We start from the raw sequence: 55,753 nt of genomic DNA on the forward strand, positions 1-55,753 counted from the left end.
TCCGCGCTTCCGCCCCGGGGCAATTCCGCGCTTCCGCCCCGGGGCAACTACGCACTTCAGCCCCGGGGCAATTTCGCACTTCTGCCCACCACGGCGGCGTCCGATTTCCGCCAGTGGACCGGCCGCGGGCCTGCCATGCTCGATGTCATGACGGCCTCCCTCGACCACGAGCGCTGCTACCGCGCGGTGGCAGGCCGCGACGCCCGCTTCGACGGCTGGTTCTTCACCGCGGTCGCGACGACGGGCATCTACTGCCGCCCCTCCTGCCCGGCCCGCACGCCGCTGGCGGCCAACGTCTCCTTCTTCACCACGGCCGCCGCCGCGCAGGCCGCCGGCTACCGCGCCTGCCGCCGCTGCCGGCCCGACGCGGTGCCGGGCTCGCCGGAGTGGGACGTCCGCGCCGACGTCGTCGCCCGGGCGATGCGGCTGATCGCCGACGGCGAGGTCGAGCGGGCGGGCGTCCCCGGGCTGGCCGCGCGCCTCGGCTACTCCGAGCGGCAGCTGCACCGCCACCTGGTCGGCGAGCTGGGGGTCGGCGCGCTCGCCCTCGCCCGCGCGCAGCGGGCGCAGACCGCCCGGGTACTGCTGGAGACGACGGCCCTGCCGGTCGCCGACGTCGCATTCGCCGCGGGGTTCGCCAGCGTCCGGCAGTTCAACGACACCGTCCGGGCGGTCTTCGCCTCCACGCCGTCGGACCTGCGCCGCCGCCGTCCCAGCGCGGAGGCCGGCACGCCCGGCGAGCTCACCGTGCGGCTGGCCGCCCGCCCGCCGTTCGACGCCACGGAGGTGCTGCTGTTCCTCGGCGCGCACGCCGTGCCCGGCCTGGAGGAGTGGGACGGGACGACGTTCTCCCGCGTGCTCGACCTGCCGCACGGGCCGGCCGTGGTGCACCTGTCCCCCGCCGGGGACTCCGCCGTCACCGCGCGGCTGCGGCTGGGTCGGCTGCGCGACCTCGGCGCCGCCGTGGCCCGCTGCCGGCGCCTGCTGGACCTCGACGCCGACCCGGCCGCCGTCGACGACGTGCTCGGCGCCGACCCCGCCCTGTCCGCACTCGTGGCCGCGGCGCCCGGACGCCGGGTGCCGACCTCCCCCGACGCGGCCGAGTGCGCCGTGCGCGCGGTGCTCGGGCAGCAGGTGTCGGTGGCCGGCGCCCGCACGCTCACCGCCCGGCTGCTGCCCCTGGCAGGGACGCCCCTGCCCGAACCGGTCGGCACGCTGACCCACGCCTTTCCCCGGCCCGAGGCCCTCGCGGCGGCCGACCTCACCGCGGTGGGGCTGACCGGCGCCCGCCGCGCCACCGTCACCGCGCTCACCGGGGCACTGGCCTCCGGCGACGTCGTCCTCGACCCGGGCGCCGACCGCGACGAGGTGATGCGCTCGCTGCTCGCCGTCCCCGGGATCGGCCCGTGGACGGCGGCCCTGGTCGGGCTGCGCGGCCTCGCCGACCCCGACGTGTGGCTGCCCGGAGACCTCGCGCTGCGCCGCTCCCTGGCCGCGCTCGGCAGCTCCGACGCCGACGCCGCCACCCGCTGGCGCCCCTGGCGCTCCTACGCGGTGCTGCACCTCTGGGCGCTGGCCGTGCCCGCCCTCTTCCGCCGACCCCTGCCCGCCCCCGCCGAACGGAGCGCCTCATGACCCCCACCCGACCGCCCGCCGCGGCCCCGGCCCGCACCGCCACCGTGGCCACGCCGCCCGGACCGTTCACCGTCGTCGTCACCGACGGGCCGGACGGCGACGTCGTCCTGGCCGGCGGCTGGACCGGCGACCTCGGCGACCTGCTGCCCGTCGTCCACCCCTCGCTGCGGCCGGAGTCGGTGGCAGCGGTCCCGTGGCTGCCCGTGCTCGACGTCGTCGAGGCCTTCCACTCCGGCGAGGTGGGCGCGATCGACGAGGTGGCGGTGCGCCAGCGGTCGGGGCCGTTCCTGACCGAGGCGTGGGAGGTGCTGCGGACCGTGCCCGCCGGCCGGCCCGACACCTATGCCGCCTTCGCCGCGCGCTGCGGCCGGCCCGCCGCCGTCCGCGCCGCGGCCAACGCCTGCGCCCGCAACGCCGCCGCCCTGTTCGTGCCGTGCCACCGGGTGCTCGGGTCCGACGGCGGGCTGGGCGGCTTCCGGTGGGGCACCGACGTGAAGCGCTGGCTGCTCGACCACGAGGCGGAGCACGCCGCGGTCCCTGTCTGAGACCCGGGCATAGGAAGCAATCCCCACGTTGCCGGCCGCGGAACGTGCGGAAAGCTTCCTATGCCTCGGCGCCGCGCCGCGGTTCTGTCGGTGGGGTGATGCACCCTGCCGGACGTGGACGCCGCCTCCCTCCTGCTCGGTCTGCTGCTGGGTGCGCTGCTGGCCACCGCGGTCACCCTCGCGGCCGTCGCCCTGCTCGCCCGCCGCCGGCCGGCCGACACCGGGCTCGAGCCGGTGCACGAGTCCCTGGATCACCTGCACCGGCTGCTGGCCGGGATCGAGCGCGACCGCGCCACGGCGCACGGGGAGCTGCGCGAGCAGATGGGCACCGTCGGGCAGACGTCGGCGCAGCTGCGCCACGAGACCGCCGCGCTGGTCACCGCCCTGCGCACGCCGCACGTGCGCGGGCGCTGGGGCGAGGTGCAGCTGCGCCGGGTGGTCGAGGTGGCCGGCCTGCTCGAACACTGCGACTTCGTCGAACAGCCCTCGGGCACGAACGACGCCGGCGCCGGGGTCCGTCCCGACCTCGTCGTGACCCTCGCCGACGGGCGCCAGGTGGTGGTCGACGCCAAGGTGCCGTTCACCGGCTACATCGACGCCGTCCAGGCCACCGACCAGGCGGTGCGTGCCGAGCGCATCGCCGACCACGCCCGCCAGCTCCGCGCGCACGTCGACGCCCTGGCCGCCCGCCGCTACCCGACCGCCTTCCGGCCCGCCGCGCCGTTCACCGTGCTGTTCGTCCCCTCCGACGGCTTCCTCACGACCGCGCTCGAGGCCGAGCCCGGGCTGCTGGAGTACGGCTTCGCCCGCGACATCGTGCTGGCCACCCCCAGCACGCTGCTCGCCCTGCTGCGCACCGTCGCCTACTCCTGGCGGCAGGAGCGGCTGGCCCGCGACGCCGACCAGGTGCTCGAGGTGGGCCGCCGGCTGCACGCCCGGCTGACCACCCTGTCGGGCCACCTGACCCGGCTCGGCTCCGCGCTGGGCACCGCGACGGCCCGCTACAACGACACGGTCGGCTCCTACGAGCGGTCGGTGCTCACCGCCGCCCGCCGCTTCGACGAGCTCGGCATCGCCGAGAGCGAGGTGCCCACCCCGCCGCCCGTCGAGGCCACGGTGCGCGCGCTGCGGCCGCCCGTACCGCAGGGGGAAGGCGACGCACCCGGCTCGCTGACCAGCCGCGACGGCACCGGCGGCTGAGGGCGCAGGCGCGCGGCACCTCCCCCGGCACTCCCGGCACCACGCGCCCCACCGCTCCCCGCCGACACGGGGAGTGGTGCCTGCCGCCGACCCGGTTGGGCAGATGTTGCCCGCGCGCGTCAGGCCTCGCCTGCCACCGAACCGCGGCGCGGCTCGCTACCGTTTCCCTCGACAGGGAGCCCCTCCCCGGGCTCCCCGCGAACGGGACGGGAGGTGCGCCATGGCCTCGGTGAGCACTGCCGACACCTGGCGGGAGACCGGAGCGCGCTCCGATCGATCCGCCGGCGGCTCCGGCACGCCCCACGCCGGCCGCCCGACGCCGGGCGCGCGCCCGGCCCGCCCGCCGCTGCCGCCCCTCCCCCCGCTCCCCCCGCTGCCCTCGCACGGCCGCTCCGGCACCCCCGGGCAGCGCCCCGCGGCCGCCGGCCGCCCCCCTTCCCCGCCGCCGCGCCCGGTCGGCCAGGGCCGCCCCGTCCAGCGGCCGGCCGTCCCCCCCGCGCCGCCGCACGATCCCGGCGACTACGGCCGCGCCACCCCCGGCTATCCCCGCTCGTCGGCCAGCCTGTCGGCGGCGGACGCCGGACGCCGCGGCGGCCGCCCCGACCACGACGAGGCCGGCCTGCCCGCCGGGAAGCAGCCGCGGTCCCCCCGCCAGCACGCCGAGCCCGCGGTCCCCGAGACCGGCAGTCGCCTGCGTGGCGTGTTCGCCGTCCTCGCCGTCCTGGTCGTCACGCTCGCCGCCGGGTTCGTCGACACGACCGGCGGTTCCGAGCTGGGACTGATCACGCTCGTCGGCCTCGTGGGCAGCACCGCGCTGGCCACCCTGCTGGTCCGCCGCCGCGACATCACCACGATGGTGGTCGCCCCGCCGCTGGTGTACCTGCTGGCCGTGACCGTCCTCGAGTTCCTCGACCGCGCCCCGGGCGACGGTCTCAAGCAGGTCGTCGCGAAGGTCGGCACCGAGCTCGCCCTCGGGCAGGGCTTCACGGTGATGGCCGCGGCCACCGGCACCGCGCTGGTCCTCGCCCTGGTCCGCTGGGCCGCCCGCAGGTAGCCCGCCCCCGAACGCCGAAGGGCCCCTCACCGGAGATCCGGTGAGGGGCCCTTCGCTCGTGCGCCCCCGTGGCGGGGGTCCCGTCGTCAGTCCTCGGTCGCGCGCCGCACCCGCAGCTCGTGGGGCAGGGCGAAGACGAGCCTCTCCTCCGCCGCCTTGACCGTCTCCACGTCGCCGAAGCCGCGCTCGGCCAGCCAGTCCAGCACCTCGTCGACGAGCACCTCGGGCACCGAGGCACCGCTGGTGACGCCGACCGTGCCGACGCCCTCGAGCCACGCCGGGTCGATCTCGGCGGCGTAGTCGACCAGGTGCGAGTCGCGGGCGCCGGCCTCCAGCGCCACCTCGACCAGCCGGACCGAGTTCGACGAGTTCGTCGAGCCGACGACGATCACCAGGTCGCAGCCCGGCGCCATCTGCTTGACCGCCTGCTGGCGGTTCTGCGTGGCGTAGCAGATGTCGTCGCTGGGCGGGGCCTGCAGCGTGGGGAAACGCTCGCGGAGCCGGTCCACGGTCGCCAGCGTCTCGTCGACCGAGAGCGTCGTCTGCGACAGCCAGACCACCTTCTCCGGATCGCGGACCTGCACGCTGGCGACGTCGTCCGCGCCGTCCACCAGCTGGATGTGTGCCGGGGCCTCGCCGGAGGTGCCCTCGACCTCCTCGTGACCGCGGTGGCCGATGAGCAGGATGTCGAAGTCGTCCTTGGCGAACCGCTTGGCCTCCGAGTGCACCTTGGTCACCAGCGGGCACGTCGCGTCGATGGTGCGCAGGGAGCGCTGCGCGGCCTCCTCGTGCACGGCCGGGGAGACGCCGTGCGCGCTGAAGACGACGACGGAGCCCTCGGGCACCTCCTCGGTCTCCTCGACGAAGACCGCGCCTCGCCGCTCCAGCGTGGCGACGACGTGCTTGTTGTGCACGATCTGCTTCCGGACGTAGACCGGTGCGCCGTGGATCTCCAGAGCCCGCTCCACGGCCACCACCGCGCGGTCGACCCCGGCGCAGTAGCCCCGCGGGTCGGCGAGCAGGACGCGTCCGCGCTGATCAGCCATGACCCGATGGTAGTGACAGGACCCACCTGCCCCCCGTCGCTCGCGACCCCGCGGCGGGACCCCGCAGGTGGGGCCGGGGCCAAGGTGACGGAACTCATGCCTCGACCGGGTACTTCGGGGGCGGTCACGCTGCCGGACGTGCGCCCCTGCGGCACGCTGGAGACATGTCCCGTCAGATCCCCGAGCCCATCCGCGCCTACGTCGGACTCGCCGCCACCGTCCTCGACGAGGCCCGCAAGCTCCCCGAGACGCTTCCGGGGCTGCCGGTGCGCGTCGTGGGCCTGGCGATGCAGACCGCGCTCAAGGTCCAGCAGCAGTGGGCGGGGCTGGTCGCCCGCGGCGACGAGGCCCTGACCGGGCTGCGCGGCGAGAACGAGCCCGGCCTGGCCACCTTCGACGACGACGTCGACGACGCGCCGGCGCCCTCCGCGCGCGCCTCGGCCTTCGACCGCGCGGCCGTCGACGTGCCCGACCACGACGACCTGGCCGTCGAGGACACCGCCGCGGCGCTCGACGAGACCGACGCCGTCGCGCCACCGGTCCTCGTCGACGACGAGGTGTCCGGGCTGGCCGCCGTGCCCGACCCGGCGGAGGTCGCGGAGACGCTGCAGGACATCACCGACCAGGTCGCCGCGCTCGACGAGGCCGCGGCCCTCGCCGACGCCGCGGCCGTGCTGACCGCCGAGGACGCCCTCGAGTCGGCGCTGCTGGAGAACGACGGCGCCGGGGAGACCGCCGAGGCACCGGCCGACACCGAGCTCCCGACCGCCGACGTCGAGGTCACCGAGGTCGACGTGCTCGGTCCCGACGGCGACGTCGAGACCGTTGCGGCGACCATCACCGACGAGGCGATCGCCGCGCCCGAGACCCCCGCCGACCTCGAGCCGGCCGCCGCCGCCGACACCCCCGCGCCCGACGCCGCGCCCGATGCCGAGGCCGTACCCGAGCCCGGTTCCACCGACGACGGCGGCGCGGCGCCCACCGACGAGCCCCAGGGCGGTGGCGACCTCCCCGGCTCCCAGGCCGCCGGTTCCGCCCCCATCAGCGGCTACGACGGCTGGACGGTCGCCCAGCTCCGCGGGCGACTGCGCGGCTACCAGCTGTCGACGGTCACCGACCTGCTGGCCTACGAGGAGTCCACCCGCGCCCGCGAGCCCTTCGTGCGGATGCTGCGCAACCGCCTGGAGAAGCTGGAGCGCCAGGCCGTCGACGCGAGCCCGCTCGCCCCGCGCGGCATGTAGCCCGGCGCCCGACGGCCTGCCGATCCGGGCACGGGCCGTCGGACCCGCATGGCACGCTCGGGTCATGACGGCTGACCGCGGGCGCGCATGACCAGCCCGTCGTCACCCGAGGCGCCGTGGCCGGTCCGCACGGTGGCCCGCAAGGTCGCCGAGTGGATCGGCCGGCTCGGCGAGGTCTGGGTCGAGGGGCAGGTCGCCCAGCTGTCCCGCCGGGGTGCGGGCACGGTGTTCCTCACCCTGCGCGACCCGGCGGCCGACCTGTCGGTGCCGGTGACGTGCGCCCGCGACGTCGCCGACCGGCCCGGGCTCGAGCTGGCCGAGGGCGCCCGGGTGATCGTCCGGGCGCGACCCGACTACTACATCGCCCGCGGCTCGTTCTCCCTGCGCGCCACCGAGATCCGCGCCGTCGGCCTCGGCGAACTGCTCGCCCGCATCGAGCGGATCCGCCGGCTCCTCACCGCCGAGGGGCTCTTCGACGCCGCCCGCAAGCGCCCGCTGCCGTTCGCCCCGGCGGTCGTCGGCCTGGTGACCGGCAAGGACAGCGCGGCGGAGCGGGACGTGCTCGTCACCGCGCGGCGGCGGTGGCCCGCGGTCCGCTTCGCCGTCCAGCACACCCTCGTGCAGGGGCCGTCGGCCGCCGGCTCGGTGATCGAGGCGCTCCAGCGGCTCGACCGCGACAGCGCCGTCGAGGTCATCGTCATCGCCCGCGGCGGCGGCTCGGTGGAGGACCTGCTGCCGTTCTCCGACGAGGGTCTGGTGCGCGCGATCGCCGCGTGCCGCACCCCGGTCGTCACCGCCGTCGGACACGAGACCGACACGACGCTGGTCGACCACGTCGCCGACGTCCGCGCCGCGACCCCGACCGACGCCGCGCACCGGGTGGTGCCCGAGATCGGCGAGCAGAGCCGGCTGGTCGCGACCCTGCGGGCCCGCGCCCGGCACGTGCTGTCCGGCCGCCTGGAGCAGCAGGAGCGCTGGCTGGAGGGGGTGCGCAGCCGGCCGGTCCTCGCCGCTCCGGAGCGGATGCTGCACGGCCGGGCGGACGACGTCGCCGCGCTGCGCGCCCGCGCCCTGCGCACGCTCACCCACCGTGTGGAGGGCGCCGAGCGCGACCTCGAGCACGCCCGCGCCCGCGTGGCCGCCCTCTCCCCGGCGGCGACGCTGGAGCGCGGCTACGCGGTGGTGCAGCGGGCCGACGGCGCGCTGGTGCGCGACCCGGCGGAGGTCGGCGACGACGAGCGGCTCACCGTGCGGGTGGCCGGGGGGCGGCTGCCCGTGCGGGTCGCCAGGGAGGATGGACGACCGTGACCACGCCAGCGGAGAGCACCCCGGCCGGAGACGACGCGCCGACGACCACCTACGAGCAGGCCCGCGAGGAACTGGCCGACGTCGTGCGGCGGCTGGAGGCCGGCGGGCTCACGCTCGAGGAGTCGCTCGCCCTCTGGGAGCGCGGCGAGCACCTCGCCGAGCTGTGCCAGCACTGGCTGGACCGGGCGCGCGAGCGGCTGGCCGCCGCGGCTCCCGCCAACGACGACCAGCGGTAGTCAGGCGGCCGCGCCCTCGCTCGCGACCGGGGACGGAATCGCCACGTCCAGCGCCGCGAGCAGCTGGGCGGCGCGCTCGCGCAACAGCTCCGACGCCGCGGGGTCCAGCACGCCGGGGCCGTCGCGCAGGCAGCGCTCGAGCAGCGCCAGGACGTCGGCGCCGATCGGCTCGGGCGCGGGCCTGCGGGCGGGAATGCGCGTGACCATGCCGCAGGGGCACGACCCGCCGGTGGAGGGCGCGCGGTGGTCGCCACCGCGGCACACGCCGATTCCGTTCATGCCGGACTCCTCACCGAGCACGGGAACCCCGCACGTCGCGCGGGGCCGGGCGACGAGAGTCCCGCCCACCCCACGCGTCACACGGCGCGGCGCACCGCAGCGTCACCAAGTCGTGACGTGACACACACCGTTCAGTCGGCTACCGCGCGCACCGCGGCCGCGACGGTCTCCAGCTCCGCCGCGCTGCCCGACCCGGTCACCAGCACGGTGACGTCGCCGGCCACGCGCGACAGCGCCGTCTCGCCGCGCTCCGTGCTCGACCGGGTCCACTCGCGCCCGCCGATCTGCACCGTGCCGCGGACCTCGGACCCGGCGAGGACGTCGTCCACCTCGGGGGCGTCCGGGTCGTCGCTGGTCACGTAGCCCACGTACTCCTCGGACGGGGTCACGTAGTCGACCCGCAGGGTCACCGGGTCACCCGGGGCACCCCGGACGTCGGTGTCGGTCGCCCGGTAACCCTCCGGCAGGCCGACCGGCGCCTCGAGCGGGTACGTCGCGTACTCGGCCGCGCGACCGATGCTGGGCGCGGGGTCCATCGCCGCCACGGGGGTGTCCGGCTCGTCGCGCAGGAAGGCCAGCCACGCCACGATCACCAGGCAGATGACCACGAGCGGCGCCAGCGAGCGCAGCATGTTCCCCGCGCTCATGCGGTTGGCGCGCTCCACCGCGGAGGCCGGCGGCGGCAGTTCTTCCGAGGCCGACTGCTGCTGCTGGTCCGGCGGGCCCGCTGTGGTCATACCCCTAGGATCGCAGCACAGCTTCCCCGCTTCGCCGCCGTCGTCCCGTCGACCGCGCGTCCGTGGCCCCCTCCGAGACCGCGAGGGGCTCCGGAAGGGGTTCCTACGTTGGAGGTCCCGTGTCCCTGCCGCTCCCCGATGGCCAGCCGACCACCAGGCGCGCGAGCACCTTCCTCGCCGACCGCCCGGCGCCGGACCGCAACCTGGCCCTGGAGCTGGTCCGCGTGACCGAGGCCGGGGCCATGGCAGCCGGTCGCTGGGTCGGCCGCGGGGACAAGAACGGCGGGGACGGCGCCGCCGTCGACGCCATGCGCGCGCTCATCGGCACGGTGAGCATGCGCGGGGTCGTCGTCATCGGCGAGGGCGAGAAGGACGAGGCGCCCATGCTCTACAACGGCGAGTCGGTCGGCGACGGCTACGGCCCCGAGACCGACGTGGCGGTCGACCCGGTCGACGGCACCACCCTCATGGCCAAGGGCATGCCCAACGCCATCTCGGTCATGGCCGTGGCCGACCGCGGCGCGATGTACGACCCGTCGGCGGTCTTCTACATGGAGAAGATCGCGGTCGGCCCGTCCGCCGCCGACGTCGTCGACATCACCGCACCCGTCGCGGAGAACATCCGCCGGGTCGCCAAGGCCAAGCACTCCTCGGTCGCCGACGTGACGGTCTGCATCCTCGACCGACCGCGGCACCAGCAGCTGGTGCAGGAGGTCCGCGAGGCCGGCGCCCGGATCAAGTTCATCAGCGACGGCGACGTGGCCGGCGCGATCGCCGCGGCGCGCGAGGGCACCGGCGTGGACATGCTCGTGGGCATCGGCGGCACGCCCGAGGGGATCATCGCGGCCTGCGCCCTCAAGTGCATGGGCGGGGCGCTGCAGGGGCGGCTGTGGCCCCAGGACGACGCCGAGCGGCAGAAGGCGATCGACGCCGGGCACGATCTCGACCGGGTGCTCTCCATCGACGACCTGGTCACCGGCGACGTCTTCTTCGTCGCCACCGGCGTCACCGACGGCGAACTCCTGCGCGGCGTCCAGTACCGGGCGGGCGGGTGCACCACCCAGTCGCTGGTCATGCGGTCGCGCTCGGGCACGATCCGGCTGATCGACAGCCTGCACTCGCTGGAGAAGCTGCGCGCCTACTCGGCCGTGCCCTTCGACCGCAGCGACCTCGCGGACTGACCGGCGCCCAGCCCCACCAGCCCGCTGCGCGGGCTTCCCGTCCCGGCCACTCTGCCGGCGGTCTCCTGACGTTGCGGGCGCGATCGCCCCGGCAACGTCCCGAGGTCGCCGGCAGGGTCGCTGCCGAGCCGGGTCCGGACCCCGGTGGACCCGGCGCCGGCTGCGAACCGGTCGCGTCTCAGCCCCACCACTTCCGCTTCGCCGGCTCGCCGGGCGCCAGGCTGCGCAGCCGCAGGTCCCCGAAGACCGTGCGAGCGCTGACCACCACCAGCGGCGTGCCGGCGGCGCGCGGCACCGGCGCGAGCTGGGTGCGCTTGTCGCCGAAGACGGTCCAGCCGCTCAGCTCGGCCTCCACGCCCTCGTCGACGACGACGTCCACGTCGCCGAAGACGGCGCCCAGCCGCAGCTCCACCCGGTCCGCGCTCGTGCGCAGCCCGCGGAGGTCGAGCCGGATGTCGCCGAACACGGTGGCCACGGCCTGCGGCAGCCCCGTCGTCCCCTGCAGGACGACGTCGCCGAACAGCGACGTCATCCGCTCCGGAGCACGCGCACCGACGACCGCCGCGGCCGCCGGTGCCGGTGCCGCCGTCCCTCCCGGGAGGTCCGCCACCAGCCCGGCGAGCTCGGCGGTGGTCACGGCCCCGTGCGCCGCGGCGGCACGCTCGCCGAACTCGTCGACGTCGATGCGGCCCTCGGCGAGCGCGGTCTGCAGCCGCGCGACCACGGCCTCGCGGTCGGCGTCGGAGGCCCGGACCGCCGGGGGGCGATCGGCGTCGTCGTCGGTCACCCCCCGACCGTAGACGGCGACGGCCCCGCCGCCCGGAGACCGGGCGACGGGGCCGTCGACTGCGTTGGTGCTCAGCTGCTGGGGTAGCGCCCCAGGCAGTAGTCGTCCGGCGCGGTGGCCGCATTCCGGCCCCCGCAGGTGAGGCCGTACTGGTAGTACGCGTCGAGACCCGACGCGCCCTCGAAGCCGCGCATCACGTCGCAGGCGAACATCTCGCCCTCCTCGCACAGGTCGGCGAACTCCTGGATCTCCGGGGGCGCGCCCGTCGGCGCCGGGCCGGCCGCGGGCAGGTTGGTCGAGCCACCGCCCGAGCCACCGCCGGAACCGCCACCCGTGCTGCCGCCCGAACCGGTGCCCGAGCCCAGGCGCGACTCGCAGGTGCCGGACTCGTACTCGATCCGGCCGCCGCAGGTGCCGCCGTACTCCTCCCACGTCGAGTCGACCGGGGTGTCGAGCCACAGGTCGTCGCAGGCCCCCATGTCGCCCTCGTAGCAGGCGTCGGCCTGGTCCTGCCAGTCCCCCTCCTCGTCCGGGCCGAGGCCCGTGGGCGGCTCGCCCTCGGGGAGGTCGTCGGAACCCGAGCCACCGCTGGAGGTGGACGGCCGGGACGACGAGGAGCTGGACGACGAGCTCGACGACGAACTCTCGCTGGTCGACGTCGAGGCCGAGGTGGTGGACGGCGACGACGTGTTGTCCTTGTCGTCGTCCTTCAGCAGGAAGAACAGACCCACGCCGACACCGGCCAGGACGACCACGACCGCGACGATGATCGCGATGAGCTTTCCGCTGCCGCCGCCCGAGGAACCCCCCGGGCCGCCGGGGCCGTAGCCGGGCGGGGGCCCACCCGGACCGCCGGGGCCACCGTACTGCGGCTGCCCGTACTGGGGCTGGCCGTACTCCGGCTGGCCGTACTGCGGCTGCCCGTACTGGGGCTGGCCGTACTGCGGCTGCCCGTACTCCGGCTGCGGCTGCTGCCCGTACTGGGGCTGGCCGTATTCCGGCTGGCCGAACTGCGCGGTCTGGTCGCGCTGGTCGCCCGGCTGGCCGTACTGACCCGGCTGGAACTGCTGCGTGGGCGGAGCGGGCTGGCCGATCTGCTGGGTGGGCTCGTCCGCGGGGCCGCCCTGGCCCGGCTGCTGGCCCCAGCCCTGGTCGGCAGGCTGCTGACCCGAGGGGTCGGAGCCACCCTGAGGCGGATACGGCGGCTGAGACATGGTGCGGACTCCTCGGGACGGCGGAACGGCTCACGGCGGAACGTGGCCAGGGGATGCTATGTGGCCCGCTGGGGCCCGACCAGCACGGTCGGGTCACGTCGGGCCGCGGAGGCACCCTCGGCGTCCGCGGTTGCGGAGGACTTGCGGACTGCTGGGAACGCGCCGGGGAACCCCTCGTCGGGGCACCGTACGGCCGCGGGAGCCCGTACGGGCCGCGGCGCGAGCACCGCCTCCTCCGGAGGGGGCAGCGTGCGGCATCTAGGGTCCCTCCCGGAGCACCCATCCCACTCACCTCACGGGAGCGCAGCCATGCCCCCAGCCGATCAGGCCCCCCAGGGCGGTCCCCGGACCGCCGACGCGGAGTACCGCGTCGAGCACGACTCGATGGGGGAGGTGCGCGTCCCGGCCTGGGCCAAGTGGCGGGCGCAGACCCAGCGCGCCGTCGAGAACTTCCCCATCTCGGGCACGCCGATCGAGCGTGCCCTCATCGGCGCGCTGGCGGCCATCAAGGGCGCGGCTGCGAGCGTGAACGCCGACCTCGGCGTGCTCGACGCCGAGATCGCCGGCGCCGTCCGCGAGGCCGCCACGCGCGTGGCCCAGGGCGAGTTCGACGAGCACTTCCCGATCGACGTGTTCCAGACCGGTTCCGGCACGTCGAGCAACATGAACACCAACGAGGTCATCGCGACCCTCGCCACCGAGTCCCTCGGCCGGCCGGTGCACCCCAACGACCACGTCAACGCGTCGCAGTCGTCCAACGACGTGTTCCCCTCGGCCATCCACGTGGCGGCCACCAGCGCGATCGTCCGCGACCTGATCCCGGCACTGCAGCACCTCGAGCTGTCGCTGTCGCGCAAGGCCGACGAGTACGTCGGCGTGGTCAAGAGCGGCCGCACCCACCTCATGGACGCCACGCCGGTCACCCTCGGCCAGGAGTTCGGTGGGTACGCCGCCGCCGTCCGCTACGGCATCGAGCGGCTGCGGGCCTCCCTCCCCCGCATCGGCGAGCTGCCGCTGGGCGGCACCGCCGTCGGTACCGGCATCAACACCCCGCCCGGGTTCGCCGCGAAGATCATCGAGAAGCTGGCCGGCGAGCTCGACCTGCCGCTGACCGAGGCCCGGGACCACTTCGAGGCGCAGAGCTCGCGCGACGGCCTGGTCGAGGCCTCGGGCCAGCTCAAGACGATCGCAGTCGGCCTCGTCAAGATCGCCAACGACCTGCGCTGGATGGGCTCGGGACCGCGCACCGGCCTGGCCGAGATCAACCTGCCCGACCTCCAGCCGGGCAGCTCGATCATGCCCGGCAAGGTGAACCCGGTGATCCCGGAGGCGACTATCCAGGTCGCCGCCCAGGTCATCGGCAACGACGCGGCGGTCACCTTCGCCGGGACGACGGGCGTCTTCGAGCTCAACGTGACGCTGCCGCTCATGGCCCGCAACGTGCTCGAGTCGATCCGGCTGCTGGCCAACGTCAGCCGGGTGCTCGCCGACCGCTGCGTGGACGGGATCACCGCCAACGTCGACCGCTGCCGCGAGTACGCCGAGTCCTCCCCCTCGATCGTCACGCCGCTGAACAAGTACATCGGCTACGAGGAGGCGGCGATCGTGGCCAAGCAGTCGCTCAAGGAGCAGAAGACGATCCGGCAGGTCGTCCTGGAGCGCGGCTACGTCGAGCAGGGAAAGCTCACCGAGACCCAGCTCGACGAGGCCCTCGACGTCCTCTCGATGACCCACCCCTGACCCGTCCCCGGCGGGGATCGGGGGCCGTCTCCACGGCCCCGATCCCTGCCGAGGCGGTGCCACCCGGTGGCAGGACGCTGCCGGATGAGTAGCGTCCCCCTCGATGAGCGAGACAACGAGCGCCGGTGACGTAGCAAGCCCCGACGTCGCCCTGCGCTACCCCGGTGGAGAACTGCCCCTGCCCGTCGTCCCCTCCACCGAGGGTGCCGACGGCTTCGACACGAGCAAGCTGCTGGCCACGACCGGCCGCGTCGCCCTCGACATCGGCTTCGTCAACACGGCGGCCTGCACGTCGGCCATCACCTATATCGACGGCGACGCCGGCATCCTGCGTTACCGCGGCTACCCGATCGACCAGCTCGCCGGGAAGGCCAGCTTCCTGGAGGTCAGCTACCTGCTGATCAACGGCGAGCTGCCCACGGCCGACCAGCTGGCGACCTTCGACCAGAGCATCCGGCGGCACACGCTGCTGCACGAGGACCTCAAGCAGTTCTTCAAGGGGTTCCCGCTCGACGCGCACCCGATGCCGGTGCTCTCGTCGGCGGTCAGCGCGCTGTCGACCTTCTACCAGGACTCGCTGGACCCCTTCGACGAGGAGCAGGTGGAGATCTCCACCCTGCGCCTGCTGGCGAAGCTGCCGACGATCGCGGCCTACGCCTACAAGAAGTCGGTCGGGCAGCCGTTCCTGTACCCGGACAACTCCCTGGGCCTGGTCGAGAACTTCCTCCGGATGACCTTCGGCTTCCCGGCCGAGCCCTACGAGGTCGACCCGGAGCTGGCCAAGGCGCTGGACATGCTGTTCGTCCTGCATGCCGACCACGAGCAGAACTGCTCGACCTCGACGGTCCGGCTGGTCGGCTCCTCGCACGCCAACCTCTTCGCCTCGGTCTCCGCCGGCATCAACGCGCTGTTCGGCCCGCTGCACGGCGGCGCCAACCAGTCGGTGCTGGAGATGCTCGAGGACATCCAGGCCGACGGCGGCGACATCAAGCGCTTCGTCGAGCGGGTCAAGAACAAGGAGCCCGGCGTCAAGCTGATGGGCTTCGGCCACCGGGTCTACAAGAACTACGACCCCCGCGCCGCCATCGTGAAGCAGACCGCCGACAGCGTGCTGGACAAGCTGGGCGGCAACAGCCAGCTGCTGGACCTGGCCCGCCAGCTCGAGGAGATCGCCCTCTCCGACGACTACTTCGTGCAGCGCAAGCTCTATCCGAACGTCGACTTCTACACCGGGCTGATCTACCGGGCGATGGGCTTCCCGACCCGGATGTTCACCGTCCTCTTCGCCCTGGGTCGGCTGCCCGGGTGGATCGCGCAGTGGCGCGAGATGATCGGCGACCCCAGCACCAAGATCGGACGTCCCCGCCAGCTCTACACCGGCCCCACCGAGCGCGCGTTCGTCGAGCTCGGCGACCGCTGACGGGTCCGCACGTGTCCGAGCCGCCCGGGGAGGTCATCGTCCTGCCGCCGCTGCCGCTGGCGACGGGGCAGGTCCTCCCCGGCGGCGAGGGCGCCGCCGACGCGGCGCGGCGGATCACCGAGGTCGCGCTCGTCGTCCGCACGGAGGACGGCGCCGAGCACCGCGTCGTCCTCGTCGAACAGCACGGCGCCTGGTGGGCGCCGGCCCAGCCGCGGTGGACGACGTCCCCCGACAGGTCCACCGATCGGGCGACACCGGCCGGAAACCACCCTCACCCGGAGGGGTGAGCCGCACTCCCCCGCCCCTCCGGGCACCCGCCCGTCCCGTCGATACGACGGCGAGGCCGCTGCACAGCAGCGCGCCGGCCACGTAGGACGAGACCGCCGGGGGACGCGCAGTGCCTGCACCACGCACGCCCGCCTCCCGGGGTCCCCGAACTCCGGCCCGGTCCGCCGGGGCCCGGGGCGCCGTGGCCCGTCCCACCACGACGCGCACCCCGATGACCGCGCAGGAAGCCGCGGCCATCCGGGCCCTGCTCGCCGCCCGCGCCGCCGCCGGGCAGCAGGCCTCCGCCCGCCCCGCTCCCGGTCCGCGGAAGCCCTCCGGCAGCCGGTCCACCACCACCCGCCGCACGCCCTCGGGCACCCGCTCGTCGTCGGCCCGGCGCCCGGCCGCGCGGTCGGCGAAGCGCCGGCCCTCCCGCCCGTCCGCCTGGCAGCGCCTCGTCTCGGGCTCGGACGCGCAGCGGTGGAAGCGCCGGGCGCTCGTCGTCGCCCTGGGCGTCGTCCTCCCGGTCCTCGCCGGCACCCTCTCCCCCACCCCGCCCGCCCCGGCGACCGCCGCGGCGTCGGACCCCACCGGCGTGGCCGTGGCCACCCGTCAGGGCCTCGCCGACGCCGCCGCCCGCTACCGGCAGCTGCAGCAGGACCTCGCCGGACGCCGCGACGCGCTGGCCCGCGCCGAAGCCGCCGAGGCGCAGGCGCGCGCTGCCACCGCGACCGCGCAGGCCGCCGTGGGCGAGCTCGCCGCCGACCTCTACCGCCGGACGCCCGGGCAGCGCATGCCCCTCGTCGGGCTGGACGCCGACGATCCCGGGGCGGCCGCCGACGTGCTGTGGCTGCAGGGGATCGCCGAACACACCCAGGAACAGAACTCCGTGGACGTCGTCCGGGCCGCCCGCGCGCAGCAGGCCGTCACCGCGGCCGCCACGGCCACCCGCGCCGCGCGCCTCGCCGTCGACAGTGCGCTGGCCGAGTCCCGGACCCTGCTGGCCGAGGTCCGCAGGCAGGTCTCGGGGCTCGCGCCGGCGACGACCGCCCAGCTGGCCGCACTCGGCGCCGTCCCGGCCGCGGCGGAGCAGCAGGAGCGCAACCAGCAGGCGCTGCGGCGCTGGCAGGACCAGCTCGGCGCCCTCGCGCTGGCCGGCATCCAGCCGCCGACCGCCGCGGAGCTGGCCGACCCCGCCGCGCTGCCGCCCGGGTTCTCCCCCGCGCTCGACGGCACCGGCACGCCCGTCCCCGGTGTGGCGCTGGCCGTCGTCGGCAACCGGCCGGTCACCGTTCTGCCCGCGGAGACCGTCGCCGCCGTCAGCATCGCCTTCGCCCAGCTCGGCCGCCCCTACCTGGCGGGCGGCACGGGCCCCGACGCCTACGACTGCGGCGGCCTCACCACCGCCGCCTGGATGCAGGCGGGCTACGGCCTGCCTGCCGCGGCGACCGACCAGTGGGCCACCGGCGCGCCGGTCCCGGTCTCGCAGTTGCAGGTCGGGGACCTCGTGTTCGCCGACGGCGGCGCCGACGTGGGCATCTACGTCGGCGAGGGCCAGGTGCTCGGTTCCTCGGCCGCCGGCTGGTCGGTCGGCGTCCGGGTGATGGCCGGCGCGAGCGGTGCGATCCGGGTGACCCTGCCGGCTCCGGCCGCGGCGAACCCGGCGCTTCCCGCCGCGGTCTCCGGCAACGGGGCCTGCGGCGCGCCGCCGTCACCCGTCGGTCCGGTGAGCCCCGCGTGGGGCGGGTTCGGCAACGGCCGGATCCCCGCCGCGGCGCTGTGCGCGATCGGCGAGTTCCACGCCCTGCGCTGCGACGCCGCCGCCGGCTACGCCGCGCTGGCCGACGCCTTCGCCGAGGCCTTCGACCGTCCGCTGTGCATCACCGACTCCTACCGGTCCTTCGGCGCGCAGGTCTCCGCGTTCCGGGCCAAGCCGCGGCTGGCCGCCGTCCCGGGCACGTCCAACCACGGCTGGGCCCTGGCGGTGGACCTCTGCGGCGGCATCAACCGCAGCGGCAGCGCCGAGTGGCGGTGGATGTCGGCCAACGCCGGCCGCTTTGGATTCGTGCAGCCCGACTGGGCAGGTCCGGCCGGCGAGAAGCCGGAGCCGTGGCACTGGGAGTTCGGCCACCTGCTCGACTCCTAGGTGCAACTTCGCGCTTCTGCCCCGGGCAGAAGCGCGAAGTTGCCCCGGGCAGAAGCGCGAAGTTGCACCGGGCAGAAGCGCGAGATTGCACCGGGACCTCGGGGGCTTCAGAGCCAGGGCAGGGTGGGCAGCGCGCGCAGTGGCAGCCGGAGGCAGGGCTCCCCCGTCGACTCGGCCAGCCGCGCCGCGACGCCGGCCACCGCGCCCGCCACGGGGCGACCGGGCGTGAGCACCACCTGCATGTCCGGCATCGCCAGGCCGGCACCGGCCACCCGGTCGAGCACCCGCTCGGGCGCGGCGAACGGCGCCGAGGCGAGCAGCGGAACGGCCGGGTGCGACCACAGCGCCACCGGGCCCTCGACCCGCAGCTCGGTCTCCACCGCCGCCGACCGCGCCGTCGCCGCCGCACGGAGCCGGGCCGCGGCCGCAGGGTCGGTCGACGGCGCCGGCGTCCAGGGCAGCGCGACGTCGTCCCGGCGGACGACGACGCGCCAGCCCAGCGCGACCCGCCGCCCGTCGGCCCAGTCCAGGACGGCGACGCCGTCGGCCGCGGCCGAGGCGTCCGGCACGGGCCGGTGGGCCACCCACGAGCAGAGGGCGGCCGCGAGCGCGCCGGGCGTCGGGCGGACCCCCGCCGCGGTCATGTCCTCGGCCAGATCCCGCAGCGGGGTCCGGAGCGTCCGCTCGTCCTCCCGCACGACCACCACGGGGCCGTCCACGCGGTCGTCGGCGAGCACCACCCGCAGCCGCGGGGTGGCGAGGTCGGGCAGCACCTCGAGCGCGACGTCCCGCAGGTCCGCGGGGTCGACGGGAACAGGGCGGAGCCGGTGCAGCAGGCTCCCGGCCGACCGGCCGAAGCGCGGATCGGTCACCGGGGAACCCCGGCCAGCACCGACCGCAGCGCCTCGGGCAGCTCCGGCAGGGCCAGCACGCTGTCCAGTTCGATCGCCGAGAGGCGCACGGGCAGCACGTCGTCGTCCCATCCGGCGACCCGGCGCACGCGGGCGGCGGGATCGGGCCAGACGGCGTCGCGGGCCATCGCCACGTGCAGTTCGGTGAGGACGTCGGCCAGGTGGATCGCCGCGACGGGGTGCACCTCGTCGGCGGCCAGCCCGACCCGGACGGCGGCGGCGAGGGCGGCGCGGGCCGGGGCTGCCAGCCAGTACGGCACGAGCACCCCCGGCGTCGGGTCACCGGCGGCGAGGGCGCTCAGGTCGAACTCCCCGGAGACGTCCCCGGCGCCCTGCGGCGGAGGGGGCAGGCGGTCACGGTGGAGATATCGGCAGTCCGGGGCGGGGTCGGACCCTGACGGGCGCCTCCGAACGCGGCGATCCCGCCCCGCCCCGCCGTCCCCCGGGCAGAAGAGCGGAATTGCCCCGGGGCAGAAGCGCGAAATTGCCCGGGAACGGGCGGGGACGGCGCCGGCCCCGGCTCGCGAGGCGAACCGGGGCCGGAGGGGGCGAGCGTCTGCGACTAGTCGACGAGCTCGGCCAGCTGGGCCTTGAGCGCACGCTCGACCCGGTCGGCGTGCACGTTCATGTTGCGCACCGAGGTGCCCAGGTCGGCCGAGAGCTGGGTCTTGGTCAGCCCGCCCCACGTCGTCAGGTACCAGGTGGCCCAGCCCAGCACGTTCGGCTGGCCGGCCCGCTGCTCGCGGCGGGCGGTCGGGTCGGGCGCGCAGGCGGCGGTCAGGGCGTGGGACAGCAGGGTCTGCTCGGCCTCGCCCATGATCTCGTCGGGCGCCTCGTGGCTGTCGGGGATGAGGATCTCGGCGGCGTCGGGCGCGCCGTCCAGCGACTGCAGGTTGCGCAGCCCGTTGAGGGTGGCGACCGTCTGCGAGTTGCGCCGCAGGGTGGCCACGCTCTGCCCCATGTAGGCGGCGAGCTCCTTCTCCGAGGGCCGCCGCTGGTGCTCGGCGAGGAAGGCCGCGACGGCCTTCTGCTGCTTGTTCTCCGTGTCGGCGGCGGTGCGCCCGTGGGCGGCGCGCCCCAGGTCGTGTACCCACTTCGACAGCTGGGTGGCGAGGAACGCGCCGAACGGCACGGACTTGCTCTCGTCGAACTGCCCGACGGCCTTGAGGATCCACTCGTAGACCTGCTGGGTGAGGTCGTCGGAGTCGGGCAGGTGCATCCGGATGGTGCTCATGTTGCGCTGCAGGCGCTTGAGGCTGACCGGGGCGTAGTGCCGGCACAGCTCGTCGAGGAAGGACGGCGGCAGGTCGCGGGGGGCGCGGCGGCGGACGTCGGTCTCGGCGCGCAGGCCCACGGTCGTGATGCCGCGGCCGGCGCACCAGGCGCGCACCCAGTCGGCGAGCACGGAGCCCTGGCCGGGGTCGCCGTCGACGCGGTACAGCCCCTCGCCGGAGTCGAAGCTGACGGCGACCCGGTCGGGCAGGGCGGCCCGGAACTCCTCCAGCGGCAGTTCGCGGTCGACGCGGAAGTGGACCCGGTCGCGCGGGGTGATCGGGACCCGGGCGAAGCCCTCGGCCTCGGGGATCCCCCCGAAGACCAGGGGCTGGCGGACGCGGGCGGCGGGGTCGACGGCGGTCGAACCGGTGGGACTGGTCACGGATGCTCCAGGCGAGGCGTCGGGGAAGAGGTGCTTCGCGGCGGGCGGGTCAGGAGAGGGCGTACTCGGCGGCGCGGGGGGCAGGGACGTCGGCGCCGACCCCGAGGCTGGCCATCAGGCCGGCGGCGGCGGCGCGCTCGACGGGGCCCGGCTCGGCGGAGTAGACCGGCATGTGGTCGTACAGCGAGGTGAACAGCTCGCTGACGAACGCGTAGGCCGCCTGCGCCTGCGGCGAGAAGCGAGCCACGCCGGCGCGCGGGCCGAGCTCGACACCCACGGTGACGCGCACGGTGCGCTCGTCCTTGCCCAGCCCGCTCACCGAGACGGCGACGTCGGGATGCGCGGCCGCCAGGGCGGCCAGGCCGGCCAGGCAGCGGCGGGCCGACCCGCGCCGGGGGCGCAGGGCGACGTACACGACGACCGTGTCCGCCTCCTCGGCCGCATCGGCTGCGAGGAGAGCATCGGTGTCCGACGCCTCGAGGACCTCGTCGGACGAGGTCGTCAGGTCGACGGTCCCGGCCGTGACGGCCGGGTCTGCGCTGCGGTACATGGAATCGCCCCCTTGTCGTGCTTGGGGGCAACTCTGGCGGACGACGACGGCGACACGGGAACAACACTCGCTGTGCCAACGCCATCGTGCGGGGTGCACTTCGGCAGTTCTTGCCTGTGTCGTGGCACCGAGCACGCCCAGCCGCCTCGTCGTGGGCAACTATCACCAAACGACGAGGGGCCGGGCCGTGCACATCCGTCAGGTCGCGGGGGCCTCCGGAGCCCTCGCGGCGCTCCCCTCGGCCGGCGAGGCCGACGCGGCCGGCGCGAAGGCGGCCAGCGCACCCAGGGTGTCGGCGGTGACCTGCGCCGCGAGGAGGTTGGCCTCGGCGATCTGCCGGTAGACCTCCTCGCGATGGATGGTCACCTCGCGGGGCGCCTTGAAGCCCAGCCGGACGGTGCCGCCGCGCACCTCGACGACGTGCACCTCGATGTCGTCTCCGATGCGGATCGTCTCGCCGACGCTGCGGGTCAAGGTGAGCATGTGAACCCCTCCATGGGTTGTCGTGGCCTCCGTGGCGCCCCGCCGTGCGGGGGTCTCTGTCGTTATCGGCGCAGTGGCCGCCGGATGGGATGTGCGCTGTCGTTCAGGACCACCTGCGTGGCCCGCCAGGTGGCCGGGTTGATCACGACCGGTGCCCGCAGGTTGGCCGTGGCGGCCGCCGGCCCCTCCGCGGGAACCGTCACGAGACAGAACAGCTGCGCCTCCGCCGGGTCGGTCAGGCCGAGGTCGGCGCAGACCGACCGCGGCAACTCGGGCGCGTAGTCCGGGAAGTACCGGGCCGGGGCGATGGCCAGGAACCGCGGACCTTCGGCGTCGAGCGACTGCAGCCAGTAGAGGAGCCCGTCGCCGTCCGCCGTGACGAGCACGTAGTCACGGTGGTCGGGGAAGCCGGGCACCGGCTGGACCATGCCCAGCAGGGGCATCGTCGCGACGGGGGCGAGCGTCACGCGGTGCCTCCCTGCCGGTCGCGGGCGGGGGCGGTGGGCGCCGAGGGGCGGGCGGCGGTCACCGGAGGTAGTCCACGAGCGAGGGCTGGATGGCCTTGGCGGTCGCCGACAGCGCCGCCTCGTAGCCGACCTTCGTCAGGTTCAGTTCCATGATCGTCCGGGGCAGGTCGATCTCCTCGACCTCGCTGAGCTGGCTCTTGAGCGTCAGCTGCCGGTCCAGGTTGATCTGCTTGGCCGACTCCATCCGGGCCGACCGGCTGCCGATGTCGGCCGCTGCGGTGAGCAGCCGGTTGATCGCGACGTCGAGGTCGGCGAGGTCGGTGTCCAGGTCGCCGGCGCCGGCCGGGGTCCTGACGTGGGCGGCCAGGTCACCGACGAGGGCGAACAGGTCCCGGCCGTCGGCCGGGTCGCCGAAGGCCTCCAGGCCGGTGATGTCGACGCGGATCTGCTCGGTGTCCGACACCCGCCGCAGCTGGCCGACCGGGATGCCCGAGGCGGGGTCCGCGACCGGCACGCCGACGAACGTGCCATCCGCGTCGTAGGCCGCCTTTCCGGCGGTCGCGCCACCGAAGACGGGCCGGCCGTTCACGGTCTGGTTCGCGACCCCGATCATGCTCTCGCGCAGCGACGCCAGCTCCGTGGCGATGGCCGTGCGCGAGGCGTCGGACATGGCGCCGCCGTTGAGGCCCTGGACGGCGAGGTCCCGCACGCGCCGGACCTGCGTCAGCATCGTCTCGAGCGAGGAGTCGGAGGAGGCCAGCCAGCCCGTGCCGTCGGAGATGTTGCGGGCCTGCTGGGTGACGGCGCTCGTGTCCTGGCGGACCTGCATCGCCCGGTTGGTGCCCGTGGGCGAGTCCGACGGCGCGCTGATGAGCCGGCCGGACGTGAGCTGCTGCTGCAGCTTCGAGACCCGGTCGAGGTTCTGGTTGAGCCCGAGGAGGCTCGTCTGGGCGATGGCCCGCTGGGTGACGCGCATCGGTCAGGTCACCGCCCCACGATGCCGGTGCTGCGGATGAGCGTCTCGAGCGCCTCGTCGATCGCGGTGACCATGCGGGCCGCCGCCGAGTAGGCGTGCTGGAACGACATCATGTTGGTCATCTCCTCGTCGAGGTTGACGCCGGAGACGCTCTCGCGGGCGGCGTCGACCTGGTCCCGGACCACCGTCTGGACGGCCAGGTCGCGCTTCGCGACGCCGGAGACCACACCGAGGCCGACGATCATCTCCCGGTACGCGGCGTCCACTCCGCCGGGATCCAGGCTGAGCTCGTACATGGCGTCGGCGTTGTTGCCGTTGGCGGAGGGCGTGACGCCGTCCGGGCCGACGCCGGCGGCGGCGATCCGGTCCGGGCTGGTCACCCGAACGGTCAGGTTGGCGGCGGTGATCGTGCCGGCGCCGGTGGGCGTTCCGAGCAGCGGCCCGCCGGGCGCGCCGGTGAGGTCGAAGCCCGCGGCGTGCTGGGTGTTGAGCGTGCCGGCCAGGCTCTGCGCGAAGGTGTCCAGCCCGCCCAGGTACTGCGGGATCAGGTCGCCGAGCACCGCGAGCTGTCCCTCGGCCGTGCCGCCGACCTGCAGCCGGGACCCGCCGGGCAGCATCACCAGGCGGGGCTTGTCCGCGGTCGCGCCGGCCGAGCCCGTGGCCCCGTCCAGCCGCACGGCGGTCGCGACGTTGCCGTTGACCAGGGTGCTGCCCCCGACGGAGACGACGACGGTGCCGTCCTCCCCGGCGGTCGAGGTCGCGCCGACGCTGGCCGCGAGGGAGGAGACCAGCTTGTCCCGCTCGTCGGCGAGTTCGTTGGCGGGGAGCCCGCCGTTCGTGGCGAGCTGGATCTTCTGGTTGAGGTCGGCGATCGACGTGGCGGTCGTGTTCACGTCGTGGACGAGGGTCTGCAGGGCGTCGCGGGTGTCCTCCCACTGCTTGTCCAGGGAGGTGGCCGTGCTGCGGACTCCCGCCGCCAGCGTCTGGAGGCGCTCGATCACCTGGCCGCGCGCCGCCGAGACCAGCGGCGTGTTGGCCACGTCGCTGAAGCCGGCCCAGACGTCGGCGAGCATGCTCTGGATGCCGGTGTCGCCGGGCTCCCGGAAGGCGCTCTCGATCGACGCGAGAGCGCTGCTGGTCACGGTCAGCCGGGCGCTGTTCGCCGACTCCAGCCGGCCCCGGGCCTCGAGGAAGGCGTCGCGGATGCGGATGACGTTGTTGGAGTCGACGCCGGACCCGATGCCGTCGCTCACGGCGTGGATGGCCGGCGTCACCGCGCCGTTCAGGGCGGTGAGCTCCACCCGCTGGCGGGAGTAGCCGTCGGTGTTGACGTTCGCGATGTTCTGACCGGTGACGTCCATGCCGCGCTGGGCGGCCCAGAGGGCCGTCGTGGCCCGGCTCAGTCCGCTGAAAGTACTCACAGGGCTCCGTCCAAGGTGACCGCGCGGTTCGAGCCCGCGGTGGCGCGACCCGTCGCGCCGTAGGTGCCCACCGCGGGCGCGCGCTCGGACAGCAGCGCCTCGTCCAGGGCGGCCAGTCCGCCCTCGATCAGCTCGCGGTTGCTCTCGGAGAGGGCCCGCAGCTCGGTGACCAGCAGCAGGAGACCCTCGTGGTGCTTGCCGAACAGGTCGTTCCACGGCGCCGGCGCCGCCTCGGCCACGTGCCGCAGCGAGGGGTTGGCGTCCAGGCCGAGCTTCACCGCGATGGCCTCGGTGACGGCGGCCCGCTCGACCTCGAGCGTGCGCAGCTGGTCGAGGACCACCTCGATCTCGTGCGCGATGCGGGCCAGCCAGCGGGTCTTGCCGGAGACGATCAGGTACTGCTTCTCCTCCGCCTTGAACAGCAGCAGATCCAGCAGCTCCTGCTCGCGCCAGAGCAATGTCGACAGGTGTTGGTAGTCCACGTCCCCACCGCCTCCCTCGTCCGTCGCGGGCGCCAGCGGCCCACGTGCTTCGCAGACGAGGCTTCGGCATCCGGCGAACAACCCTCAAGCCGAGGGGCGCACGTTGTCAGATCTTCGCCGTCGGCCGGTGGTGCCGATCACCGCCGCACGTGCCGAGAAGGAGATCGTGCGAGCAGCCCGATCTCCGGCGAACGAGCGAGCCCCGGCCGCCCCCTCCTCCCGATCGCCCGGGGCGGTGGACGCCCTGGTGACCGAACACCTCCCGCTGTGTTCGTTCGCCGTCAACGCGGTCGCCTCCCGCATCTCCCTGCCCTCCCACGTCAGCCGCGAGGACCTGCTGTCGTGCGCGAAGGTGGCCCTGGTGGAGGTCGCGCGGCGGTTCGACCCCGGCGCCGGCGCGACCTTCGCCACCTATGCCCTGCCGCGCCTGCAGGGCGCGGTGCTCGACGAGCTGCGCTCCGGTGACTGGGCGAGCCGCTCGGTCCGGGCAGCGGCCCGCCGCACCGACGCGGCCGCCGACGCGCTGACGATCACCCTGGGCCGTCCCCCGACGCGCGAGGAGCTCGCCGAGAGCCTCGGGGTGCGCCGCGGGGACCTCGACAACCTCCAGGTCGACGTCCACCGCGCGGTCATGGTCAGCATCGACGCCGAGACCGGCGCCGAGGGCTCGGGCGGCCTCGACCTGCCCGACCCCGGCGAGTCGCCCGAGCGGGCCGTGCTGCGCGTCGAGCGGGCCCGGTACCTCCAGCAGGCGATCCGGGAGCTGCCCGACCGGCTCGACGAGGTCGTCGAGCGGAATTTCTTCGGCGGCGAATCGCTCACCGAGATCGCCGAGGACCTCGGCGTGACGCTCTCCCGGGTCTCGCAGATGCGGGCCCGCGCGCTGACGCTCCTGCACGCGGCGATGAGCGAGGTGTGGGAGGGCCGGAGCGTTCCGGCCGACGGCGGGGTCCGGGCCCGCAACCAGCAGCGCTCCTACGTCGACCGTGTCGCCGCGCGGAACGCGCCGCCGGCCTCGGTCCCGGTCGCCGTCCCCTCCCCCCGCCCGGCATGGGTGACCGCCCAGCGCTACGGCGTCTCCCGGCCCGCCTGACGCGGCCCGGCCACGACCGTTCCGTCCGAACCCCACCGCAGGAGTACAGCCCCGTGGAACGACATGACCTGCTGGCGCAGCTGCACCAGCTGATCCAGCCGCGCAACTACCTCGAGATCGGCGTGGACACCGGGCAGAGCCTCGGCCTCTCCCGGGTACCGAGCATCGGCATCGACCCGGCCTTCCACATCACCGAGGTGCTGGACACCGACGTCCAGCTGGTCCGGTCGACCAGCGACGACTACTTCCGGGACAACAACCCGACGGAGCGGCTGGGCGGCCACGCGATCGACCTGGCCTTCATCGACGGCATGCACTGGGCCGAGTACGCCCTCCGCGACTTCATCTACGTCGAGTCCTACACCGCCGCCACGAGCGTCGTCGTCATCGACGACGCGCTGCCCCGGAACGTCGCCGAGGCGGCCCGTGACCGCTACACCGCCGCGTGGACCGGCGACGTGTTCAAGGTGACCCGCGCGCTCCGGCGGCTGCGGCCCGACCTCGTCGTGCTCGAGGTGGACACCGAGCCCACCGGCACCCTCGTGGTGCTGCTCCCCGACGCGAGCTCGTCCGTCCTGGTCCAGAAGTACCCGGGACTGGAGGCCTCGATGACCGGCGCCACCGACCCGCAGGCCGTCCCCGACCGCGTCCTGCGGCGCACCGAGGCGGTGGATCCGGCACTCCTGCTCGACTGCACGTGGTGGGACACGCTCGTGCGCGAGCGCCGGGGCGATCTCCCTCCGGGCTCGCTGGCGGCCACGCTCGCCGGTCAGGACTGGGCGGCTCTGCGGCCCATCGGCCGGGAGCTGGCCTCCGCCGCTCCCGCCGCCGGCCGCTGACCGCTACCGCCGGGCCGATCCCAGAGAAGAGGTCGTCGACCATGAAGGTCCTGATGATGAACGCGGGCCACCTCGGCTCGGACTACTACCGGGTCAACGAGCCCGTCCGGGTCGTGCACGAGGCCGGGCTGGGCGTGGACGTGACCGTCAGCCGGGGCCTGGCGACGACCATGCGTCCCACCGGTGGGAACGAGCCGGTGGTGGACGACGTCGATGCCCAGGGCGCCGACGTCGTGGTGCTCCAGCTCCCCAAGACCGCGCAGATGCTGCAGTGCATCCACGTGCTCCAGGCCCAGGGTGTCGCCGTCGTCGTCGAGATGGACGACCTGCTGACGGGAGTCGCGTACGGCTCCGCCGGCTACGACGCCCTGGTCCGCAAGGGCATGGGGCGCCAGGCGCTGGAGTGCGCGCGGGCCGCCGATCTCGTGACGACGACGACGCCCGCGCTCCTGGCGGAGTACGCGCCGCACGGTCGCGGGGTGGTGATCCCCAACGCGATCCCGCGCCGCGTCGCCGAGCTGCCGCCGGCCTACGAGCGCGACCCCGAGGTGGTCACCGTCGGCTGGGCGGGCAGCGTGGCCGGGCACCCCTACGACCTGCAGGAGATGGGGTCCGGGCTCCAGCAGGCGCTGGACCGGACCCGCGACCGGAGCCGCTTCGTCGTCCTGGGTCAGAAGTGGGACGTCCAGGACCGGCTCCGCCTGTCGGAGGACCCGCCGGAGATCCCGTGGATCGACGACGTCGACGCGTACACGACCCTCATCGGCGACGTGTTCGACGTCGGGATCGCGCCGCTGCGGATCGACCGGTTCAACACCTGCAAGAGCTGGCTGAAGAACCTGGAGTACGCCGCGCGGGGCGTCTACTGCGTCCGCTCGCCGAGCGCCGAGTACGAGCGCCTGGGCCTGGGCCGGCGCGCCCGTGCACCCAAGGACTGGGCCAAGGCCCTCACCGTGGCGATCGAGGACCCCGAGCGGCGCCGCGAGCAGGCAGCGCGGGACCGTGCCGTGGTCCTCGACCGCCACCTCACCGAGTACACCGCCGGGAGCTGGGTGGCTGCCTGGCAGCGGGCCGCCGAGAACCGCGACCTGGCCCGGCGCAAGGGCGCGTAGCGACCCGACGGGGTGACAACGGCGGGAATTTGTCCGCCGTTCGGCTCAAGACCCGGCCGACCCCAGCCGTAACACCAACTGCAAGCCCCGCAGCACGGATGCAGCGGGTTCACCGAAAGCCCCGATTCCACGGAGGAACACCATGGGCATGAGCGTCAACACCAACGTCGCGGCACTGAACTCGTACCGCAACCTGTCGGTGACCAACGACCAGATGAGCAAGTCGCTGGAGCGCCTCTCCTCCGGCTTCCGCATCAACCGCGCTGCCGACGACGCTGCGGGCCTGGCCATCTCCGAGGGCCTCCGCTCGCAGATCGGTGGCATGAAGCAGGCCGTCCGCAACACCCAGGACGGCATCTCGGTCGTGCAGACCGCCGAGGGCGCGCTGGGTACCACCACCAGCATCCTGCAGCGCATGCGCGACCTGTCGGTCCAGGCGTCCAACGCGGGCAGCCTGAACGACAGCGCGAAGGCGAACATCCAGAAGGAGGTCAGCCAGCTCAAGGAGGAGCTGACCCGCATCGCCTCGACCACGAACTTCAACGGCACGAAGCTGCTCGACGGCTCGTACTCCGGGGTGTTCCAGGTCGGTGCCGACGCCGGCCAGTCGATCACGGTCGGCATCGGTTCGGTCGGCAAGGGCATGGACGCCGCGGGTCTGGCCGTCGACGGCGTCGACGTCACCGGCGTCGGCAAGTTCGCGGCCTCCTCGGCCGCCGCTGCCGGCAAGGTCAGCGTCGGCACCGCCGCCGCGAGCAACGCCAACGCCACCCTCACCTTCACCCAGATCGCCGCCGACGCGGGCGTCAACGACTTCTCCGGCGCCAGCGGCTCGGTGAAGGCGTTCTCGCAGATCACCGGCACGATCAGCTTCGGCGGCAAGACGTTCGACCTGTCGAGCGTCGACTACTCGGGCGTCACCGGTGCCAACCCCACGGCGCTGGCCACCAACTCGCTCGCCGCCCTCAACAAGGCCGCCAAGACGGCCTTCGGCCTGGACAGCACCGCCACGGACCCGTTCACGGCCGCGGCCGGCGCGCTGACCTTCACCACCCCGCTGAACGTCGCCGGCTACACCGACGCCGACGGCGCACTCAGCGGCACGGCGGCGGACCTCTCCAAGGCCACGCCGGTCTTCTCGGCCGGCTCGGGCGCCACCCAGGCCATCAAGAGCATCGACGCCGCCCTCCAGACGGTGTCGAGCATCCGCGCCGACCTGGGTGCCAAGCAGAACCGGTTCGAGCACACGATCAACAACCTGAACGTCGCCGTGGAGAACACGACGGCCTCGGAGTCGCGGATCCGTGACACGGACATGGCCCAGGAGATGACCAACTTCACCCGCACCCAGATCCTGACCCAGGCCGGCACCTCCATGCTGGCCCAGGCCAACCAGGCGTCGCAGGGCATCCTGCGGCTGCTGGGCTGATCTGACGCAGCACCACTGAGCACCACCCGGTGAGGGGGGAGGCCCCGGCCTCCCCCCTCACTGCTCGTCTCGCGACCGCCGGCCCGACCGGCGGAGAACCGGAGGTACCCCCCATGGCAGGCATGAGCATCAGTGGGCTCGCGTCCAACCTGGACACCTCCACGATCATCTCCCAGCTCATGCAGCTGGAGGCGCTCCCGCAGACGCTGCTCAAGACGAAGCTCACGGACGCGAAGGCCGACGCCTCGGCCTACCGCACCGTGAACAGCGTCGTCAGCACCCTGCAGTCGGCCGCCGAGAACCTGACCAAGGCGGCCACCTGGGCCCCGGTCAAGGCCACCAGCTCCAGCACCTCGGTGTCTGCGAGCGCGACCGCCGGCGCCGCCACCGGGCAGGTCAGCTTCCGCGTCGACAACCTGGCCGCCAACCACGTCCTCATCTCCAGCGCGGACTGGACGCCGTCGGCGTCCGCCATGACGCTGACCGTCGCCGACGCGGACGCCGACAGCGCGCCCACGCCGATCGAGATCCCCGAGAACGCCACGCTCGAGCAGACCGTCACGGCGATCAACGCCGCCAAGGCCGGCGTCACCGCCACGGCCGTCAGCACCGGCACCGGCTTCCGGCTCCAGCTGACCTCGACCACCTCCGGCACCGACGGCGAGTTCACCGTCAGCGGCGGTCCGGCGATGTCGCTGTTCACGCAGGCGGCGGACGCGAAGCTCACCGTCGGCGCCGGCGGCCCCTACGAGTACGCCGTCACGTCCACCAGCAACACCTTCACCGACCTCATGCCGGGCACCACCTTCACGGTCGGCAAGAAGGCGGAGTCGGCCACCGACACCGTGACCGTGACCGTCGGCAGCGACCCGGCCGCCCTGACGTCCGCCGTCCAGGCGCTGGTCACCGCCGCCAACAACGCCATCTCCAACATCAACACCTACGCGGACAACAGCGCGGGCAGCACCGCCGTGCTGCGCGGTGACAGCTCCCTGCGCGCCCTCGCCGGTCAGATCGCCGACGCGGTGGCCTACGCGGTCGGCGAGGACGGCTCGGCCGCCGTCGCCGGCCTGCAGCTCACCCGCGACGGGAAGATCACCTTCGACGCGACCGCGTTCGGCGACGCCCTCAAGGCCGACCCCGCCAAGGCGCAGCGACTGCTGAACGGATCCGGCGCGGACGACACCGCCGTCCCCGGTGTGGCGCAGCGCCTGCTCGCGGTCGCGAAGTCGGCCACCGACGCCACGACCGGCACGCTGGTGAACCTGGCCTCCGGCAAGGACTCCCAGGCGACCGACCTGCAGACGCGGATCGACGACTGGGACATCCGGCTCCAGATGCGCCAGGCGACGCTGACGTCCCAGTTCACGGCCATGGAGTCGGCACTCAGCAAGCTCAGCAGTCAGTCGACCTGGCTCACCCAGCAGCTCGGTTCGCTGCCCAGCTGGTCGTCGTCGAGCTGACCGCAGGAACCGCCGGAGTCCATGCCGGCGCCCCCTCCGCCGCCGACCTCCCCGTCGGCGGCGTCGCACCAACGATCGAGGAGTCCCCCGCATGAGTGCCGCTGCACTGCGCGCCCGTTACATGGGCGACACGGTCGCCACCGCCTCCCCCCAGCAGCTCCTGGTCATGCTGTACGACCGGCTCGCACTGGACCTGGAGCGCGCGCAGACCGCGCTCGGCGGAGGCGACCACGCCGAGGCCTCCCGCCAGCTGCTGCACGCCCAGGACATCGTCACGGAGCTGCACACCAGCCTCAAGGTGGAGCTCTGGGACGGCGGACCGCGGCTCGCGGCCCTCTACACCTGGCTCGGCACGGAGCTCGTGAACGCCAACATCAAGCGCGACGTCAACCGGGTGGCCTCGTGCCGGCAGGTCGTCGAGCCGCTGCGCGACGCCTGGCGGCAGGCCGCCGCCAGCCTCACGGTGTCCACCGCATGAGCACCGGACGCCCCTCCGCCGAGGGCCGCTCCACCGACTGGGCGACCGTCCTCGAGGAGATGGAGGGCGAGGTCCTCGCCGCCGAGGAGTCGCTGACCGCCGGGCGGACCGAGGACATCGCGGCCTGGGGCCGGCGCACCGCCGACTGGACGCCTCCCCAGCACCTCGGTCAGCTGCCCATGGACCTCCGGGAGCGGGCGGCCCGGCTGCTGCAGCACCAGCTCTCCGTCGCCGAGGAGCTCGCCGAGCGGATCCTGCAGTCCCGCCAGCAGCGCGACCTCGCGGCGCGGATGTCCTACGCCCGCACCCGGCCCGCGGCCGCGTTCGTCGACCGGGCCATGTAGCACCCGCTCCCCCAGATCGCTCCCACGACCGGGTCCGCCTCCACGGCGGGCCCGGTCGTCGGCGTTCCGGAGCATGTCGCGCGCGACGTGCGCCTCCCTCGGACGTCCCAGCGCCCCCACGACACCCGCGGAGCCCGTCCGTGCCGTGCGCCCCGGGCGTCACCCGTGTGGCGGACCGACGGTCAACCCCCGGGCCCGGCCTGCCGATGACCCCGCTGCACGGACAGCACCACTTTCGCCACGGATCGGCGGCCCCCCACTCGCTCGCGAGTGTCGTCTGCGTACCCGGAGGCCCGTCGTGTCCTGCCGTCCTGCCCGCCTGCGCGCTGCCCGTCCGCGCGCTGTCCGTCGGCGCGCTGCCCGATGATCGGCGGCGTCACCTCGTCGGCGCTGCACGCGGCCCTCTCCGGGCTCGCGCAGCGGCAGCGCGTCGCCAACGACAACATCGCGAACGTCAACACCCCGGGCTTCCTCGCCGGCCGCACCGACTTCGAGTCGACGCTGAAGAGCGAGCTCCGCACCGGGAAGACGCCCAGCGTCACCGGGGGCTCCACCGCTCGCTCGCTGGAGCCGACCAACACCAACGGCAACAACGTCAACCTCGACAGCGAGACCGTGATCGCCACCGAGACGGGGCTGCGCTACCAGCTGGCCCTCAACGCGCTCGACGGCAAGTACGGGCTGCTGCGCACCTCCCTCAGGACGCAGTGACGTGTTCGACGCCCTCAACATCTCCGGCACCGGCCTCTACGCGCACCGCAAGTGGCTGGACGCCGTCTCGGACAACATCGCGAACATCAACACGGTCACCTCGACCGACGGCGAGGCGTTCAAGGAGCGGTTCATCGTCGCCCAGGCCGTGGACTACGGCAGCGGCGAAGGCGGCGTGCGGGTGGCCGGCGCCGAGTTCGGCAGCGGCGAGGGCCGGCTGGTCTACGAGCCGACGCACCCGCTGGCCGACGACGAGGGCTACGTCCGCTACCCGGACATCGACCTCGGCGAGCAGATGACCCAGTTGATCATGGCGCAGCGCGGCTACCAGGCCAACATCGCGTCGATCGAGCGAGCGACCACGGCCTACGAGGCCGCGCTCAGGCTCGGAAAGGGCTGACCATGACCTTCCCCATCGGCGGCATCACGATCCCGTCGTTCCCGACGGTGTCGGCCATCGGCTCGACGCCCGACGTCGCGCAGCCGCCCGTCGTCTCGGCCGCGGACAACGGCTTCGCCGACGTCCTCACCGGAGCCATCGAGAACGTGCAGGGCGTGCAGGCCAACGCCGACGCGCTCGCCGTCCAGGCCGCCACCGGCGACCTCAAGGACGTGCACGACTACATGATCGCCGCCCAGGAGGCGTCGCTGACCACCGAGATGTTCGTGACGATCAAGAACAAGGCGGTCGAGGCCTTCACTGAGATCATGAGGATGCCCATCTGATGCCCGCTGCACTCGCCGGCCCCCTGGCGCGGCTGCGCTCCGCGTTCGAGACGATCAGTCTCGGGCAGAAGGTCGTCATCGGCCTGCTCGTCGCCGGGCTCGGGCTCGGCGGGTTCTTCTTCTACAACTGGATCACGACGCCGACGCTGGCGCCGCTGTTCAGCAACCTCGCCTCCTCCGACGCCTCGGCGATCGTCGAGGAGCTCAACGCGGCCGGCACCGACTACGACCTGGCCGACGGCGGAGCGACCATCCTCGTCGCCCAGGACCAGGTGTACGACCTGCGCCTGGCGATGAGCGGCAAGGGCCTGCCCGCGGGCTCGGACACCGGCTACGCGCTGCTCGACGAGCAGGGGATCACCACCAGCGAGTTCCAGCAGCAGAAGCAGTACCAGCGCGCCATCGAGGGCGAGCTCGCCAACACCCTGGAGGCCCTGGAGGGCGTCCGGCAGGCCGTCGTGCACGTGGCCCTGCCCGAGGACGAGGTCTTCGCCACCGACGAGGCCGACCCCACCGCGTCGGTCCTGCTGGACCTGGCGCCGGGCACCCAGCTGTCGGGCGAGCAGGTCCAGTCGGTCACCAACCTGGTGTCCTCGAGCATCGAGGGGATGTCCCCCGAGCAGGTCACGGTCAGCGACACCTCCGGCCAGCTGCTCTCGGCGGCCGGCCAGGGCGTCACCGCGGCCGCCGGCGACGCCCGCTCGCAGATGGAGACCGACTACGAGAACCGCCTGGCGGCCAACGCCCAGGTGATCCTCGACCGGGTGCTCGGCCCCGGCCACTCCGAGGTGTCCGTCCGCGCCGACCTCGACATGTCGCAGCGCGACAGCACCTCGACCACGCACTCCTACACCGAGGGCACTCCCCCGATCTCGGAGCAGAACACCAGCGAGGAGTACACCGGCTCGGGCGCGGCGGTCGGCGGTGTCCTCGGCCCGGAGAACGCCGCGGACGCCGGCACCGGGGACGGTGACTCCACGTACACCACCGAGTCCAACACCTCGAACAACGCCGTCGACCAGACCGTGGAGAACGTGGTCAGCGCTCCGGGCGCCATCAACCGGCTCACCGTCGCCGTCGTCCTCGACGACACCGTGGCCGGCAACATGAACCAGGCCCAGGTGCAGCAGCTGATCGGCAACGCCGTCGGCCTGGACGCCGCCCGGGGGGACGCCATCTCCGTCGCCTCCCTCGCGTTCAACAACGACGCCGCCGAGCGCGCCGCCGCGGAGATGGCGGCCGCCCGCGAGGACGAGAAGAACGCCCAGATGTGGTCGCTGATCAAGACCGGCGCCATCGCCCTGGGCATCGGCCTGCTCGTGCTGATCGTGTGGCTGCGCAGCCGCCGCCGCCGGGACGACGAGGACGACGAGCCGTTCGAGTTCGACGACGACGTGATGGCCGAGCTCGAGCGTCTCCGGGTGGCGAGCACCCGCGAGGAGACCCAGCTCCTCGACCGGGCCACCGACAGCCGCGCGCTGGAGCTGGAGGCCGCCGAGCGGGCCCGGGTCCGGGGCGAGATCTCCACCATGGTCAGCGAGCGTCCCGACGAGGTCGCGGCCATGCTGCGCGGCTGGCTGAGCGAGGTGCCGACGCGATGAGGCGAGCAGCCATGCGTCGCGTCGGGCGCGAGCCCGCCGATAGAGAAGGAACAGAGCGGCGCAGCCGCACGAGCCCCGCACCGGAGGTGTCCCGATGAGCATCGCCAGTGTCGAGCAACTGGTCGGCGCCGCGCCCGCCAACCTCCCCGCACTGCCCGCCGCCAAGCGCCCGGAGATGCCCGGGCTGCGCAAGGCCGCGGTCTTCCTCGCGCAGATGTCCAAGGACGAGGCCGGCGTCCTGCTGGGCAAGCTCCGGCCGCGCGAGGTCGAGGCGCTGACCCGGGAGCTGATGAAGCTCAACACGGTCGAGCCCGACGACGTGGACGGCGTCCTCACCGAGTTCCACGAGATGATGGCCGCGCAGCGCTTCGTCGGCCGCGGTGGCGTCGACTTCGCCCGCGAGATCCTCGCCGCCGGCCTGGGCGAGGACAAGGCCGAGGGCATCCTCGCCCGGCTCAACGTCGTCTACACCGAGGTGCCGTTCGCCTCGCTGCGCAACGTCGACGTCCGGCAGCTGGTCACCTTCCTCAAGGACGAGCACCCGCAGGTCATCGCCCTCGTGCTGGCCCACCTCACCCCGGCCCAGTCGGCCGAGGTGCTCTCGGGCTTCGCGCCCGACCAGCAGGCCGCGGTCGCCCACCGGATCGCCACGATGGACCGCACTACTCCCGAGATGGTGCGGCTGGTCGAGGAGGAGCTGGGCCGGCGGATGGGCTCGCTGCTGGCCCATCAGGACATGTCCACCGTCGGTGGCGTGGAGACCCTGGTCGAGATCATCAACCGCTCCCCGCGGCCCACCGAGCGCTCGATCCTGGAGTGGCTGGACGCCACCGACCCGGAGCTGGCCGAGCAGGTGCGCGCGCAGATGTTCGTCTTCGAGGACATCGTCACCATCGACGACCGGTCCCTGCAGCTGGTGCTGCGCGAGGTGGAGGCCAACGACCTCGCCACCGCGCTCAAGGGCGTGCGGCCGGACGTCCGCGACAAGGTCGTCCGGAACCTCTCCGAGCGCGCCGCCGAGAACCTCGCCGAGGAGATCGAGCTGCTCGGCCCGGTGCGCACCCGCACGGTCGAGGAGGCCCAGGCCAAGGTCGTGGGCATCATCCGGACGCTCGAGGAGCAGGGCGCGCTGACGATCACGAGGGGCGCCGACGATGAGTTCGTCGCGTGACGACGGGTCGGGCAGCACCTCGGTGCTGCTGAGGGGCGCCTCGGCGCGGGCCGCGACGCCGTACCGGCAGGCGGACGGCGTGGCCCTCGCCCCGCCGGTGCAGGCCCGGCCGCGGGTGGCCGAGCCGCTCCCCGAGCCCGAGGTGGTCGAGCGGCGCACCACCGTCCGCCGCGCCGCCGACGTCCCGGTGCCCAACGGCCGGGGCGTGCTCCGGCTGGGCGACGTCTACGCCGAGGAGCTGGCCCGGCTCCGCGCCCACGCGCACCGGGAGGGGTACGCCGCCGGCCACGCCGAGGGTGTGGCGGCCGCGGCCGGAGCGGTCGCCGACGCCGAGCAGGCCGCCCAGGCGCGGCTCGTCGACGCCCAGAACCGCTGGGAGCGCCGGCTGGTGTCGGCGACCGCGGCCCTGGGCGCGGCCGTCGCGCAGCTGGAGCAGGCGGCCGTGCCGGTCGCCGACGAGCTCCGCGAGGAGGTGCTGCAGTCGGTGCTCGTGCTCGTGGAGGACCTGCTCGGGCGCGAGCTCGCCACGGTCGACACGGCCGGCGTCGACGCGCTGCGCCGCACGATGACGCTGCTGCCCACCGATGCGCCCAGCACCGTCCGGCTGCACCCCGACGACCTCGCCGAGGTGCCGGCGGATGCGCTGGCCGCGCTGCCCGCCTCCGTCACCGTGGTCGGCGACCTGTCGGTCGAGCGCGCCGGAGCCGTCGCCGAGTGCGGCGTGCAGCGGATCGACGCCCGGCTGAGCACGGCCCTGGCCCGGGTGCGGGAGGTGCTGCGCGCGTGACGCTCGCCCCGGCGCTCGCTCGCGCCCGGCTCGCCGCCCGCCCGCTGCTCACCGGCTCGGTCGTCGGCGCGATGGGCCTGACCCTCACGGTCGAGGGCGTCCCCGCCGCGGTCGGCGACCTGGTCGAGGTGAACCCCGGCCCGCGCGGGCTGCTGGCCGAGGTGGTGGCCGTCGGCCGGGACCGGCTGACCTGCATGCCGCTCGGCGAGCTCGGCGGCGTCCAGTCAGGCGCCCCCGTGCGCACCACCGGCATGCCGCTGCAGGTGCCGGTGGGCCCGGCCCTGCTGGGCCGCGTGCTCGACGGGCTGGGCCGACCCATCGACGGCGGCCCCTCCCTGGGCGGCGGCGTGTCGTGGGTGGATCTGGCCAGCGAGACCCCGCACGCCCTGTCGCGCCGCCGGGTCGACGAGGCGCTCCCCGTCGGGGTGCGCGCCCTGGACACCCTGGTGCCGGTCGGCAAGGGGCAGCGGCTGGGCATCTTCGCCGGCTCCGGGGTGGGCAAGTCGACGCTGCTGGCGCAGATCACCCGCGGCACCCAGGCCGACGTCCGGGTCATCGCGCTGATCGGCGAGCGAGGCCGTGAGGTCAAGGAGTTCCTCGAGGAGAACCTCGGGGCCGAGGGGCTGGCGCGCACCGTCGTCGTCGTCGCCACCTCCGACGAGCCGCCGCTGGTGCGGCTCAAGGCCGCCTTCGTGGCCACCCGCATCGCCGAGGGCTTCCGCGACCAGGGCCGCGACGTGCTGCTGCTCATGGACTCGATCACCCGCACCGCGATGGCCCAGCGCGAGGTGGGGCTGTCGGCCGGGGAGCCTCCGGCGACCCGCGGCTACCCGCCGAGCGTGTTCGCGATGATGCCCAGGCTGCTGGAGAAGGCCGGTCCCGGCGCCGTCGGGTCGATCACCGGGCTCTACACCGTGCTGGTGGAGGGCGACGACCACAACGAGCCGATCGCCGACACCGCCCGCTCGATCCTCGACGGGCACGTGGTGCTGACCCGCAAGCTGGCCACCACGGGCCACTTCCCGGCCATCGACGTGCTCGAGTCGATCTCCCGCGTCGCCGGCGCGGTGGTGCCGGCGGCGCAGATGACCGACGCACGCGAGGCCCGCCGCCTGCTCGGCGCGCTGCGCGACGTCAAGGAGCTCATCGAGATCGGCGCCTACCAGTCCGGCAGCGACCCCCTGGTCGACCGCGCGCGGACGCTGTCCCCCGCGCTCGACGCCTTCCTGCGCCAGTCGATGGACGACACCACCAGCACCGCCGAGGCGTGGGACCGCCTGCACCGCATCGTGACCTCCTGATGGGGCGTGCCTGATGGGCAAGCGGCAGGCCTTCCGGCTCGCGCCGGTGCTCCGGGTCCGCCAGGCGGCCGAGCGGGCCGCCTCCCTGGCCCACGTCGAGGCCCAGGGCGCCGCCCGCGCGGCCGAGCGCCGCGCCGAGGAGATGGCCGAGGCGCTGCCCACCCGCGCGGTGACCGGATCGCACTCCGCGCAGAGCTTCTTCGCCGCGATGGTCGCATCACGGGCCGCGGCTGCCGATGTAGCTGCTGCGAGGTCGACGGCGCAGGCCTCGGCCGAGCACGCCGAGCTCCTGCGGTCGCGGTGGACCGCCGCCGCGCAGGAGACCAAGGCCCTGGAGAAGCTGCGCGACCGGCACGAGCTGGCCCTGCGGCACGCCGAGGACGCCGCGGAGACCCGGGCGGTCGACGACCTGGTCACCGGCCGCCACACCCGCACCACCGGAGAGGGAGAGGAGGAGTCGTGGAGGGCATGACCGCGGTCCAGGGCCGCATCGCCGAGATCCAGAACCGGATCCTGATGCTGTCGGCCAACCGGACCTCCTCCACCTCCGCCGCCTGGTCCGGCGCGGCCGCGGCGGCCGGGCTGACCGGCACCGCCGCGGCCGGGACGAGCACCTCCCTCGGCGCGGGCGACGGGTCCGCCGGCGCCGCCGTCGTGGCGGCCGCCAGCAAGTACCTCGGCGTCCCATACGCCTGGGGCGGCACCGACCCGGCATCCGGGCTGGACTGCTCCGGGCTGGTGCAGCGGGTCTACAAGGACCTCGGCATCGACCTGCCGCGCACGTCGGCCCAGCAGGCCACCTCCGGCACCCCGGTGGCGAGCCTCGCCGAGGCCCGGCCCGGCGACCTCGTCTTCTTCGACAACTCCTCCTCGCGGGCCGGCATCGACCACGTCGGCATCTACATCGGCGACGGCAAGATGATCGCCGCGCCGCAGGCCGGCGACGTGGTCAAGGTCCAGTCCGTCGGCAATCCGGACCTCATCCGGCGCGTGCTGCCCGACACCCCCGCGGCCTCCGGCGCCCCGGCGACCGCCGCCGCGGCCCGGGGCAGCGGCCTCGCGGGTGTCCCCTACTCCGACCTCTTCGCCGCCGCCGGCGCCAAGCACGGCATCGAGCCGGGGCTGCTGGCCGCGGTCGCGAAGACCGAGTCGAACTTCAGCTCCTCCGCGGTCTCCGCCGCCGGCGCCACCGGCCTCATGCAGTTCATGCCGGCGACCGCCCGCGGCCTGGGCATCGACCCGGCCGACCCGGCGTCGGCCATCGACGGCGCCGCCCGCTACCTGCGCCAGCTCACCGACCAGTTCGGCTCGACCAGCCTCGCCTTGGCCGCCTACAACGCCGGGCCGGGAACGGTCTCGCGCTACGGCGGCGTCCCTCCCTACGGGGAGACCCAGTCCTTCGTGACCAAGGTGCTCACCGCCGCGGAGGCGTATTCATGACAGCCCCAGCCCTGCCCGCCCTCCTGCCGATCGCGCCGGCGGCGACCGCCCCCGCCGCGGCGGCCCGGCCGTCGTCGGGCTTCGCCACCGCGCTCGACAGCGCCCGGAACGACGCCCTCGACAGCGACGCCGGCACCCCGGAGCCGGGCGCGCAGGCGTCGGCGCCCGAGGACGACGCCGCGGCCGCGGCGCCCGCCGAGGGCGCATCCACCCCCGCCGAGGAGACGCCCGCCGCCGTGCAGGTGCTCGACCCGGCCGCCTGGGTGTTCGCCATGGCCGTCGCCGCGGCGGCCCCCTCCGCGCCCGCGGTCGCCGGTGTGCCGGGAGCGGCGGCCGCCGATCAGGTCGGCGCCGTCGCCGCCACCGTGCCCGCCGCACCCGCCGTGCCCGCCACGGGCGCGCCCGTCGACGGCGTCCCGGCACCGCCGGTCCTGCCCGGCGTTCCCGGCACCGCCCCGGCGACCACTCCCGCGACCCCCGCGCTCCCCCTCGGCGTCGCCGCTCCGGGCGCCGACGCGGTGCCCGTGCCCGCACCGGCCCCCGCCGGGGCGCCGACGGCCCCCGTCCCCGCCGTTCCGCCGGTCGTGGGCGCGGGCGTGCCGGCGGCCGTCGATCCGGCCGCAGCGCTGCCGGCCGGGGTCGTGGTGGTCGCCGCCGCCGACCGGGCGCCGGCCACGGACGCCGCCGCACCTGCTGCCACCGACCTCTCCCTCGCGCCCCTCGCGGCCGGCCAGGAGCAGGCCGCGGCCGGGCAGGAGCAGACCGGCGCCGACCCGCAGTCCTCCGGGGACCGGCCCGCGGCCTCGCTGGCGCCGGTCACCGCCCAGGCGGCCCCGGCGACGGCGACCACGAGCACGGCCCCGACCACCGGCGCCACCGCCCCGGCGCCGCCGGCCCCGCCCGTCGCGGCCCAGGTCGCGCCCGTGGTGGCCCAGCTCGCCACCGGCCCGAACGGCAGCTCCACGATGACGCTGGTCCTCACGCCGGAGACCCTCGGCGCCGTCGAGGTCCGCGTCACCGTGACCAACGGCGCCGTCGACCTGACGCTGCGGCACGCCACCGAGGCCGGCCGCGCCGCGCTGCTGGACGCCCTGCCCGACCTCCGGCGCGACCTGGAGGCCTCGGGACTGACCTGCTCGAAGCTCGACGTGGACCGCGACAGCGGCAACCCGTGGACCTCGCAGCAGCAGAACGCCGAGCAGTGGGCCGCCGCCCGCGAGGCCGGTCCCGGCCGCGGCCGCCCCTGGCTGCAGACCCCCGAACCCGACGGCGCCTCCCCGGCACCCGTCGTCCACCCCGCGTCATCCGGACTCGACGTCCGGGTCTGAGAGAGGAGACCCCCGATGACCGCACCCGTGGGCGGCACGGTCGCGAGCGCCGCCACGAGCAGCGCCGCGACCACGGTGGACCGCAAGGACCAGAACAGCAAGGACATGTTCCTGCAGCTGCTCGTGGCCCAGATGCGCTACCAGGACCCGAGCAACCCTGCGAGCACCACCGAGTTCATGTCGCAGACCGCGACCTTCACCCAGGTGGAGAAGCTCCAGGAGCTCGCCACCCAGAGCGCCGAGATGCTGTCGCTGCAGCGGTCCCTGTCGGCCGGGGCCCTGGTCGGCCACGACGTCAGCTGGACCGACGAGAGCGGCGCGACCCGGACCGGGACCGTCAGCTCGGTCCGCTTCTTCGCCGGCGAGCCCGTCGCGGTCGTCGGCGACACCGAGGTGCCCTTCGGGCGCCTGAGCGAGATCTCCGCCTCGTCGGACTAGCGCCTCCCCCCGCCTCTCCCATCCGCCACTGAAGGGAACCCCCCGTGCTGCGCTCCATGTACTCGGCCATCGCCGGCCTCAAGGCCCACCAGGTCAAGCTCGACGTCACCGGCAACAACATCGCCAACGTGAACACGGTCGGCTTCAAGAGCAGCCAGGCCACGTTCGAGGACACGCTGTCCCAGCTCATGCGCAACGGCTCCGCGCCGACCGGCGACGCCGGTGGCACCAACCCCGCGCAGGTCGGTCTCGGCGTCAAGGTCGCCGGCATCACGACGAACTTCGCCCAGGGCACCCAGCAGTCCACCGGCCGGGCCACCGACTTCATGATCAGCGGTGACGGGTTCTTCGTGACCAAGGTCGGCAACGAGCAGCTGTACACCCGCGCCGGGTCCTTCGACTACGACGGCTCGGGCAAGATCGTCACGCCGGACGGCGCAGTCCTCCAGGGCTGGATGGCCGGCGCCACCGGCGTCGACACCAACGGGCCCATCGGCGACCTCACCGTGCCCTTCGGCTCGGCCATGACGCCCACCGCCACCACGACCGGCGCGGTCACGGGCAACCTCGCCAGCGACGCCGCCACCGGCGCCGAGTTCCAGACCCAGCTGCAGATGTACGACTCGCTGGGCGCCGCGCACCAGATCAGCTTCACCTTCACCAAGCTCGCGGCCGCCAACGAGTGGTCGGTGGTGGGCCGCGACGAGAACGGCGCCGTCGTGACCCCGGACGGCGACGCGGTGGCCGCCGGCAACCAGCCCGTGACGCTCACCTTCGACCCCGTCAGCGGCAAGCTGCCCCTGGCCGCCCAGACGATGACCCTCACCCCGTCGGCCGCAATGGCCGCCAGCTGGCCCGGGACGGTCTCGTTCAGCATGGCCGACCTGGCCCAGTTCGGTGGCAAGACGTCGCTGGCTCCCACGAACGTCGACGGCAACGCGATGGGCACCCTTCAGTCGATCGCGCTCAGCGGCGACGGCACGATCATGGGCGTCTACTCCAACAACAAGCGCGAGCCGATCGGCAAGCTCGCCATGGCCTCCTTCGCCAACCCCTCGGGCCTGGCGAAGGCCGGAAACAGCTCCTACCGCGTCGCCGACAACTCGGGGCAGCCCGCCATCGGCGAGGCCAACGCCGGGGGCCGCGGCTCGCTGGTGGCCGGCGCGCTGGAGATGTCCAACGTCGACCTCGCCGAGGAGTTCACCGGCCTGATCGTCGCCCAGCGCGGGTTCCAGGCCAACAGCCGCGTGATCACCAGCAGCGACGAGGTCCTGCAGGACCTCGTCAACCTCAAGCGCTGAGCACCGGCCCGGCCCACCCGTCGGTGGGCCGGGCCGATCTCACCCCCAGGGGTGGGGCCGCCACAGCGCATTCGGCTCAAGAGGTTCCTGACCTGCGCCGATGACAAGTACAGCCGCCCGGACGCCGCAGCGGCTGCTTCCCCCTTCGAACGAGCAAGAGGTCAGACCCGTGATCCGAGTGACGCGCCTGAACGGGGAACAGTTCGCGCTCAACCCCGATCTGATCGAGCGGGTCGAGGGCCATCCCGACACCGTCGTCTTCCTGGTCGACGGCACCAAGTACGTCGTCCGCGAGAGCGTCGAGGAGGTGCTCGCCGGCATCCGCGAGTACCGCGCCAGCATCCTCGCCACCGCCTACGAGATGGACCGCGGCACCTACCGCCCGGTCACCCCCGGCGCCACGCAGGCCACGGCGGACGACGCCGAGGGCTCGGTCCTGCCCTTCCCGGCCCGCGAGGAGCGCTGACCCATGGACCCCGCATCCCTGATCGGCATCGTCCTCTCGCTCGTCGCCCTCCTGGCCTTCATGGTCATGGAGGGCGCCGATCCGATGAGCCTGCTCTTCCTGCCGGCCATCATCCTGGTCATCGTCGCGACGTTCGGCGCCGCCATGACCGGTCAGACGATGGACGACCTGAAGAAGATGCCCGGCTGGTTCAAGATGGCCGTCCTGCCGGCCAAGGTGCCGCCGGCCAGCGACCAGATCCAGACCCTGGTCGGCCTCGCCGAGAAGGCCCGCAAGGAGGGCCTGCTCGCGCTCGAGGCCCAGGTGAAGCTGATCGACGACCCGTTCCTCAAGCGCGGTCTGCAGATGGGCATCGACGGCACCGACCCCGAGCAGCTGCGCGACGTCCTCGAGGCCGAGATCGCCGCCAAGAAGACCGAGGACAAGGTCGCCGCGAAGTTCATGACCACGATGGGCGGCTACGCGCCGACCATCGGCATCGTCGGCTGCATCGTCGGCCTGATGAACGTCATGGGCAGCCTCAGCAACCCCGAGGCCCTGGGCCCGATGATCGCCGCGGCGTTCGTCGCCACCTTGTGGGGCGTCATGGCCGCCAACTTCTGGTTCCTGCCGATGGGCGCCAAGATCCTGCGCGTCAGCGAGCTGCAGGCCGCCCAGATGGAGCTCCTCGTCGAGGGCATCGCCGAGATCCAGGCCGGCACGAGCCCGCGTGCCGTCCGGCTCAAGCTCAACTCCCTCATCCCGCCCAGTGAGGTCGCCAAGGAGGCCGCGTGAGCGGCAGCCACGGCGGCCGGCGGCGGAAGAAGCACCCGGAGCACGAGGAGCACGAGAACCACGAGCGCTGGCTCGTCTCCTACGCCGACATGATGACGCTGCTGCTCGTCCTCTTCGTCGTCCTCTTCGCGATGAGCCAGGTGGACAAGGACAAGTTCGCGGCCCTGGCCAGCGGCCTGTCCGAGGCCTTCGGGGCGCCGGTCCAGGCGATCACCGGTCCGGGCACCAGCGCCGACGCCTCGATCCTGCCCGCCCTCGACGCCGCGGTCGACATCCAGATCCCGGCCGCGCCCAGCGCGCAGGAGTCGATCGACTCCTCGGTCGCCGAGCAGACCGCCGCCGAGGCGCAGGCCCAGTTCGACTCGCTCGACGGGGTGCGCGAGCAGATCGACGCCGCGCTCACCGCCGCCGGTTACGCCGGGGCGGCGCGGTACGAGATCGACGAGCGCGGGCTGGTCGTGCACATCGTCTCCGACCCGGTGCTGTTCGACGCCGAGAGCGCCGTCCTGCTCCCGCAGGGCCGGGCCATCCTCGAGGCGATCGCGCCGGCCGTGGCCACGCTCCCCAACCAGCTCGACATCGAGGGTCACGCGAACCACCTGGCGGTGACGCCTGGCGGCCCGTGGCCGTCGAACTGGGAGCTGTCGGGGGCGCGCGCCTCCACCGTCGTCCGCTACCTGGCCGGCACCGGCGTGCCCGAGACCCGCATGGCGGCGACCGGCTACTCCTCGACCCGGCCGATGGTCCCCGAGTCCGACGACGGCGCCATCACCCTCAACCGCCGCGTGGACATCGTCGTCCTCTCCACGGCCTCCGCCGAGGCCAACGAACTGCTGCCCGGCCTCCAGGCCGGCGCATCCACCACCCCCGCCGAGGGAGGCAACCCGTGAGCAAGAAGAAGACCGACGAGACCGAGACCCCCGAGGGCGAGGCCAAGGGCGGCAAGAAGAAGCTGCTCGTGATCGTCGCCGTCGCCCTCGTGGCCCTCGGCGCCGGCGCCTACTTCATGTTCTTCGCCGGTGGGGACGACGGCGAGCCCGTGGCCGGCGAGGTCCTGCCGCTGGAGTCCATCGCCGTGAACCTCGCCGGGGGCGGCTACCTGAAGATCGGCATCGCCCTCCAGCTGACCGAGGAGGCCGCGAGCGGCGGCCACGGCGGCGGCGGGGTCGACGGCTCCAAGGCCCTCGACCTGGTCATCTCGACCTTCTCGCAGGCCCAGCCGACGGACGTGACCGGCGCCCGGGACGCGCTGAAGGAGTCCCTGCGGCAGCAGATCATCGACGCCTACACCGACCACGAGGAGGGGACGCAGATGGTCATGGACGTCTACCTCACGGAGTACGTGACCCAGTAGCCCGGCTCCTCGGGAAGCCCATGCTCCCCGTGCGTCACATCCTCCCCGGCTGACCGGCGGCGTCCCGCGCCGCCGGTCAGTTCGCGTCCGGGGCCCGCCGATGAGGGAGGGGTGACCCGCCCCGAGAACGGACCCGTCCCCGGGGGTGCCGGGACGCCGGCCGCCGGTGGCCGCCGGCGTGGCGCGCCCCGCACGTACGACTTCCGTCGCCCCACCAAGCTGTCCCGCGAGCACGTGCGCGTGCTGCAGATCGCGCAGGAGGCCTTCGCCCGCCAGGCGACGACGGTGCTGACGACGCTGCTGCGCACCGGTGCCCGGATGGAACTGCTGAGCATCGAGCAGCAGTCCTACGACGACTACGTCGCATCGCTGCCCAACCCCTACTTCCTGACGACGTTCACGCTGGAGCCGCTGAACGGCAAGGGCCTGCTGGCCTATCCGCTGGACATCGCGATGGCCACCGTCGACCACATGCTCGGGGGGTCGGGGAGCTCCGACCAGCCGGACCGTCCGATGACGGCGATGGAGGTCACCATCACCGGGCAGCTGCTCAGCCGGCTGCTCGAGGAGTTCGCCGCCGCGTTCGCGCACATCACCGAGCTCCAGCCCGTCCGCGACGGGCTCGAGTACAACCCCGCCCTGGCCCAGGCCGCCGCGGGCTCGGACACGGTGATGGTCGCCAGCTTCGAGCTCTCCGTCGGCGACCGCGACGGCCAGGCGACCCTGGTCCTGCCGTTCTCCTCGTTCGCCACCTCGCTGAACAACGCCACCTCGCCGCACCTGTCCGAGGCCGCCCAGCGCAAGCGCCAGCGGGCCGCCGAGCTCGTGGCCACCCGGCTGGAGCTGGTGCCGGTCGACGTGAGCATCCGGTTCAGCCCGCTGGAGGTCTCCTCCAGCGACCTGCTCTCCCTGGCCGTCGGTGACGTGCTGCTGCTGCGCCATCCGCGCGACAGCCCGCTCGAGGTCACCACCAACGACGTGACGTTCGCCTACGCGATCGCCAGCAACCACCGCCGCCGTCTCGCTGCCGCCATCGTCCCCACCCCGTACGCCGCGAAGGACTCCGCATGACCGCCTCGCTCGACACCGTCCAGGCCTCCGAGACGATCGCCGCCGTCGTGGTGGCAGCCGCCTCCGCCGCGGCCGCGCTGGTCCCCTCGACCGTCGACCTGGTCGCCGGCGACGCGGTCACCGACCCCGACGCGGTGACCCTGCCGCCCACGGCCGCCGCGGCCGTGACGGCCCGGCTGACCGGCGAGGTCAGCGGCGACGTCGTCCTGATCCTGTCGGCGGAGGTCGTCGAGGCGCTGGACAACTCCCCCGTCGGCCCCATGGACGTCGCGACCGCGCTGCGGCCGGCGCTCGAGGCCGCGGCGTCGGCGCTGGGCCGGGTGCGGGTGGACTCCGAGCGCACCGAGGACCCGGTGACCGCCCTCGACGGCCTGCGCGACAAGGGCATGTACGTCGCCGTACCGCTGCTGGGCGCCGCCGAGGACGGCACCGAGGAGCACGTGGCCACCCTCGCGCTGCAGGTCACCCTCCCCCAGCCCCAGCGCACGCAGCGCGGCAGCCTCGAGCTGCTGCGGCACGTGGCCATGGAGGTCACCGTCGAGATCGGCCGCACCCGGATGACCGTCGGCGAGCTGCTCTCCCTGCACCCGGGCGAGGTGGTCGAGCTGGACCGCGCGGCCAGCGCGCCGGCCGACCTGCTGGTCAACGGCACCCTCATCGCTCGCGGCGAGGTCGTCGTCGTCGACGAGGACTTCGGGCTGCGGATCAGCGAGATCGTCAGCGACGCCGCCGAGCTCGGGGGCATGGCCCCATGACCTGGATGCTGATCCGGCTGGTGCTCTCGCTGGCCTTCGTCGGCGGCGTGCTGTGGTTCGCCGCCCGCATCGCCCGCAAGCGCGGCATGGGCCAGGCCAACGGCCTGGTCGAGGTCGTCGCCGCGCAGCGGCTGGGCCGGGCCAGCACGGTCAGCGTCATCCGGATCGCCGACCGCGTGCTGGTGGTGGGGGCGACCGAGCAGACGGTCACCCTGCTGGCCGAGATGGACGGCGAGATGGTCGAGGCCACCCTGGCCGACCGCGAGCTCGCCGCCATGACCGGCTCCGCGCCCGCCGGCGGCGGCGTCCCCGGCGCCCTCTCCCCCCGCCGCGCCCCCGGCGGCGCCCTGGCCGGGTCGGTCTTCGACCGCGGCAGCTGGGGCGGCTTCGTCCAGCAGATGCGCGAGCGGACGGTCCGGCGCTGATGACCTCCCCCCGCCCCGTGCTCGCGCGGACGACGTCGCCGGCGCTGCGCCGCACCGTCGTCCTGCTGCTGGCGCTGCTCGCCGGCGCGGTGGTGGCCGTCCTCCTGGCCGGCCCCGCCTCCGCGGCACCGACCGAGCCGACCGCCCCGACGGCGCCGACCGCGCCCGTCGCGCCGGCCGTCGACGGCGGCGTGGACATCTCCGTCGGCGGCGGCAGCGCGAGCACCTCGGTCACGCTGATCCTCGCGATCACGGTCCTGTCGGTGGCGCCGTCGGTGCTGCTGCTGGCCACCTCGTTCACCAAGATCGCCGTGGTCCTGTCGCTGACCCGCAACGCGCTGGGCCTGCAGTCCTCCCCGCCGAACTCGGTGCTCACCGGCATCGCCCTGTTCCTCACGCTGTTCGTGATGGGGCCGGTCTTCTCGGAGATCAACGAGGTCGCCGTCCAGCCGTACCTGGACGGCGGGATGTCGATCTCGCAGGCCTACGACGTCGGCGTCGTCCCGCTCAAGGAGTTCCTGCTCGACAACACCCGGGACGACGAGCTGGAGCTCATGGTCGGGCTGTCGGGCGAGGAGCAGCCCGAGGACCGCGAGGCGGTGAGCATGACGACGCTCATCCCGGCCTTCGTGCTCTCCGAGCTCAAGAGCGCCTTCATCATCGGGCTGGTCATCTTCATCCCGTTCCTGGTGCTGGACATGCTCGTCAGCTCCGCGCTCATGGCGATGGGCATGATGATGGTGCCGCCGTCGATCGTGTCGCTGCCGTTCAAGCTGCTGCTCTTCGTGGTGGTGGACGGCTGGGCGTTGATCACGACGTCGCTGGTCGGGAGCTACACGTGAGCGACGCCGACGTCACCCAGATCGCCATCCAGACGATGATGGTGGCGGCCAAGGTCGCCGCCCCCATCCTGCTCACCGCGCTGCTGGTCGGGTTCCTGATCTCGCTGTTCCAGGCGGCCACGCAGATCCAGGAAGCGACCCTGTCCTTCGTGCCGAAGATGATCGCCGTCGCGATCGCGCTGCTGGTCACGGGCAACTGGGTGCTGTCGGAGCTGGTCAGCTTCACGCACACCCTGTTCGACACCCTCCCGCGGCTCCTCGGGCGGACCTGACCGCCATGGACCTCGAGGTCCCGGCGGCCACCCTGGTGGCGCTGCTGCTGGCCACGGCGCGGGCGACCGGCTTCGTGCTGCTCGCCCCGCCGTTCAACACCCGCGCCATCCCGGCGCCGGTCAAGGGCGCCCTGGCGCTGGCGCTGTCGGTCGCCCTGTTCACCCGGATCGCCCCGGACCTGCCGGAGCCGACCGCCGGCTTCCTCATCGTCGCCGCGGTCACCGAGGTGGTGATCGGTGCGGGCCTCGGCTTCGTCGTCCAGGTGTTCTTCGCCGCCGTCCAGTTCGCCGGCGACCTCATCGACGTGTCCGGCGGCTTCACCCTGCAGCCGGCCTACGACCCGCTGTCGATGAACACCAGCGGCTCGATCAGCCGGTTGCACTACCTGCTGGCGACGACCCTGCTGTTCACCAGCGGCGGGCACCTGATGATCGTCCGCGGCTTCGCCACCTCCTACGAGGGGCTGCCGGTCGGCGGCGGGGTACCCACCGACCACCTCGCCGAGGTGCTGATCACCGCGTTCTCGATGATGTTCCTCGCGGCGCTGCAGATCGCCGGCCCGATGGTCGCGGTGCTGCTGCTGGCCGACGTCGCCCTCGCGCTGCTCTCCCGCGCGGCGCCGGCGCTGAACATCTTCGCGATCGGCTTCCCGGTGAAGATCATGCTCACCCTCGCGCTGCTGGGCCTGACCTTCCCGCTGCTGCCCCCGGCCCTCGACGCGCTGCTCGAGCAGGCCACCCGCGCCGTCGTCTCGCTGCGGAGCGGCTGATGGCTCCCGCGCGCCGGCCGGCCGCCCCCGGATCTGCTGAGGGGGTGAGCTGATGGCCAAGGACGGGCCCGGTGGGGAGAAGACCGAGGCACCTACTCCCAAGAAGCTCAAGGACGCCCGCAAGGAAGGGCAGATCCCACGGACCCAGGAGCTGGGCACGTGGGCCGGCATCGCGACCGCGAGCTTCCTCATGCCGATGCTGGTCGGCAACGCCTACGACGCGGTGGGCGAACTGTTCCTCCAGATCGGCGCGACGACCGACGACCCGCAGCCGGAGCGGGTGACCGGCCTGCTCGGGCAGGCGCTGTCGACGTTCCTCTCCACGCTGCTGCCGGCCGCCGTGGCGCTGATGGTCGTGGGGCTCGTCGCCTCCGCGGCGCAGGGCGGGGTCACGGTCTCGGCCAAGGGCATCAAGCCCACGCTGAAGAAGCTCAACCCCTTCCCGGGGATCAAGCGGATGTTCGGCACGCAGGGCATCTGGGAGGCGGCCAAGGCGGTCATCAAGACGGTGGCCCTGCTGGTCGTCGTGATCGTGACCAGCGACCGCGCGCAGGAACTCGTCTCCGCCGCCGGCGCCCTGCCGATCTCGGCGATCGTCGCGACGTTCACCGAGTCCGCCGTGCTCATGCTCCGGGTCGTCGCCGTCACCGGCCTGATCATCGCCATCGCCGACTACGTCATCGTCCGCAGGAAGATGATGAAGCAGCTCAAGATGAGCCGCTACGAGATCGAGCAGGAGCACAAGCAGTCCGAGGGCGACCCGCACGTCAAGGGGCAGCGGCGCGCGACGGCGCTGGCGATGTCGCGCAACCGGATGATGGCCGAGGTCGCCGAGGCCGACGTCCTGCTGGTCAACCCCACCCACGTCGCCGTGGCGCTGAAGTACGACCCCGAGAAGGGCGCCCCCCGGGTGGTGGCCAAGGGGGCGGACCTGATGGCCGCGAAGCTGCGCGAGCGCGCCGCCGAGGCCCGAGTGCCGATGGTGCAGGACATCCCGCTGGCGCGGGCGCTGCACGCCTCGTGCGAGGTCGGCCAGGAGGTGCCGCCGCAGCTGTTCACCGCGGTGGCCCGGGTGCTGGCCTTCGTCATGCAGCTGGGCACCCGCGGGGTCCGCGGCGGGTTCCACCGGCCCGGCTTCGAGGCCCCCGACCTCGAGGGCCTGCCGGTGGCCGGTCGCAGGAGGTTGCCCGCGGCGTCCTGACCCGTCCCGACCCGCAGCGCAGGCGCCCCTCCGGGAGGCGGCTGTGCCGATCCCGCACGCCCGTGGCCGCCGGGGCGGCTGGGACGGATGAGCCGAACGCGGGTGCCGGCTCGAGTTGAACTGCCGATTCATCTGTCGTGAAGGGCATGAGCAAGGCCGCCGTCCCCATCGGCGTGGTCGCCATCGTGCTCATGCTGGTGGTGCCGCTGCCGGCCGCGGTGCTCGACGTCCTGCTGGGCTTCAACATCACCTGCTCGCTGCTGATCCTGCTCGTGGCGATGCAGATCCGGAAGCCGCTGGACTTCGCCGTCTTCCCGGCGCTCATCCTCATCGCCACGCTGTTCCGGCTGGCGCTGAACGTCTCCTCGACCCGGCTGGTGCTCACCGACGGCTTCGCCGGCAAGGTGATCGAGGCCTTCGGGCACTTCGTCATCGGCGGCTCGCTGATCGTCGGCCTCGTGATCTTCGTGATCCTGACGATCATCCAGTTCGTGGTCATCACCAACGGTGCCGGCCGCGTCGCCGAGGTCGGCGCCCGCTTCACCCTCGACGCCATGCCCGGCAAGCAGATGGCGATCGACGCCGACCTCAACGCCGGCCTGATCAACGAGAACCAGGCCCGCAGGCGCCGGGCCGAGGTCACCGCCGAGGCCGACTTCTACGGCTCGATGGACGGTGCGTCGAAGTTCGTCAAGGGCGACGCGATCGCGGCCATCATCATCACGCTGATCAACCTGCTCGGTGGCTTCGCGATCGGCATCATGCAGAACGGCATGGCACCGGGCGAGGCCGTCGAGGTCTACTCGCTGCTCACCGTGGGCGACGGCCTGGTGTCCCAGATCCCGGCCCTGCTGCTCTCCACCGCGACCGGCATCATCGTCACCCGGTCGGCCACCGAGGGCGACATGGGCACCGACCTGCTCGCCCAGCTGGGCCGCTTCAAGCAGCCGGTGCGCATCGCCGGCGGCGCGGCGATCGCGCTCTGCCTGATCCCCGGGATCCCGGTGCTGCCGTTCCTCATCATCGGTGGGCTGTTCCTGGTCATGGCGTCCCGGATGAAGGAGTTCGTCCCGGAGGACGACGACGCCGAGGTGGCCGCGCCCGGCGAGGACGAGCCGCGGCCGGACTCCCCCGAGGCCATCGCCGAGAAGATGCGGGTCGACCCGCTCGAGCTCGAGGTCGCCTACGACCTGGTCGACCTCGTCGACTCCAGCCGCGGCGGCGACCTGCTGGACCGGGTCAAGGCGCTGCGCCGGAAGGTCGCCATGGAGACCGGCCTGGTCATCCCGCTGGTGCGCACCCGCGACAACCTGGACCTGCCCGCCTCCCAGTACGTGATCTGGCTCAACGGCGTCCCCGCCGCCAAGGGCAGCTCGCCCGCCGGCACCGTCCTCGCCATCGGCGACGGCCTCGAGGGCCTGCCCGGTCGCGCGACCCGTGAGCCGGTGTTCGGCCTGGCCGCGAAGTGGGTCCCGATCGAGCTTCAGCGGCAGGCCGAGATGGCCGGCGCCACCGTCGTCGACCGCTCCTCGGTCATCACCACCCACCTGGCCGAGGTCGTGCGGCAGAACGCCGCCGAGCTGCTGGGCCGGGAGGACGTCAAGCTGCTGGTCGAGATGGTCAAGCGGACCCACCCGATCGTCGTCGAGGAGCTCACCCCCTCGCTGCTCACGCTCGGGGAGATCCAGCGGGTGCTGCACGCGCTGCTGGCGGAGAACGTCTCCATCCGCGACCTGGTGCGCATCTTCGAGGCGCTGTCGGTGCGGGCGAAGACCTCCACCGACGTCGACGGCCTGGTCGAGGCGGTGCGGGCCTCGCTCGGCGCCGCGATCAGCCACCCCTACGTCACCCCCGACGAGCGCCTGCACGTGCTGACGCTGGACCCCGGCTTCGAGCAGCGACTGCTCGAGTCGGTCCGGCAGAGCGACGGCGGTCAGGTGCTGGCGCTGGACGCCGGCTCCGTGGACGCGCTCGTCACCGGTTGTTCCGGACACCTGGAAGAGGCCGAACGTCACGGCTTCGCCCCGGTGCTCGTGTGCTCTCCCCAGGTGCGGGCGGCCCTGTCCCGCCTGATGCGCCAGGTCCTGCCCCGGCTGCCGGTGATCTCCTACTCGGAGGTCTCCCGGACGGCCCAGATCGAGTCACTGGGAGTGGTGAACGGTGCCGTTGCCATCCGTTGAGGCGACCACGCGTGACGGCGCCATCGCCGCCGCGCGGGAGAAGTACGGCTCGTCGGCCCGGGTCGTCGCCGTGCGCAAGACGCGCAGTGGCGGGGTCATGGGCTTCTTCGCGAGCGAGCGCTACATCGCCGAGGTCGAGGAGGTGCAGCCGCGCCGTCGCGAGCCCGCGCCGCTGTCGGACTCCCGCCGCCGGATCGAGGCCGCGCTGAGCCGCGACGACCGGTTCGACGACGACGCGCCCGCCACGCCCGCGCGCCGCGAGCCGGCCGCCCGGCACGCTGCCGCCCGGCCCGTGACGGCCCGCGCCGCCGCGCTCGACCCGGTCGACGAGCTCGCCGGGCTGCTCGGCCACGGCGGGGGCGAGGCGCCCGAGGTCGGCACCTACTCGCGGGCCGGCTTCTCCCGGGCCGCGGCCGCCAACCGCCCGGGAGCGGCACCCGCAGCGGCCCCGGCCACCTGGTCGACCCCGGCTGCCGCCCCGCGCACCCCGGCTGCCGCCCGCACCGGTGCGGCCCCCACGGCCCGGGCCGCCGCGCCGCAGCGCAGCCGGGCCGGTGCCGCGGCGCGTCCCCCGGCCACCCCCCTGACCGACGACGTCCCCCTCGACGAGCCCGCCGGCCCGTCGCTGTTCACCGCCGCGCTGGCGCAGGTGGTGAGCGACGACTCCGAGGTCCGCGCGGCCGTGGAGGAGGCCGTGGCGACCGCGGCGCCGCACCTCCGTCCCGGACCGGCCGCGGCCGGCTCCCCAGCTTCCGGCCGTGGCGCCGCTCCCGCGCGTCCCCGCCGCAAGCCCGGTGCGCCGTCCGCCGGGTCGGCGCCCGCCGCGGGTGCCGGTCTGGCCGCAGCACTGGCCGCGGTCGAGCGGGCCGCCGCCGACCGGGCCGTCGCCGAGCGAGTCGCGGCCGAGCGCGCCGAGGCGACCCGGATGGCCGCCGAGCAGGAGGCCGCCCGCATCGCCGCCCGGCGCGAGGCCACCCGCCTCGCCCGGCAGCGTGCCGCCGCGGAGCAGGCAGCCGCGGAGGAGGCCGCGCGCCTCGCTGCCGAGCAGGCAGCGGCCGAGGAGGCCGCGCGCCTGGCCGCCGAGCAGGCAGCGGCCGAGGAGGCCGCGCGCCTGGCCGCCGAGCAGGCCACCGCGGAAGAGGCCGCGCGCCTGGCCGCCGCGGAAGAGGCCGCGCGCCTCGCCGCCGAGCAGGAGGCCGCGCGCCTCGCCGCCGAGCAGGAGGCCGCGCGCCTGGCCGCGGAGCAGGCCGCCGCCGAGGCGGCCCGGATCGCCGCCGAGCAGGAGGCAGCCCGCCGCGCTGCCGAGGAGGCCGCCGCCGCGGAGTCCGCCCGCGTCGCGGCCGAGCAGGAGGCAGCCCGCATCGCCGCCGCGCAGGCCGCCGAGGCCGCCCGGATCGCCGCCGAGCGGCAGGCCGCCGAGCACGAGGCCGCCCGCCGCGCTGCCGAGCAGGCCGCCGCCGCGGAGTCCGCCCGCGTCGCTGCCGAGCAGGAGGCCGCGCGCGCCGCAGCCGCGCAGGCCGCCGAGGCCACCCGGATCGCCGCCGAGCGGCAGGCCGCGCGCCTGGCCGCCGAGCGGGAGGCCGCGCGCATGCTCGCCGAGCAGGCCGTGGCCGCGGAGTCCGCGCGGGTCGCGGCCGAGCGCGAGGCGTTCCGCACGGCCGAGCCGATCACCGTCGAGTTCGCGATCCCGATGGAGGACGCCGGCGTTCCGGCGTGGCTGTCGGAGCCCGTGCTCGACGGCCCGGCGAGCGTGCGCGAGGAGGCGGTGGCCGAAGTGCTGCGCGCGGCACTGGCGCACGACACCTCCGAGGACCTCCTCACCGACATCCTCCGCGGCGTGCTGTCCAACGCCTCCCAGCGCCCGGCGCTCGGGGCCGGCACCGGGGAGCAGCAGACCTGGGTCGACGGCGCCGCCGAGGCCGACGAGTGGGAGGTCGTGGCCGACGTCCTCGCGCCCACGGCGAGCGACCCCGCCCCCCTGCCGATGGACGCCACCGCGATCCTGCCGCCGCTGTCCCTCCTCCCCCCGCGCAGCCCCGGCTCGCAGCTGGCGATCCCGCCGCTGCTCGGCGGTCGGCCGCCGGTCCCCCCGCCGCGGCGCCGTCCGGCGGTGCCCGAGCAGTCGGTCGCCCGCGTGGCGTCCTCGCGCGCGCCGCAGGGCCTGGCCACCGTCACCCCGCTGCCGGTGCCCCGCGCCGGCGCGTGGCAGGGCGGCAGCCCCGTCGTCGTCACCTCGGTCCGCGAGCGGTCCGGCGGCCTGGTGCCGGCCGGCGGCATGGTCGACCCGCGCATGATCGAGGCCGTGGGCGTCGTGAACCGGCTGCGGGCGCTCGGCCTGCCGGAGGCGCTGCTCGGCGGCGGCTTCGCGGCCGACATCGCGGCCACCGGCACCTACGCCGCACTCACCCGGGTCCTGGCCAAGCTGCCGGCGGCGCCGTCGGTGCCCAGCGGTCCCGGCGAGGTGCTGCTCGTGGTCGGCCCCGGCGCGGAGACCCTCGCGGCCGCGCGCTCGCTCGCCGCGGGACTCCGCCTGGACTCCGACCGCCTGCAGTGGGCCAGCCGGGGCGACCTGGCGAACCTGGTCCCGCACGCCTCCCGCATCGCGTCGGTGGACACGGCCCTGGAGCGCAAGCAGGAGGCGGCGCAGGCGGGCGAGATGACCGTCGTCGCCGTCGACGCGCCGCTGCGCTCGGGCGGGCGCACCTGGCTCGAGCAGATGCTGGCCATCTGGGCGCCGTCGGCCGTGTGGGCCGTCGTCGAGGCCACCCGCAAGGCCGACGACCTCGGCCCGTGGCTGGAGGCCCTCCCCCGGGTCGACGCCCTGATGGTCCAGGACACCGACCTGACCGCCGACCCGGCCGCGGTGCTCGCCCGCGCAGCCGCACCCGTCGCGCTGCTGGACGGCGCCCGGGCCACCGCGCACCGCTGGGCCTCGCTGCTCTGTGAGCGACTGGAGGCCGGCGAGGCATGAACCCGCTGCGCTGGGAGGTCCTCGGGCTCGCGTTCGTGCTGGCCCTGCCGGTGCTCGCCATGGGGTTGCGTGGCGACCTGACGCTCGACGACGTCGTCGCGCGCCTGCCGTGGTGCCTGGCCGCGGC

General features: G+C 74.3%; 59 protein-coding genes (1 of these 59 cut by a window edge). 45 read left to right on the plus strand and 14 right to left on the minus strand.

Translation table 11 applies throughout. The annotated features are described in order from the left end of the window. Positions 1 to 147: 147 nt before the first annotated feature. The 4 genes from BMY88_RS08375 (at position 148) to BMY88_RS08390 (ending at position 4,434) form a co-directional block, all read left to right on the plus strand. Positions 148 to 1,635, plus strand: a complete 1,488-nt coding sequence (locus tag BMY88_RS08375) for an AlkA N-terminal domain-containing protein (protein ID WP_091942367.1) — start codon at positions 148 to 150, stop codon at positions 1,633 to 1,635. Next, complete coding sequence (locus BMY88_RS08380) at positions 1,632 to 2,180, plus strand: methylated-DNA--[protein]-cysteine S-methyltransferase (RefSeq protein ID WP_091942068.1); 549 nt, start codon at positions 1,632 to 1,634, stop codon at positions 2,178 to 2,180. Before BMY88_RS08375 ends, BMY88_RS08380 begins: the two co-directional genes overlap by 4 nt. Positions 2,181 to 2,294: 114 nt before the next feature. Then, the gene (locus BMY88_RS08385) at positions 2,295 to 3,380 is read left to right on the plus strand and encodes a DNA recombination protein RmuC (RefSeq protein ID WP_091942070.1); all 1,086 of its coding nucleotides are present in this window, start codon (positions 2,295 to 2,297) and stop codon (positions 3,378 to 3,380) included. A gap of 229 nt (positions 3,381 to 3,609) precedes the next feature. Beyond that, positions 3,610 to 4,434 (plus strand): DUF6542 domain-containing protein, encoded by an 825-nt coding sequence (locus BMY88_RS08390; protein ID WP_139220438.1) that lies wholly within the window; start codon positions 3,610 to 3,612, stop codon positions 4,432 to 4,434. A gap of 86 nt (positions 4,435 to 4,520) precedes the next feature. On the opposite strand, the gene BMY88_RS08395 is transcribed toward BMY88_RS08390, so the two are convergent. Continuing rightward, entirely contained in the window at positions 4,521 to 5,480 is a 960-nt protein-coding gene (locus tag BMY88_RS08395) for a 4-hydroxy-3-methylbut-2-enyl diphosphate reductase (RefSeq protein WP_091942074.1), read from the minus strand. A gap of 164 nt (positions 5,481 to 5,644) precedes the next feature. Between BMY88_RS08395 and BMY88_RS08400 the strand changes: the two genes are divergently transcribed. The 3 genes from BMY88_RS08400 to BMY88_RS08410 all read left to right on the plus strand — a co-directional run bounded on the left by BMY88_RS08400 (position 5,645) and on the right by BMY88_RS08410 (position 8,265). Beyond that, complete coding sequence (locus BMY88_RS08400) at positions 5,645 to 6,721, plus strand: lipid droplet-associated protein (RefSeq protein ID WP_091942076.1); 1,077 nt, start codon at positions 5,645 to 5,647, stop codon at positions 6,719 to 6,721. Between the two features lie 87 nt (positions 6,722 to 6,808). Then, on the plus strand, positions 6,809 to 8,029 hold the full coding sequence (gene xseA / locus BMY88_RS08405) for an exodeoxyribonuclease VII large subunit (protein WP_091942078.1): 1,221 nt from the start codon (positions 6,809 to 6,811) through the stop codon (positions 8,027 to 8,029). Further along, a complete protein-coding gene (locus BMY88_RS08410) occupies positions 8,026 to 8,265 on the plus strand; it encodes an exodeoxyribonuclease VII small subunit (RefSeq protein ID WP_091942080.1) in 240 nt (79 codons plus the stop codon). The genes xseA and BMY88_RS08410 overlap by 4 nt, the downstream gene beginning before the upstream one ends. Here the strand turns inward: BMY88_RS08410 and BMY88_RS08415 are convergent, their stop codons facing one another. Both BMY88_RS08415 and BMY88_RS08420 read right to left on the minus strand, forming a co-directional pair. After that, the gene (locus BMY88_RS08415; RefSeq protein ID WP_091942082.1) at positions 8,266 to 8,544 is read right to left on the minus strand and encodes a hypothetical protein; all 279 of its coding nucleotides are present in this window, start codon (positions 8,542 to 8,544) and stop codon (positions 8,266 to 8,268) included. A gap of 131 nt (positions 8,545 to 8,675) precedes the next feature. Continuing rightward, positions 8,676 to 9,281: a DUF4245 domain-containing protein gene (locus tag BMY88_RS08420; protein ID WP_091942083.1), complete on the minus strand. Its 606-nt coding sequence runs from the start codon at positions 9,279 to 9,281 to the stop codon at positions 8,676 to 8,678. A gap of 119 nt (positions 9,282 to 9,400) precedes the next feature. Between BMY88_RS08420 and glpX the strand changes: the two genes are divergently transcribed. Then, positions 9,401 to 10,462 carry a class II fructose-bisphosphatase gene (glpX, locus tag BMY88_RS08425; RefSeq protein WP_091942085.1) on the plus strand — a complete coding sequence of 354 codons (1,062 nt, stop codon included), beginning with the start codon at positions 9,401 to 9,403 and terminating at the stop codon, positions 10,460 to 10,462. 178 nt (positions 10,463 to 10,640) lie between these two features. Here the strand turns inward: glpX and BMY88_RS24350 are convergent, their stop codons facing one another. Together BMY88_RS24350 and BMY88_RS24355 are read right to left on the minus strand one after the other, a co-directional pair. Continuing rightward, a complete protein-coding gene (locus BMY88_RS24350) occupies positions 10,641 to 11,249 on the minus strand; it encodes a DUF1707 SHOCT-like domain-containing protein (RefSeq protein WP_091942087.1) in 609 nt (202 codons plus the stop codon). A 71-nt stretch (positions 11,250 to 11,320) separates the two neighbouring features. After that, entirely contained in the window at positions 11,321 to 12,463 is a 1,143-nt protein-coding gene (locus BMY88_RS24355; protein ID WP_244524538.1) for a hypothetical protein, read from the minus strand. A 309-nt stretch (positions 12,464 to 12,772) separates the two neighbouring features. Here BMY88_RS24355 and BMY88_RS08440 point away from each other — a divergent pair, with 309 nt between their 5' ends. The 4 genes from BMY88_RS08440 (at position 12,773) to BMY88_RS24635 (ending at position 18,036) form a co-directional block, all read left to right on the plus strand. After that, on the plus strand, positions 12,773 to 14,203 hold the full coding sequence (locus BMY88_RS08440) for a class II fumarate hydratase (protein WP_091942089.1): 1,431 nt from the start codon (positions 12,773 to 12,775) through the stop codon (positions 14,201 to 14,203). Between the two features lie 103 nt (positions 14,204 to 14,306). After that, complete coding sequence (locus tag BMY88_RS08445; RefSeq protein ID WP_091942091.1) at positions 14,307 to 15,623, plus strand: citrate synthase; 1,317 nt, start codon at positions 14,307 to 14,309, stop codon at positions 15,621 to 15,623. An 11-nt stretch (positions 15,624 to 15,634) separates the two neighbouring features. Beyond that, positions 15,635 to 15,910, plus strand: a complete 276-nt coding sequence (locus BMY88_RS08450; protein ID WP_091942093.1) for a hypothetical protein — start codon at positions 15,635 to 15,637, stop codon at positions 15,908 to 15,910. A gap of 212 nt (positions 15,911 to 16,122) precedes the next feature. Then, positions 16,123 to 18,036, plus strand: coding sequence for an NlpC/P60 family protein (locus BMY88_RS24635; protein WP_091942095.1), 1,914 nt, complete (start codon positions 16,123 to 16,125; stop codon positions 18,034 to 18,036). A gap of 107 nt (positions 18,037 to 18,143) precedes the next feature. Here the strand turns inward: BMY88_RS24635 and BMY88_RS08460 are convergent, their stop codons facing one another. The 9 genes from BMY88_RS08460 to BMY88_RS08500 form a co-directional block, all read right to left on the minus strand. Then, entirely contained in the window at positions 18,144 to 18,908 is a 765-nt protein-coding gene (locus BMY88_RS08460) for a hypothetical protein (protein WP_091942097.1), read from the minus strand. Next, positions 18,905 to 19,207 carry a hypothetical protein gene (locus BMY88_RS08465; RefSeq protein WP_244524539.1) on the minus strand — a complete coding sequence of 101 codons (303 nt, stop codon included), beginning with the start codon at positions 19,205 to 19,207 and terminating at the stop codon, positions 18,905 to 18,907. The genes BMY88_RS08460 and BMY88_RS08465 overlap by 4 nt, the downstream gene beginning before the upstream one ends. A gap of 302 nt (positions 19,208 to 19,509) precedes the next feature. Continuing rightward, a complete protein-coding gene (locus BMY88_RS08470) occupies positions 19,510 to 20,604 on the minus strand; it encodes a sigma-70 family RNA polymerase sigma factor (RefSeq protein ID WP_091942099.1) in 1,095 nt (364 codons plus the stop codon). A 49-nt stretch (positions 20,605 to 20,653) separates the two neighbouring features. After that, complete coding sequence (locus BMY88_RS08475) at positions 20,654 to 21,154, minus strand: hypothetical protein (protein WP_211435560.1); 501 nt, start codon at positions 21,152 to 21,154, stop codon at positions 20,654 to 20,656. 198 nt (positions 21,155 to 21,352) lie between these two features. Then, complete coding sequence (gene csrA / locus BMY88_RS24855; RefSeq protein WP_091942101.1) at positions 21,353 to 21,637, minus strand: carbon storage regulator CsrA; 285 nt, start codon at positions 21,635 to 21,637, stop codon at positions 21,353 to 21,355. Between the two features lie 62 nt (positions 21,638 to 21,699). After that, positions 21,700 to 22,104, minus strand: coding sequence for a flagellar assembly protein FliW (gene fliW / locus BMY88_RS08485; protein ID WP_091942103.1), 405 nt, complete (start codon positions 22,102 to 22,104; stop codon positions 21,700 to 21,702). Between the two features lie 58 nt (positions 22,105 to 22,162). Continuing rightward, positions 22,163 to 23,080, minus strand: coding sequence for a flagellin N-terminal helical domain-containing protein (locus BMY88_RS08490; protein ID WP_091942105.1), 918 nt, complete (start codon positions 23,078 to 23,080; stop codon positions 22,163 to 22,165). 8 nt (positions 23,081 to 23,088) lie between these two features. Further along, positions 23,089 to 24,501 carry a flagellar hook-associated protein FlgK gene (flgK, locus tag BMY88_RS08495; protein ID WP_091942107.1) on the minus strand — a complete coding sequence of 471 codons (1,413 nt, stop codon included), beginning with the start codon at positions 24,499 to 24,501 and terminating at the stop codon, positions 23,089 to 23,091. After that, positions 24,498 to 24,983 (minus strand): flagellar protein FlgN, encoded by a 486-nt coding sequence (locus tag BMY88_RS08500; protein ID WP_091942109.1) that lies wholly within the window; start codon positions 24,981 to 24,983, stop codon positions 24,498 to 24,500. Before BMY88_RS08500 ends, flgK begins: the two co-directional genes overlap by 4 nt. 247 nt (positions 24,984 to 25,230) lie before the next feature. Here BMY88_RS08500 and BMY88_RS08505 point away from each other — a divergent pair, with 247 nt between their 5' ends. The 33 genes from BMY88_RS08505 to BMY88_RS08665 all read left to right on the plus strand — a co-directional run. Beyond that, on the plus strand, positions 25,231 to 26,076 hold the full coding sequence (locus tag BMY88_RS08505; protein WP_244524540.1) for a sigma-70 family RNA polymerase sigma factor: 846 nt from the start codon (positions 25,231 to 25,233) through the stop codon (positions 26,074 to 26,076). Between the two features lie 53 nt (positions 26,077 to 26,129). Beyond that, complete coding sequence (locus BMY88_RS08510) at positions 26,130 to 26,915, plus strand: class I SAM-dependent methyltransferase (protein WP_091942113.1); 786 nt, start codon at positions 26,130 to 26,132, stop codon at positions 26,913 to 26,915. Between the two features lie 41 nt (positions 26,916 to 26,956). Next, positions 26,957 to 28,027 (plus strand): glycosyltransferase family protein, encoded by a 1,071-nt coding sequence (locus BMY88_RS08515; protein WP_091942115.1) that lies wholly within the window; start codon positions 26,957 to 26,959, stop codon positions 28,025 to 28,027. A 148-nt stretch (positions 28,028 to 28,175) separates the two neighbouring features. Next, entirely contained in the window at positions 28,176 to 29,456 is a 1,281-nt protein-coding gene (locus BMY88_RS24645) for a flagellin N-terminal helical domain-containing protein (RefSeq protein ID WP_280138706.1), read from the plus strand. A gap of 122 nt (positions 29,457 to 29,578) precedes the next feature. Then, entirely contained in the window at positions 29,579 to 30,919 is a 1,341-nt protein-coding gene (gene fliD / locus BMY88_RS08525) for a flagellar filament capping protein FliD (protein ID WP_170861017.1), read from the plus strand. A gap of 91 nt (positions 30,920 to 31,010) precedes the next feature. Continuing rightward, on the plus strand, positions 31,011 to 31,397 hold the full coding sequence (fliS, locus tag BMY88_RS08530) for a flagellar export chaperone FliS (protein WP_091942121.1): 387 nt from the start codon (positions 31,011 to 31,013) through the stop codon (positions 31,395 to 31,397). Next, positions 31,394 to 31,741 carry a hypothetical protein gene (locus BMY88_RS08535; RefSeq protein WP_091942124.1) on the plus strand — a complete coding sequence of 116 codons (348 nt, stop codon included), beginning with the start codon at positions 31,394 to 31,396 and terminating at the stop codon, positions 31,739 to 31,741. Before fliS ends, BMY88_RS08535 begins: the two co-directional genes overlap by 4 nt. Before the next feature lie 363 nt (positions 31,742 to 32,104). Then, a complete protein-coding gene (flgB, locus tag BMY88_RS08540) occupies positions 32,105 to 32,452 on the plus strand; it encodes a flagellar basal body rod protein FlgB (protein WP_091942126.1) in 348 nt (115 codons plus the stop codon). A 1-nt stretch (position 32,453) separates the two neighbouring features. Next, positions 32,454 to 32,852, plus strand: a complete 399-nt coding sequence (gene flgC, locus BMY88_RS08545; RefSeq protein WP_091942129.1) for a flagellar basal body rod protein FlgC — start codon at positions 32,454 to 32,456, stop codon at positions 32,850 to 32,852. Positions 32,853 to 32,854: 2 nt separating this feature from the next. Beyond that, positions 32,855 to 33,178 (plus strand): flagellar hook-basal body complex protein FliE, encoded by a 324-nt coding sequence (gene fliE / locus BMY88_RS08550; protein WP_091942131.1) that lies wholly within the window; start codon positions 32,855 to 32,857, stop codon positions 33,176 to 33,178. Next, entirely contained in the window at positions 33,178 to 34,779 is a 1,602-nt protein-coding gene (gene fliF / locus BMY88_RS08555) for a flagellar basal-body MS-ring/collar protein FliF (RefSeq protein ID WP_091942133.1), read from the plus strand. The genes fliE and fliF overlap by 1 nt, the downstream gene beginning before the upstream one ends. 94 nt (positions 34,780 to 34,873) lie before the next feature. Continuing rightward, positions 34,874 to 35,950 (plus strand): flagellar motor switch protein FliG, encoded by a 1,077-nt coding sequence (fliG, locus tag BMY88_RS08560; RefSeq protein ID WP_091942135.1) that lies wholly within the window; start codon positions 34,874 to 34,876, stop codon positions 35,948 to 35,950. Continuing rightward, entirely contained in the window at positions 35,934 to 36,737 is an 804-nt protein-coding gene (locus BMY88_RS08565; protein ID WP_091942137.1) for a FliH/SctL family protein, read from the plus strand. Before fliG ends, BMY88_RS08565 begins: the two co-directional genes overlap by 17 nt. Further along, on the plus strand, positions 36,734 to 38,038 hold the full coding sequence (locus BMY88_RS08570; RefSeq protein WP_244524541.1) for a FliI/YscN family ATPase: 1,305 nt from the start codon (positions 36,734 to 36,736) through the stop codon (positions 38,036 to 38,038). The genes BMY88_RS08565 and BMY88_RS08570 overlap by 4 nt, the downstream gene beginning before the upstream one ends. Before the next feature lie 13 nt (positions 38,039 to 38,051). After that, positions 38,052 to 38,510 carry a flagellar FliJ family protein gene (locus BMY88_RS08575; protein ID WP_091942139.1) on the plus strand — a complete coding sequence of 153 codons (459 nt, stop codon included), beginning with the start codon at positions 38,052 to 38,054 and terminating at the stop codon, positions 38,508 to 38,510. After that, complete coding sequence (locus BMY88_RS08580) at positions 38,507 to 39,478, plus strand: NlpC/P60 family protein (protein WP_170861018.1); 972 nt, start codon at positions 38,507 to 38,509, stop codon at positions 39,476 to 39,478. Before BMY88_RS08575 ends, BMY88_RS08580 begins: the two co-directional genes overlap by 4 nt. Further along, positions 39,475 to 40,806 carry a flagellar hook-length control protein FliK gene (locus BMY88_RS08585; RefSeq protein WP_091942143.1) on the plus strand — a complete coding sequence of 444 codons (1,332 nt, stop codon included), beginning with the start codon at positions 39,475 to 39,477 and terminating at the stop codon, positions 40,804 to 40,806. The genes BMY88_RS08580 and BMY88_RS08585 overlap by 4 nt, the downstream gene beginning before the upstream one ends. A 15-nt stretch (positions 40,807 to 40,821) precedes the next feature. Continuing rightward, positions 40,822 to 41,244, plus strand: coding sequence for a flagellar hook assembly protein FlgD (locus BMY88_RS08590; protein WP_091942145.1), 423 nt, complete (start codon positions 40,822 to 40,824; stop codon positions 41,242 to 41,244). Positions 41,245 to 41,288: 44 nt separating this feature from the next. Next, a complete protein-coding gene (locus tag BMY88_RS08595) occupies positions 41,289 to 42,545 on the plus strand; it encodes a flagellar hook protein FlgE (RefSeq protein ID WP_091942147.1) in 1,257 nt (418 codons plus the stop codon). Positions 42,546 to 42,714: 169 nt separating this feature from the next. Next, on the plus strand, positions 42,715 to 43,011 hold the full coding sequence (locus BMY88_RS08600; protein WP_091942149.1) for a flagellar FlbD family protein: 297 nt from the start codon (positions 42,715 to 42,717) through the stop codon (positions 43,009 to 43,011). 3 nt (positions 43,012 to 43,014) lie between these two features. Further along, a complete protein-coding gene (locus BMY88_RS08605) occupies positions 43,015 to 43,785 on the plus strand; it encodes a motility protein A (RefSeq protein WP_091942151.1) in 771 nt (256 codons plus the stop codon). Then, the gene (locus BMY88_RS08610) at positions 43,782 to 44,675 is read left to right on the plus strand and encodes an OmpA/MotB family protein (RefSeq protein ID WP_091942153.1); all 894 of its coding nucleotides are present in this window, start codon (positions 43,782 to 43,784) and stop codon (positions 44,673 to 44,675) included. The genes BMY88_RS08605 and BMY88_RS08610 overlap by 4 nt, the downstream gene beginning before the upstream one ends. Then, positions 44,672 to 45,139 carry a flagellar basal body-associated FliL family protein gene (locus BMY88_RS08615; protein ID WP_091942154.1) on the plus strand — a complete coding sequence of 156 codons (468 nt, stop codon included), beginning with the start codon at positions 44,672 to 44,674 and terminating at the stop codon, positions 45,137 to 45,139. Before BMY88_RS08610 ends, BMY88_RS08615 begins: the two co-directional genes overlap by 4 nt. Positions 45,140 to 45,250: 111 nt before the next feature. After that, entirely contained in the window at positions 45,251 to 46,210 is a 960-nt protein-coding gene (locus tag BMY88_RS08620; protein ID WP_091942156.1) for a flagellar motor switch protein FliM, read from the plus strand. Then, positions 46,207 to 46,965, plus strand: a complete 759-nt coding sequence (gene fliN / locus BMY88_RS08625; RefSeq protein WP_091942158.1) for a flagellar motor switch protein FliN — start codon at positions 46,207 to 46,209, stop codon at positions 46,963 to 46,965. The genes BMY88_RS08620 and fliN overlap by 4 nt, the downstream gene beginning before the upstream one ends. After that, complete coding sequence (locus tag BMY88_RS08630) at positions 46,962 to 47,390, plus strand: FliO/MopB family protein (protein ID WP_091942160.1); 429 nt, start codon at positions 46,962 to 46,964, stop codon at positions 47,388 to 47,390. Before fliN ends, BMY88_RS08630 begins: the two co-directional genes overlap by 4 nt. Then, entirely contained in the window at positions 47,390 to 48,232 is an 843-nt protein-coding gene (fliP, locus tag BMY88_RS08635) for a flagellar type III secretion system pore protein FliP (protein WP_091942162.1), read from the plus strand. The genes BMY88_RS08630 and fliP overlap by 1 nt, the downstream gene beginning before the upstream one ends. Continuing rightward, entirely contained in the window at positions 48,229 to 48,504 is a 276-nt protein-coding gene (gene fliQ / locus BMY88_RS08640; protein WP_091942164.1) for a flagellar biosynthesis protein FliQ, read from the plus strand. The genes fliP and fliQ overlap by 4 nt, the downstream gene beginning before the upstream one ends. 5 nt (positions 48,505 to 48,509) lie before the next feature. Beyond that, entirely contained in the window at positions 48,510 to 49,274 is a 765-nt protein-coding gene (fliR, locus tag BMY88_RS08645) for a flagellar biosynthetic protein FliR (protein WP_091942166.1), read from the plus strand. Between the two features lie 52 nt (positions 49,275 to 49,326). Next, positions 49,327 to 50,475 carry an EscU/YscU/HrcU family type III secretion system export apparatus switch protein gene (locus BMY88_RS08650; RefSeq protein WP_091942168.1) on the plus strand — a complete coding sequence of 383 codons (1,149 nt, stop codon included), beginning with the start codon at positions 49,327 to 49,329 and terminating at the stop codon, positions 50,473 to 50,475. A gap of 146 nt (positions 50,476 to 50,621) precedes the next feature. Continuing rightward, positions 50,622 to 52,655: a flagellar biosynthesis protein FlhA gene (gene flhA / locus BMY88_RS08655; protein ID WP_091942370.1), complete on the plus strand. Its 2,034-nt coding sequence runs from the start codon at positions 50,622 to 50,624 to the stop codon at positions 52,653 to 52,655. Then, positions 52,642 to 55,626 (plus strand): hypothetical protein, encoded by a 2,985-nt coding sequence (locus tag BMY88_RS23785; RefSeq protein ID WP_170861020.1) that lies wholly within the window; start codon positions 52,642 to 52,644, stop codon positions 55,624 to 55,626. Before flhA ends, BMY88_RS23785 begins: the two co-directional genes overlap by 14 nt. After that, positions 55,623 to 55,753 carry the 5' portion of a hypothetical protein gene (locus tag BMY88_RS08665; RefSeq protein WP_091942171.1) on the plus strand. 121 nt of this gene lie beyond the right edge of the window, so only the first 131 of its 252 coding nucleotides appear in the window; it begins with the start codon at positions 55,623 to 55,625; the stop codon falls past the right edge of the window. Before BMY88_RS23785 ends, BMY88_RS08665 begins: the two co-directional genes overlap by 4 nt.

The sequence above is a fragment of the Trujillonella endophytica genome (genome assembly GCF_900110555.1).
Taxonomy (GTDB): domain Bacteria; phylum Actinomycetota; class Actinomycetes; order Mycobacteriales; family Geodermatophilaceae; genus Trujillonella; species Trujillonella endophytica.

Excerpts from the sequence above, each read along its gene's own strand:
- BMY88_RS08375 (WP_091942367.1), top strand. The coding sequence starts at position 148 with ATGACGGCCTCCCTCGACCACGAGCGCTGCTACCGCGCGGTGGCAGGC.
- BMY88_RS08380 (WP_091942068.1), top strand. The coding sequence starts at position 1,632 with ATGACCCCCACCCGACCGCCCGCCGCGGCCCCGGCCCGCACCGCCACC.
- BMY88_RS08395 (WP_091942074.1), bottom strand. The coding sequence starts at position 5,480 with ATGGCTGATCAGCGCGGACGCGTCCTGCTCGCCGACCCGCGGGGCTAC.
- BMY88_RS08400 (WP_091942076.1), top strand. The coding sequence starts at position 5,645 with ATGTCCCGTCAGATCCCCGAGCCCATCCGCGCCTACGTCGGACTCGCC.
- xseA (WP_091942078.1), top strand. The coding sequence starts at position 6,809 with ATGACCAGCCCGTCGTCACCCGAGGCGCCGTGGCCGGTCCGCACGGTG.
- BMY88_RS08415 (WP_091942082.1), bottom strand. The coding sequence starts at position 8,544 with ATGAACGGAATCGGCGTGTGCCGCGGTGGCGACCACCGCGCGCCCTCC.
- BMY88_RS08420 (WP_091942083.1), bottom strand. The coding sequence starts at position 9,281 with ATGACCACAGCGGGCCCGCCGGACCAGCAGCAGCAGTCGGCCTCGGAA.
- BMY88_RS24355 (WP_244524538.1), bottom strand. The coding sequence starts at position 12,463 with ATGTCTCAGCCGCCGTATCCGCCTCAGGGTGGCTCCGACCCCTCGGGT.
- BMY88_RS08440 (WP_091942089.1), top strand. The coding sequence starts at position 12,773 with ATGCCCCCAGCCGATCAGGCCCCCCAGGGCGGTCCCCGGACCGCCGAC.
- BMY88_RS08445 (WP_091942091.1), top strand. The coding sequence starts at position 14,307 with ATGAGCGAGACAACGAGCGCCGGTGACGTAGCAAGCCCCGACGTCGCC.
- BMY88_RS24635 (WP_091942095.1), top strand. The coding sequence starts at position 16,123 with ATGACCGCGCAGGAAGCCGCGGCCATCCGGGCCCTGCTCGCCGCCCGC.
- BMY88_RS08475 (WP_211435560.1), bottom strand. The coding sequence starts at position 21,154 with ATGTACCGCAGCGCAGACCCGGCCGTCACGGCCGGGACCGTCGACCTG.
- csrA (WP_091942101.1), bottom strand. The coding sequence starts at position 21,637 with ATGCTCACCTTGACCCGCAGCGTCGGCGAGACGATCCGCATCGGAGAC.
- BMY88_RS08490 (WP_091942105.1), bottom strand. The coding sequence starts at position 23,080 with ATGCGCGTCACCCAGCGGGCCATCGCCCAGACGAGCCTCCTCGGGCTC.
- BMY88_RS08515 (WP_091942115.1), top strand. The coding sequence starts at position 26,957 with ATGAAGGTCCTGATGATGAACGCGGGCCACCTCGGCTCGGACTACTAC.
- BMY88_RS24645 (WP_280138706.1), top strand. The coding sequence starts at position 28,176 with ATGAGCGTCAACACCAACGTCGCGGCACTGAACTCGTACCGCAACCTG.
- fliD (WP_170861017.1), top strand. The coding sequence starts at position 29,579 with ATGAGCATCAGTGGGCTCGCGTCCAACCTGGACACCTCCACGATCATC.
- fliS (WP_091942121.1), top strand. The coding sequence starts at position 31,011 with ATGAGTGCCGCTGCACTGCGCGCCCGTTACATGGGCGACACGGTCGCC.
- BMY88_RS08535 (WP_091942124.1), top strand. The coding sequence starts at position 31,394 with ATGAGCACCGGACGCCCCTCCGCCGAGGGCCGCTCCACCGACTGGGCG.
- flgB (WP_091942126.1), top strand. The coding sequence starts at position 32,105 with ATGATCGGCGGCGTCACCTCGTCGGCGCTGCACGCGGCCCTCTCCGGG.
- fliE (WP_091942131.1), top strand. The coding sequence starts at position 32,855 with ATGACCTTCCCCATCGGCGGCATCACGATCCCGTCGTTCCCGACGGTG.
- fliF (WP_091942133.1), top strand. The coding sequence starts at position 33,178 with ATGCCCGCTGCACTCGCCGGCCCCCTGGCGCGGCTGCGCTCCGCGTTC.
- fliG (WP_091942135.1), top strand. The coding sequence starts at position 34,874 with ATGAGCATCGCCAGTGTCGAGCAACTGGTCGGCGCCGCGCCCGCCAAC.
- BMY88_RS08565 (WP_091942137.1), top strand. The coding sequence starts at position 35,934 with ATGAGTTCGTCGCGTGACGACGGGTCGGGCAGCACCTCGGTGCTGCTG.
- BMY88_RS08575 (WP_091942139.1), top strand. The coding sequence starts at position 38,052 with ATGGGCAAGCGGCAGGCCTTCCGGCTCGCGCCGGTGCTCCGGGTCCGC.
- BMY88_RS08580 (WP_170861018.1), top strand. The coding sequence starts at position 38,507 with ATGACCGCGGTCCAGGGCCGCATCGCCGAGATCCAGAACCGGATCCTG.
- BMY88_RS08585 (WP_091942143.1), top strand. The coding sequence starts at position 39,475 with ATGACAGCCCCAGCCCTGCCCGCCCTCCTGCCGATCGCGCCGGCGGCG.
- BMY88_RS08590 (WP_091942145.1), top strand. The coding sequence starts at position 40,822 with ATGACCGCACCCGTGGGCGGCACGGTCGCGAGCGCCGCCACGAGCAGC.
- BMY88_RS08605 (WP_091942151.1), top strand. The coding sequence starts at position 43,015 with ATGGACCCCGCATCCCTGATCGGCATCGTCCTCTCGCTCGTCGCCCTC.
- fliN (WP_091942158.1), top strand. The coding sequence starts at position 46,207 with ATGACCGCCTCGCTCGACACCGTCCAGGCCTCCGAGACGATCGCCGCC.
- BMY88_RS08630 (WP_091942160.1), top strand. The coding sequence starts at position 46,962 with ATGACCTGGATGCTGATCCGGCTGGTGCTCTCGCTGGCCTTCGTCGGC.
- fliP (WP_091942162.1), top strand. The coding sequence starts at position 47,390 with ATGACCTCCCCCCGCCCCGTGCTCGCGCGGACGACGTCGCCGGCGCTG.
- fliR (WP_091942166.1), top strand. The coding sequence starts at position 48,510 with ATGGACCTCGAGGTCCCGGCGGCCACCCTGGTGGCGCTGCTGCTGGCC.
- BMY88_RS08650 (WP_091942168.1), top strand. The coding sequence starts at position 49,327 with ATGGCCAAGGACGGGCCCGGTGGGGAGAAGACCGAGGCACCTACTCCC.
- flhA (WP_091942370.1), top strand. The coding sequence starts at position 50,622 with ATGAGCAAGGCCGCCGTCCCCATCGGCGTGGTCGCCATCGTGCTCATG.